A 57,671-nucleotide genomic window follows, 5' to 3' on the forward strand; every position below is an offset into this window, starting at 1 on the left:
CGCGTGCTCGAGGCGGTGACCCAACGCGGCGACCTTGGGGCCACCCAGTTCGTCGGCGACCCTGCGGAACGCGGCAGCTGCCGACGAGACGGCGCCGTCACCGATGGCATGGAACCCGGCCTGGACGCCCGCGAGGGTACAGGCCCGGATGTGTGCGGCGATCGCGTCGACGTCGAGGTAGGCATTGCCCGTCGAATCAGGTTGGTCTGCATAGGGTTCGAGCAACCACGCGGTATGCGAACCGAGCGAGCCGTCGATGAAGAGATCCCCGCCGAGTCCGTCTGCTCCGGTTTTGTCGAGGAGCGCGCGAGCATCCTCTTCGCTGTCGACACGCTCACCCCAGTAGCCCCGAACCTCCACGCCGTGATCGTGGGCCAACAGTTCCTGGAAATCGGTCAATCCCGAGATGTCCGGTCCCCCACACTCGTGAACGGCCACGATTCCGCGTGAGGCGCAGAGATCGAGCGCAGCGGTACGAGCAGACGCGCGCTGAGTTTCCGTCAGCAGATTCCGAGCGGCATTGCGCGCCAGGTGGTGTGCGTCGAACGTCAACGGGCCTTCGGCTGAGTATCCAGCGGTGTCGGCGAGGCCGGAGATCCCGTCGCGCAATGCGCTCGAGCACGCGGCCGAGTGAACGTCGATCCGCGAGAGATACACCTTGCGGCCAGGGGCGGCCGCGTCGAGATCTGCGGTCGACGGCGGGGTCTGCTCGGCCCACTCGGTGTCGTCCCAACCGTGTCCCCAGATGACTGCGTCGGGATGGGCAGTTTCGGGGTTCGCGGCTGCGAATGTTCGTACTCGCGAGAGACATTCGTCCAGAGAGTTCGCGCCCACGAGATCGAGGCCGACGAGATTGAGTCCCAGTGCGGTGATGTGGACGTGGGTGTCGACGAACCCGGGAGTGACAAACGCACCACCCAGATCTTCGATCTCCGCGGCGGGGTGCAACGCCCGTCCGGCGCGCTCGTCGCCGACCCACACGACGGTGCCGTCGGTGATGGCGATCGAGGTCGCGTCAGGTGCAAATGAACTGTAGATCCGGCCGTTGACCAGCAGACGAGTAGTCACGAGCACCCAGTCTGCCTGTTAGTACTGCGGCCCCCGCGAACGGGTGGGTGCATCCGTGTCCAGAATCTCACCCTCGAGGACGAGTTCCTTGCCGTTGCTGGCGACGTACTCGGTGGTTTCGGGTGTCTCGACGATGATCTCGCCGTCGATCACCTCGCCGTTTCCGCGCATCCGCGCCGCGTAGCCGACGGTTCCGGCGAAGGCGTCACCACCGGCGGCAAATGCTGCTGCGCGCTTACCTGCCAGGAGCACTGCAAGCGGGCGCAGCGCCCAGCGGGTCGGCGGAATCAGAAGCAGCAGGCCCAGAACCGAAGTCACGAGTCCGGGTACGAACATCAACGCGGAGCCCGCCGCGACCAAGGCGCCGTCGGCGACCGCCAGTGACGGCGATCCCTCACCCCGCGTGGCCTTACGGAACCCGTCCATGACCCGTCGCCACTGCGAGCGCATGAGGATCAATCCGACAAGCGATCCGGCGAGAAACAGCAGCACTGTCCAGGCGACACCGATGGCGTTGCCCACGATGACCAAGGCTGCGATCTCGACGATCACGTAGAGGAGAAATACGGCGGCGATCATGACGTCCCCTTTCAGACGGTCTATTCGTTCAACGCTCGAGGGGCCGGTTTTTCTCCCGACAACGACGCAGAGGTGCAAAACAGGTGGGTGCCGTGAGTCACACGGGCCTTCTCTCACGCACGTGCGACTTGCCTGGCGTTAACTAACGCTCCGCTAACGATTCTAAACCTCAAGTTGACGTTGAGACTCTGCGCATGGTCAAGTCACTTCGGGCCGCATTTCCCGGCCTCATGAAATGAAGGAGCCCGACATGAGCCGACTCCCCGGCAAGACACTCGCCCGACGCATTCCCGCTGCCATCGCCGGCACTGCCGCCGTCGTGGCACTCACCGCCGGCAGCGCGATGATCAGCGCGGGAACCGCGGCCGCAGAACCGGTAGTACCCGAAGGAATTGCCGCGCTGATCGCGCAGGCCGCAGCCATCTCCCCCGAAGCCTCTGCTGCTGTTCAGCAGTTGATCGGCACGGCAGGCGCTGATCAGATCACGACCGCCCTCGATCTCCCGGACATCGGCGTCACCAAGCCGCAGTCGTTCATGTACCCCGCACCGACGGTCGGGTGTGGCGTGGCCGGTGAACCCGTCACCGTAACCCTCAGCTCCGCACAGGCCGGTCCGAACTTCCCGTTGCCGCCGTGGGTCGAGGCCGACCATCTCCGTTTCCAGGCAATCCCGGGTTACGTCGGCATACCCAAGACCTCAGGGTTGAGTGTTGCCTGGATCAACGTCGGCACGTTCAAGGGCGGCATCGTCCCGTTGGACGAGAAGTTGCCCGTACTCGATACGCCGTTGCTCTCGAAGGTCGTCGACACCGGTGACGGCAAGGTGTTTGCCGCTCTGTTCGGCAATGTCGATTACGCAGACGGGAAGACCTGCATCGTGCTGCCAACAGTGGGCGCTTTTGATGCTTGAGCAGAGCGAAACGCTCGCTGCCTGACAGACGGCTGGCCTACGCGCCCGGAGTCACCAGTCCGGTCTCGTAGGCCAGCACCACAGCCTGCACACGATCACGCAGATCGAGTTTGGTGAGAATGCGTCCGACGTGCGACTTGATCGTCGATTCGGACAGGTACAGCTGCTGTGCGATCTCGATGTTCGACAGCCCCGTGGCCACGTGTCCGAGGACTTCGCGTTCGCGTTCGGTCAGGACGTCGAGAACTACCGGATCGCGCCGGGGCGCCGGACCGTCCACGATGAACCTCGACAGCAGACGACGTGTCACCTTCGGGGAAACAACCGCGTCACCGGCTGCCACGCTGCGGATTGCCGACACGAGATCCTCGGGCGGGGTGTCCTTGAGAAGGAAGCCGCTGGCTCCGGCGCGCAAGGCACCGAGAGCGTGTTCGTCCAGGTCGAAGGTCGTCATCACCAGGACCCTGGATTCGATCCCGGAGGCAAGAATCTGCTCGGTCGCTTTCACCCCGTCGACAATCGGCATCCGCACATCCATCAACACGACGTCAGGCTTCAGCGCCACCGCCGCTGCGACCGCCGCGGCCCCGTCACCGGCCTCACCGATAACCGAGATGTCTTCATGTGCTTCGAGCACCATGTTCAGGCCCATCCGCATGAGTTCCTGGTCGTCGACTAGCAGCACGGTGATGGGCACGGCGTAAACCTATCGGGCCTGAGACGTCGGTGCCAATGCGATTGCGGCGAGCCGGTATCAATCGTGGATCTCGAGCGGCAGCTCTGCGTACACACGCCAACTGCCGTCGGGGCGTCGTCCGGTCTCGAGTGTCCCGTGCAGTACCGCCACCCGCTCACGCATTCCGACCAGTCCATTCCCCGAACCGTGGGAGAAGGTCGAACTCGACGTTCCGTTGTCGACGACCTCGAGCAGCACCGCGGTGTCGGTGCGGCGCACGGTGACTCGTGCCTTCGGATTTGCGCCGGCGTGACGGAGGACATTGGTCAGTGACTCTTGGACCAGGCGATGAATTCCCAGGCTGACTGAAGGACTGACGTCGTCGAGCTCGCCGGTCAGTTCTAGCCGCACCCCGAGACCGGCGGCACGCATCATCTCGACGACCTTGGCGATGCCGGCAGTTCCGTGTTGCGGCATCGCATCACTACTGACCTCGGTGCGCAGCAGCGAGACGGTACGGCGAAGCTCGGCAAGGGCGTCGCGTCCGGTGCTGGAGATGTTGCCGAGCGCCTTTTTGGCCAACGCGGGATTGGAATCGACCGCATACGACGCGCCGTCCGCCTGGACGATCATCACGCTGACCGCGTGGGCGACGACATCGTGGAGTTCGCGGGCGATTCGGGTTCTTTCCGTGGCCACCGCATCCTCGGCGCGGCGGTCCCGTTCGTATTCGGCCACTTCGAGTCTGGCGGCCACTTCCTCGTCGTAGGCTCGTCGCGCGCTCAAGAACTCGGCGGTGATCCAGGCCAGTGCATAGAGCAGCGTCGCGATGATGATCGTCAGGATCACGTCTTGGCGGATGACGAGCAACGAGAGAGTCATGTCCAGGGCAAGGAAGCACGCGAATATCGCCCCGGTACGCCGATCGACGTAGGCGACGAGTGTGTAGAGCGAAACTCCGAGCGCCAGCAGGCCTGGATGTTCCGCAGCCGGATCCCCAGTCGCCCACATCATCAGGGTCGCGAAGTACGACATCGACAATATGGACGCAGCGGACACACGCGGATATTTGCGACGCCACACGACGGGAAGGCAGATCAGAAATCCGACGACGAGCTGAGGCCACCGCTCCTCACGCGGCGAACTGACGAACGTAACTACCTCGAGCGCGAAGAACACGAGCGCCAGCGCGCTGTCCGCGATCATCGGCTTTCCTCGCAGCCACAGGCTGAACCTCCGCATGTGCTCAAGAGTGTCACAGCTGTGAAAGAGTCACCGCCGTGGATATTGCTGATTGGGGACTGCTGATGACGGCAGCGACGGCGGCGGGTTGGGTCGACGCCGTCGTCGGCGGCGGTGGATTGATTCTGTTGCCCGCACTCTTTCTGGTCGCCCCGCAATTGACCCCTCAGGCGGCACTGGCCACCAACAAATTGACGGCATTCACCGGGACGAGTGCTGCGGTGTACACGTTCTCCCGTCGAATCCCGATGGAGTGGCGGCAGATGGCGCCGGCAGCCGCGTTGGCTGCGGTGACGGCCGCGTGCGGGGCGGCGGCCGTTTCGCTGATCGACAAGAAGTACTTCATTCCGATCGTGATGGTCGTCCTCGTCGCCGTCGCCGTCTTCGTGACCATGCGTCCGACGCTGGGCACCACGATCGCGACCCATCGTCCGACGCAGCGCAAGACCGTCCTCGTCCTGCTGCTCTCCGCCGGACTCATCGGCCTCTACGACGGTCTGCTCGGACCCGGCACCGGCACCTTCCTCATCATCAGCTTCGCGACCTTCCTCGGAACCGAATTCGTTCGGAGCGCAGCGATGGCGAAGGTGATCAATCTCGGTTCCAATTTCGGCGCGCTCGCCTACTTCGCCGTCACCGGGCATGTCTGGTGGAGTTTGGGTTTGGCGATGGCGGTGTGCAACGTTCTCGGCGCGGTCATCGGTTCGCGGATGGCGCTGAGCAAGGGATCCGGATTCGTGCGGATCACGCTGTTGGTGGTCGTGATCGCCATGGTGATTCGCCTCGGATGGCAGCAGTTCGGCTGAGATCGGCGGTCGTCGGCTAGCGTCGTGTGCGTGACCGTCACCCGAGATGTCGATGCAGATTTCCTCGCCCTCCCGCTGCGAGCTGTCGCTGATGCGGCGCTGTCGGCTGCGAGAACGGCCGGCGCCCAGCACGCCGATGTTCGTGTCCACCGCGTGCTCACACAGTCGATCCGCTTGCGCGACGGCGTAGTTCAGGCGGTGTCCGACGGAGACGAGATCGGGGTCGCCGTCCGTGTGATCGTCGACGGCACGTGGGGATTCGCCTCGCACGCCGAGGTGTCCCCCGATGTCGCTGCTGCGCTGGCACGCCAAGCGGTCGAGGTCGCGAAGGCATTGCGCTCGCTCAATCGGGATCCGGTCACCCTCGCCGACGAGCCCGTCTACGCCGACGCGACGTGGGTGTCGCCGTACCTCGAAGATCCCTTCGCGACACCGACGGCCGAGAAGGTAGGCCTGCTGGTCGACTACTCCGGACGGCTTCAAGCCGCCGACGGCGTGGATCACGTCACGGCGAGTGTCCTCCAGGTCAAGGAGCAGACCTTCTACGCGGATCTGGCCGGTTCGTCGATCACCCAGCAACGGGTGCGTCTACACCCCGAGTTCGAGGCCACTGCCGTCGACAAGTCGGCCGGCAGCTTCGAATCGATGCGTACCTTGGCGCCGCCGGTAGGGCGCGGATGGGAGTACCTCGGGGCGGAGAGCACATGGAACTGGGGCGATGAGCTCGCGCAGATCCCGGAGTGGCTGGCCGAGAAGACCAAGGCACCGACCGTCGAAGCAGGTCCGACCGACCTCGTGATCGATCCGACCAATCTGTGGCTCACGATCCACGAATCCATCGGACACGCCACCGAATACGACCGCGCGATCGGCTACGAAGCGGCCTACGCCGGTACGTCGTTCGCGACGCCGGACAAGCTGGGAACGCTGAAATACGGAACGCCACTCATGCACGTGACCGCCGACCGAAACGAAGAGCACGGCCTGGCCAGCGTCGGATTCGACGACGACGGCGTCGCCTCTCAACGGTGGGATCTGGTGGCAGAGGGAACACTGGTCGGGTATCAACTAGACCGTGTGTTCGCGCCGAGGCTGGGGCTGACGCGTTCCAACGGTTGCTCGTACGCCGACTCCGCACATCACGTTCCCATCCAGCGAATGGCCAACGTCTCGCTCTCCCCCGACCCTTCTACGGACACCTCGACTGCAGACCTGATCTCGCGAGTCGAGAACGGCATCTACGTCGTCGGTGACAAGTCCTGGTCGATCGACATGCAGCGCTACAACTTTCAGTTCACCGGTCAGCGGTTCTTCAAGATCCGTGACGGAAAGCTCGACGGTCAGGTGCGCGACGTGGCGTATCAGGCGACGACGACGGATTTCTGGGGCTCGATGGAAGCCGTTGGCGGTGAGTCGACCTGGCGCCTGCAGGGGGCGTTCAACTGCGGCAAGGCGCAACCCGGTCAGGTTGCGGCGGTCAGCCACGGCTGCCCGTCCGCTCTGTTCCGCGGAGTCAACATCCTCAATACTCGTTCGGAGGCTCAGCAGTGATCGATCCGCAGCAGGTCGTCGAGCGTGCATTGGCCGCGAGGACGGTAGACGAATCGTTGGTGATCGTGACCGATGCGAGTGAGGCGTCGCTGCGGTGGGCCAACAATTCGATGACCACCAACGGAGTTTCGCTGTCCCGGACGTGGACGGTGATCTCGATCGTGCGCGAGGGTGACATCGCGAAGGTGGGCACTGTCAGTTCCAGCAGTGTCGATCCGGAGCAGATTTCCGCACTCGTACAGGCAAGCGAAGAAGCTGCGCGCACAGCCACTCCGGCTGACGACGCGTCCGACCTGATCACGCAGTCGGCGGCAGAGACCGACTGGGACCTGCCGGCCGCCCTGACCGACATCGCTGTCTTCGCTCAGTTGGCTGCCGACCTGGCGAAGGGCTTCGACGGCGGCGACCAGTTGTTCGGCTTCGCCCACCACCAGTTGCACACCACCTGGCTCGGAACCTCGACGGGCGTGCGACGTAGAACGGCTCAGGCCACCGGCTCCGTGGAAATCAACGGCAAGCGCGACGACGCCAGCGCCTGGGTCGGATCCGGAACCGTCGATTTCAGCGATATCTCGATACCGAAGCTCTTGTCGCAGTTGACCACTCGACTCGACTGGGCGGGTAACTCCGTCAGTCTGCCTGCCGGCCGCTACGAGACAATTCTTCCGCCGTCTGCTGTGGCGGACCTGATGATCTATCTGATGTGGACCATGGAGGGTCGCGGCGCCGAAGAGGGCCACACCGCACTGTCCACCACCGGTGGTACCCGGACCGGCGAGAAGCTCGGATTGCCACTGACACTCACCTCTGACCCCGGCGCCGAGGGCTTGCAATCCGCGCCGTTCGTGATCACGACGTCGTCGAGTGAATCCGTCTCACTGTTCGACAACGGTATGGAGATCGAACCCGTCGACTGGGTCCGAGACGGCGTCGTCAATGCGTTGGCGTACCCGCGCCACGCTGCACGAGAATTCGGTCGACCTGTCGCAGTTCCCGGCGACAATCTCATCCTGACCGGTGGTGACGACACCTCGATCGAGGACATGATCGCAGGTACCGAGAAGGGTCTACTGCTCACAACCCTCTGGTACATCCGTGAGGTCGATCCCACGACGCTGCTGTTGACCGGACTCACCCGTGACGGGGTGTATTTGATCGAGGACGGCAAGATCGTCGGTGCCGTCAACAACTTCCGTTTCAACGAGAGTCCGCTCGATCTCCTGCGGCGGGTCACCGAGGCTGGACGCACCGAGATCACGCTTCCCCGGGAGTGGAAAGATTGGTTCACCCGCACGGCCATGCCGCCCATGCGGATTCCCGACTTCCACATGTCCTCGGTCAGCCAGGCGCAGTGATGACGAAGGTCGTGATCGCCGGCGGCACCGGCGCTCTCGGCCGCCGAATCAGCGACGATCTCGCGGACCGCGGATTGACGTCGTGGTCCTGACTCGCTCACCGAAACCCGGCAGGCACAGGCAGGTTCAGTGGGACGGCGTCACGGTGGGCGACTGGGCGGGAGAACTCGACGGCGCATCGGTGATCAATCTGGCCGGCGAGTTGGTCGATCGCCGACCCACACCGGCAAACATCGCACTACTCACCAGTTCCCGAGTCGATCCGACCCGCGCGCTGGTCGAAGCGTCGAAACTACTGGCGAACCCTGTTCCGGTGTGGATCCAGGCGAGCACGCTCGCGATCTACGGCGACGCCGGAGAGACCCGGCTCGACGAGGCTTCCCCACTCGCTGACGGGCCACCTCAGATGACCGACGTCGCAAAGGACTGGGAGGCAGCGGTCGAGGGAGCAAACACGTCACGAGTAGTGACCCTGCGAACCAGTGTCGTGTTGGAGAAGGGCACACCGGCGCTCGAGCGATTGCTGTTGCTCGTGCGTCTCGGACTGGGCGGACGCGTCGCCTCGGGTAGGCAGTGGACCAGTTGGATTCACATCGAGGACTGGCTGTCGATCGTGCGCTGGGCACTCGAACCCGATTCGGCTGCCTCGGGCGTGGTCATCGCGACTGCTCCGGATCCCGTCCGAAACTCAGAACTGATGGCCGGGCTGCGCAAGCACCTTCACCGGCCACCTGCGCCGCCGACGCCCGCTTTCATGGTCAGAATCGGCGCGTTCCTTCTTCGCAGCGACGCTGCCCTGGGCCTGACGGGTCGTCATGCCGTATCGAAAGTGTTGGCCGACAAAGGCTTCCCCTTCACGTATCCGCGCTTCGACTCAGCGTTGGACGATCTGCTCGGCAACTGACGCGCGGTCAGGCTGCAGTGACGGCAAGTCCGATCGTTCCGGTCTTGCCGCGGCGAAGGAGACTGCCTTTCATGGTGATCCAGCCGAGGATTCCGTAGCGACGCGCGATCGCGTCGCGAGCATGATCGGTGCCCGGTCCGTCGAGGATCTCGGCGACGGCGGCCACCGGTTCACCCTTGGGATTTCCCCGAGCGTCACACGCAGCGACGGTGACCGACGGGTTTCGCCTGATGCGCTTGACCTTGTAGGAATCGGTGACGGTCCACATCAGGAGCTTGTCGCCGTCCGGCGCGGCCCAGAGTGGAGTCGCCACCGGAGTTCCATCCTTGCGGAAGGTCGTGAGTAGGACGTACTTGGCCTCGGAGACGCGCTTGAAGTCGGGGTTCACTCCTCGAGGATAGGTGCGAGCGCCTCTCGCTGAACACCGACAAGATTCCGCGACTATCTGGCGACCGATCAGTACCACCCAGGAAGTGCCACTTATGCACGTTTTATCCGGTTCTTCTTGACGTCGGACACGCCGTTTCGTCCCCGAACTCCATCTCGAGTTATTCTGAGGCAAACCGTCGAACTGGGGAGTCGAACTTACACATGCAGCGCCGTGACATGCAGCGTCGTGACTTTTTCAAAGCCGCCGGGGCGGGGGCAGCAGTTGCCGCCGCGACACCGCTCATCTCGACGTCGACCAGCCACGCCACCCCCGCACCACTGCGGGCGCTCCCGATGGGTGCTGATCACTACCGCGCGCTCGTCCCCGAGTTGTTCGCACCCTCTCCTACTCCCCCGGAGCATTCCGAAGCCATCGTCATCGGGTCCGGATTCGGCGCAAGCGCCACCGCCCTCAGACTGGCGCAGAGCGGCACCCAGATCACCATCCTCGAACGCGGACTTCGGTGGCCGCATGATCCGCAACGGGAGATTCACACCTCCGACATGCTGGCCGACGGCCGCGGAGTCTTCCGGCGAACATCGTTCACCAACCTCACCGGACTCCCCGTGGCGTGCGACTACTTCAGCGGCGTCCTCGATGCCACCGACTACGAACACATCTCGGTATGGCGCGGCGCTGCAGTCGGCGGTGGTTCCATCATCTTCACCGGCGTGATGATCGCGCCCGAGCGCCGATTCTTCGACGCAGTCTTCGGCAACTCCCTCGACTACGACGAGATGGCGTCCACCTGGTACCCCAAGGTGCGCCAGATGCTGCGTCTGAGCCCGTTGCCCGAAGACATTTACCAAACCCCGAATTTCGGCCACTCGCGTCGTTGGGATCAGGACGCTCGTCGTGCCGGATTCGATCCGCAGCGGATCGACGGGATCTGGAACTGGGACGTGGTGCGCTCAGAACTCGACGGCCGAACCCGAGCCTCGGCCACTGTCGGTGACAGCAACATGGGTAACTCCAACGGCGCGAAGTTCGACCTCACACAGAACTACATTCCTGCCGCCGAAGCCACCGGACGAGCCACCGTCTGTTACGGACATCAGGTGCTCGCGATCAGTCGCGAACGTGATGGACGCTACGTCGTCGACGTCGAATCGACGGATCCGACGGGTGGCGTTCTGGCCCGGAAGACTCTTACCTGTGACCGTCTGTTCCTCGGCGCCGGTTCGATCGGCACCTCCGAACTGCTGGTACGCGCCCAGGCGACGGGCGCGCTGCCCAACCTCAACGAACACGTCGGTAAGGGCTGGGGAACGAACGGCGACGCCGGGATGGTGCGCTCGTTCGGCTTCAGTGACGGCACTGCGCAAGCCTCACCGTCGGCATCACGCATCGTCGACGAGTCGGGAATGCCACTCTCCCTGGAAAATTGGTACGTCCCCGGCCTACCCGTCAACATCGGCATGCTCGGAACATTGGGGATGACCCTCGACTCGCAGCGCGCCGACTTCGCCTACGACGGCGGCTCCGATCGGGTGGTGCTGAACTGGCCGAAGAACGGCAACGACGCCACCGTCGAGGCACTACGCGCCGTCCAGAACAAGATGGCCTTCGCCGGCACCACGCTGCCGTCGGCATTGCCGTTCGCGAAGGACGTCAATTCCTCGTTCACCGCGCATCCCCTCGGCGGTGCGGTTCTGGGCAAGGCCACCGACGGCTACGGGCGAGTCAAGGGCTACGACGGCCTGTACGTGATGGACGGCGCTGCCATTCCGGGCAGCACCGGCACCGTCAATCCGTCACTGACCATCACTGCTCTGGCGGAGCGGAACATCGCTCAGATCATCAAGTCCGGACGCTGAAGCACTTCAGCGCCCGGACCTGACGGTGATCGAGGTTTACTCCCCCTCGAGTTCGCCTTCGGTTTCGAGGTACACCTGACGCAAGCCGTCGAGTGTCTTCTGCTCGGGGTGCTCCCACATGTTGCGCTCGGCGGCTTCGAGGAGCCGCTCGGCGATTCCGTGTAGTGCCCACGGGTTGGATTGCGTCATGAACTTCTGGTTCTGCTCGTCCAGAACGTAGGTCTCGGCGAGCTTTTCGTACATCCAGTCCGCGACCACGTTGGTGGTGGCGTCGTACCCGAAGAGGTAGTCGACCGTGGCTGCCATCTCGAAGGCACCCTTGTACCCGTGACGGCGCATCGCGTCGAGCCAGCGGGGATTGACCACGCGCGCCCGGAAGACACGTGCGGTCTCTTCCGAAAGTGTGCGTGTGCGAACCGATTCCGGTCGAGTGCTGTCGCCGATATATGCCTCGGGCGACTTTCCGGTCAGCGCGCGCACGGTGGCAACCATGCCGCCGTGGTACTGGAAGTAGTCGTCCGAATCGGCGATGTCGTGCTCACGCGTGTCGGTGTTCTTGGCCGCCACGTTGATTCGACGGTATGCACTGCGCATGTCGTCGGCTGCCGGGATTCCGTCGAGCCCACGGCCGTACGCGAAGCCGCCCCAATTGGTGTACACCTCGGCGAGGTCGTCGTCACCGCGCCAGGTCTTGGAGTCGATGAGTTGCAGCAGGCCGGCGCCGTAAGTTCCGGGCTTCGAACCGAAGATGCGGGTGGTCGCACGCCTGGCATCGCCGTGCTCGGCAAGGTCGGCCTGCGCGTGGGCGCGCACGTAGTTCTGCTCGTCCGCCTCGTCCAATGCGGCGACCAACTGAACAGCGTCGTCGAGCAGTGCGAGCACGTGCGGGAACGCATCACGGAAGAATCCGGAGATGCGGACGGTGACGTCGATGCGCGGGCGGCCGAGCTCTTCGAGATCGATGACCTCGAGGTTGACCACGCGTCGGCTTGCTTCGTCCCAGACAGGGCGAACACCGAGGAGCGCGAACACTTCGGCGATGTCGTCGCCGGAGGTACGCATGGCGGCGGTACCCCACACGGACAGACCCACCGAGCGCGGGTACTCGCCGTGATCGGCGAGATATCGAGCGGCGAGCGACTCGGCCATCGCCTGACCGGTCTCCCACGCAAGTCGTGAGGGAACTGCCTTGGGATCGACGGAGTAGAAGTTACGACCGGTGGGAAGCACGTTGATCAGGCCGCGCAGCGGTGACCCACTCGGGCCGGCGGCGATGAAGCCGCCGTCGAGCGCGTGCAGGACCTGCTTGATCTCGTTGTTCGTCTGTCGGAGGCGTGGAACCACTTCGGTGGCGGCGAACTGAAGGATCTTCACGACGGTCTCGTCGTCGCTGAGTTGTTCTGCCGCAGCGGGGTTCCAGTCGGCGTCGTACATGCCGCGAACCAGAGCGTGCGCATTTTCCTCGACGTCGTCGACACGGTTGCGGGACTCGTCGCCGTCTTCGCTGAGCCCGAGAGCTTCGCGCAGACCAGGGACACTCTGTTCGCCGCCCCACATCTGACGGGCACGGAGCATGGCCAGGACCAGTTCGATTTCGGCGTCGCCCTCGGGTGCGCGGCCGAGAATGTGCAGACCGTCGCGGATCTGGACGTCCTTGATCTCACACAGCCAACCGTCGACGTGCAGGAGCATGTCGTCGAACACGTCTTCTTCGGGACGCTCCGCGAGGCCGAGGTCGTGGTCCATCTTGGCTGCCCGCATCAGCGTCCAGATCTGCTGGCGAATGGCCGGCAGCTTGGACGGGTCCAGTGCGGAGATGTTGGAGTGCTCGTCGAGCAGTTGCTCGAGACGGGAGATGTCGCCGTAGCTTTCGGCGCGGGCCATCGGTGGGATCAGGTGATCGACGAGCGTCGCGTGGGCACGACGCTTTGCCTGTGTTCCTTCACCCGGGTCGTTGACCAGGAAGGGGTAGATCAGCGGCAGGTCGCCGAGGGCTGCGTCGGTGCCGCAGTTGCTGGACATGCCGAGCGTCTTGCCCGGCAACCATTCGAGGTTGCCGTGCTTGCCGAGGTGCACAACGGCGTCGGCGCCGAATCCGCCGTTGTCCGGTGTTGCAGCGATCCAGCGGTAGGCCGCCAGGTAGTGGTGGCTCGGCGGCAGATCCGGGTCGTGGTAGATCGCGACGGGCTTTTCACCGAATCCCCGCGGCGGCTGGACCATGAGCACGATGTTGTTGAATCGCAGTGCCGCGATGACGATTTCGCCGTCCGGATCCTGCGAGCGGTCGACGTACAGCTCTCCGGGCGCTGCGCCCCAGTGCTCTTCGACGCCGCTGCGCAGTTCCTCGGGCAGGGTGGCGAACCATTCGCGGTACTTTGCTGCCGAGATGCGGATCGGATTGCCCTCGAGCTGCTCGGCAGTGAGCCAGTCGGGATCCTGGCCGCCGGCCGCGATCAGGGCATGGATCAGCGCGTCGCCGTCCTTCGCCGCCAGGCCGGGAACTGCGTCCGGGCCGTCGACCGGACCGAGGTCGTAACCGGCAGAACGCATTTCCGTGAGCAGGTCGATTGCGCTCGCCGGAGTATCGAGACCGACCGCGTTGCCGATGCGGGCGTGCTTGGTCGGGTACGCCGAGAGCATCAGAGCAACGCGACGCTCGGTGGTGGGAATGTGGCGCAGCTTGCCGTGACGGACCGCGATCCCGGCGACACGGGCGGCGCGCTCGACGTCGGGGACGTACGTGGACAGTCCGTCGGAGTCGATTTCCTTGAAGGAGAACGGGACGGTAATGATGCGGCCGTCGAATTCCGGCACCGCGACCTGGGTCGCGACGTCGAGAGGCGACAGTCCGTCGTCGTTCTCGTCCCAGGTGGCGCGGCTACTGGTCAGGCACAGGCCCTGCAGGATGGGGACGTCGAGCGCAGCGAGTGCGGCGACATCCCAGGCTTCGTCGTCGCCACCGGCGGACGCGGTCGCGGGCTTCGTGCCACCGGCAGCGAGAACTGTCACGACCATGGCGTCGGCGCGGCGGAGCGTGCTCAGAAGTTCGGCTTCTGCGGTTCGCAGAGATGCACAGTAGATCGGCAGCGCGGTGCCACCGGCCTCGGCGACCGCGTCGCACAACGCCTGGATGTACCGGGTGTTTCCGGCCAAATGCTGGGCGCGGTAGTACAGAACTGCGATGACCGGACCGCTCGCCGAGTCGAGATCGGGCGCGAAATCAGCGATGCCCCAGGAAGGCAGGTGGGCCGGCGGTTCGAACCCGTGGCCGGTGAGCAGGACGGTGTCGGACAGGAAGTGGTGCAGCTGTGCCAGATTCTGTGCGCCACCCTCGGCCAGGTAGTTGTGCGCCTCGGCAGCAACGCCGGCGGAAACCGTCGAGCACTCCATGAGGTCGGCGTCCGGCGCGTGCTCGCCGCCGAGAACGACTACGGGGAGTCCGGAGGCGAGGACCATGTCCAGGCCGTCTTCCCAGCTGCGACGGCTGCCGAGGATACGAACGATCACGAGGTCGACGCCGTCGAGCAAGGGCGGCAAGTCCTCCGAGACCAGCAAGCGTGAGGGGTTGGCCCAGCGATAGGAGACTCCGTCGCCGGCTTCCTGGCTGGCGCGGGCGCTCAGCAGATCGGTGTCGGACGTGGAGAGCAGAAGAATCACGGGTGAAGCCTTCCTGGGGTTTCGCGCCCCGTGGCACAGATCTGTCATCGACGGCGGTTGAGGGTCTGACTCGTGTTTCCGAGCGGAAACACGTCCCGCTCGAGCAACACTCACAGTGGCGCGACCGCACCGGACTTCCACCGGTTTCCTCAACTGCCGTCACTGGTGGTGGTGATGCTACCGGTCCGCAGAAGGCACTCATGACAGGTCGTACCCTGGAGCCATGCCCACGGACCGTTCACAGCCAGACGCGTGCCCGGGTGCACTGCAAGTTCACCACGCCGCCGACGGCGCACTGGCTCGCGTGCGCCTACCCGGCGGACTCCTCACTCCGGTCCAATTGCAGACGCTCGCCGACGCGGCGCGCGATCTCGGCAACGGGCAGATGGAACTCACCTCGAGGGGCAACGTCCAACTGCGCTCGGTCTCGGATCCCGAAGCCTTCGCGGCGCGTATCGCTTCGGCCGGCCTGCTGCCGTCCGCGACGCACGAGCGAGTGCGCAACATCCTCGCGTCCCCACTGTCCGGCCGTATCGGGGGCGTAGCCGACATTCGTGAACTGGTCCACCGTCTCGATTCGGCGATCCAAGCAGATCAAGCATTGGCGGATCTGCCAGGGCGAACCCTGTTCACCCTCGACGACGGGCGCGGAGACATCACCGGGCTACGGGGCGATTTCGGACTCCATGCGCGCAGCGCCACCGAGCATTCACTGGTGCTCGCCGGTCACCACACCACTCATCTCGTCCAGGCGGACGACGCCGTCGAATTGCTCCTCGAGGCGGCCCGATCATTCCTCGACGTTCGCGACAAGCACTGGCGCCTGGCCGAGGTTCCGGACGGAATCGAACGCACCCTCGAGCAGCTGGGTCTGAGCGCCGAGTCCACCGTTGCGGCGGACCTCACGCCGGATGCACGGCCCACTATCGGCTGGCTCGAGCAGCGCGACGGGACCGTAGCTCTGGGCGGCGGCCTGCGATTCGGGCTGCTCGACGCTCGGCTGGCCGAGTTCCTCGCCGCCGTCGACAAGCCCGTCGTCGTGACGCCGTGGCGATCGGTGCATATCTTCGACCTCGACGAATGGGCAGCCGAGCAGGTAGTCCGGGTGCTGGCACCCATGGGGTTGATCTTCGACGAGAACTCACCGTGGCTCGAGGTCACCGCCTGCACCGGAAGTCCGGGATGCGAGAAGTCGCTCGCCGATGTGCGCACCGACGCGATCACCGCCGTCGAGCAGGCAGAACTTCCCGTTGTCGGGCGCCAGCACTGGGCCGGGTGCGACCGCAGTTGTGGACGTCCCCGCGGGGACGTAGCGGATGTGATTGCGACGGGCGACGGTTACCGGGTGAATCCGGCCGATCGGTGATGCCTCTATCGTGTGGCACATGATCGAGTACATCCGTGACGGCGCGGAAATCTATCGCCAGTCCTTTGCCACCATTCGGGCCGAAGCCGACCTGAGCCGTTTCCCGGCGGATGTCTCGCAAGCTGTAGTGCGCATGATTCATGCAAGTGGCCAGGTCGATCTCGTCGACGACGTCGCCTTCACACCCGGTGTCGTCTCGGCTGCGCGCGCAGCTCTGCGCGACGGCGCGCCGATTTTCTGCGACGCCCAGATGGTGGCTGCCGGCATCACGCGCAAGCGTCTGCCCGCCGGCAACGACGTCATCTGCACCCTCGGCGATCCGCGGGTTCCCGTGCTGGCGTCGACCATCGACAACACTCGCTCGGCGGCTGCTCTCGAACTGTGGGGAGCCAAGCTCGAGGGCGCTGTTGTCGCGATCGGAAACGCACCCACCGCACTGTTCCATCTCCTGAACCTCATCGAAGCCGGCGCACCCCGTCCGGCCGCCATCGTCGGAGGTCCGGTCGGCTTCATCGGCGCTGCCGAGTCGAAGGAAGCCCTCATCGAACACGCCAGCGGGATCGATCATCTCGTTCTCCGCGGCCGACGCGGCGGCAGCGCGATCACCGCCGCCGTCGTCAATGCGATTGCGAGCGAAGTCGAATGAGTGCAGGCAAGCTCTGGGGTGTCGGTATCGGCCCCGGCGATCCCGAATTGGTGACCGTCAAGGCCGCCCGCGTCATCGGCGAGGCCGATGTGGTTGCGTTCCACTCCGCGCGGCACGGCAAGAGCATCTCCCGCGGAGTTGCAGCGCCGTACATGCGCGAAGGACAGATCGAAGAACACCTCGTCTACCCCGTGACCACCGAGACCGTTGATCATCCCGGCGGATACCAGGGCGCGATGGACGAGTTCTACGAAGCAGCTGCCGAACGGCTGGCAGTTCACCTCGCGGCCGGTCGAACCGTCGCGTTGCTCGCCGCCGGCGATCCGCTCTTCTACAGCTCCTACATGCACATGCACAAGAGACTGGCCGATCGCTTCGACGCCGAAGTGATTCCCGGCGTCACCTCCGTCAGCGCGGCATCTGCTGCACTCGGAAAGCCGCTGGTCGAGGGTGAAGAGATCCTCACGATCCTGCCCGGAACGTTGCCGCAGGCCGAGCTGACCAGGCGGCTCAAGGAAACCGACGCCGCGGCCATCCTCAAGCTCGGACGTACCTTCCCACCGGTCCTCCAATCGCTCGAGGATTCCGGTCGCCTCGGCGAGGCCCACTACGTCGAGCGCGCGAGCACCACACGTCAACGCGTCGAATCCGCTGCCGAGGTCGACCCGGACGGAGTTCCGTACTTTTCGATCGCCATCGTTCCGAGCCCGTCGAACAACCCTCGACCTGCGACCGAGTCTCGCGGCGAGGTGGTCGTGGTCGGACTCGGGCCGGGCGACACCGCCTGGACCACACCCGAAGTGGCGCATGAGCTTTCGTTGGCAACCGACCTCGTCGGCTACGGCCCGTACGTCGATCGCGTGCCGACGCGTCCGGGCCAGCGTCGCCATTCCAGCGACAACCGCGTCGAAGCGGAACGCGCCGCGATGGCGTTGGACCTGGCGAAGAACGGCGCCCGTGTAGCTGTCGTCTCGTCGGGAGATCCCGGCGTATTCGCCATGGCTGCAGCAGTTCTCGAAGTTGCCGCCGAAGACCAGTGGCGCGGCGTGCCGGTCCGCATCCTTCCCGGCATGACGGCGGCAAACGCTGTCGCCAGTCGCGTCGGTGCTCCCCTCGGGCACGACTACGCGGTGCTCTCGTTGTCTGATCGCCTCAAGCCGTGGGATGTCGTCGCGCGCCGTATCTCGGCAGTTGCAGCCGCGGACATGGCGTTTGCGGTCTACAACCCGGCGTCGAAGTCCCGGACGTGGCAGGTCCAAGCCATGAAGGACCTCGTGCTCGAGCACCGCTCCCCCGAGACTCCCGTCGTCATCGGCCGCGATGTTGCCGGTGCCGAGGAATCAGTTCGCGTCGTGACCCTCGGCGAGCTCGAGCCTTCCGAGATCGACATGCGGACGCTGCTCATCGTCGGTTCGTCGATGACAACCGTCGTCGAAACCGGTTCGGGCCGTCAGGTGTTCACCCCGCGGCGCTACCCGGAGTGAACGCCGCACGGCGATAGCATGGCGTCATGCCCGTCAACCGGACCCGGAAAGCAAGATACGCGCGTAAACGGAAACGCCGGATGGATTTGGTGGAGCACGATCTGTCCGTCGAGCAGTGGTCCGCGCTCAAAGCGGCCTGGGGTGGCTGCGCGTACTGCGGCGAGTCGGACGAGTCGCCGCAACGTGACTGCGTGCTGGCGATCTCCCGCGGTGGGCGCTACACACTCGACAACATCGCACCGGCGTGCCGCTCGTGCAATGCAAGCAAATGCAACAGCGAGGTCACTCTCTGGTTGCGGCGCAAGGGGTATGACGAGAAGGCCTTCCTCCTGCGACACGCGGAGATAGGGATCGAGATGAGGGCGCAGTTCTCGGAGCAGTCGTGACGACCCCACACGAGTTTCGCCCGATCCTCGACGAGTTGATGGAGTTCGAACCTCTGTTTCACCGAACTCGAGTAGCGATGTCACGAGACGAGTTCGATGCGGTCGTCGACCCGCAGTTCCGGGAGATCGGAGCCTCCGGCGCTCGATACACCCGCGACTACGTGCAGTCGGTAGTTGAGCGCCGACGCCTCCGCGGCGAGGTGAACGACGCCGCCGAACTCGGGTGGACGGCTGACCGGCCAGCGCTGAGCCGGATTGCGCCTGACACGTATCTGGTGACGTACCGGCTGGCGCAAGCGCAACGAGTTACCGAGCGATCATCCATCTGGCGGTTCACCGAGAATCGATGGAGCGTGTTGTTTCATCAAGGCACAGTCGTCGAAAGTGGTTTGGAAGCATGAACGAATCGACCCACAACCCCACCATTCCGCTTTGGATGGACATCACCTTCACCGCCTTCGTTCTTGCCTGGATCTTCATCACGATTAGCGCGCTCGTGGCGATCGTGCGCACTGACTTCGAACGCTCGGGCGGCAAATTCTGGTGGTCGGCACTGGTGATCGCGGTGCCTGTACTCGGTGCGCTCGTCTGGTTACTGTTCGGTCGACCCCCGCGTGACTCCAGGTCCCGAACCTGATCTACACCGACGGCCCGGCAGTAGTCTGAGTACGGTCCGGTGCTGTCACTCTGCGCCCTATCAGGGGAGAACAACGAGATGAGACCACTTCGATACTCGATCAACGTCACACTCGACGGCTGCTGCCATCACGAGGCGGGGCTCCCACCCGACGAGGAGTCGATGCGCTACTGGACCGCTCAGATGGAACGAGCCGATGCCTTGCTGTTCGGCCAGGTGACCTACGAGATGATGGAGTCGGCGTGGCGGCGGCCCGCAACGGGCACATGGCCTGACTGGATGGACGAGTGGGAGATCCCGTTCGCCCAGGCCATGGACCGGGCGAAGAAGTACGTCGTGTCGAACACGCTGAGCGGGGTCGATTGGAATGCCGAACTCGTGCAAGGCGACTTGGGGCCAGTGATTCAACGGCTCAAGGAGCAGCCCGGCGAAGGCCTGTGGGTTGGCGGCGTAACACTCCCCCTGGCATTGGCAGACCTGGGACTGATCGACGAGTACGAGTTCGTTGTGCAACCGGTCCTTGCCGGACACGGACCGACGTTGCTCGCCGGTCTGCGCAAGCGCATCCAGCTCGAGCTCGTCGACCGCAACGAGTTCCAGTCGGGTGCAGTCGCCGTGCGATATCGGCCCATACGAGTACCGACTTGATGAGACCGACTGCTACGAACATTCCTCTCCCACCACCGGAATCAGGTGGTGATAGTCGTCGCGGCCTTGACATTCTGCGGTTGGTCTCGGTGAAGTCCTGCACGACCGACTGACCCGCATGCTTGCGGGCGCAGTCGATCACGCCTCACATGCGGACCGGTATGAAGTCGAAACCAACCTGACCTTTGCTGTTTAGGGATAGAGCGCAAGCCCTTGACGAAATCCTCGTAGATATAAGTCAGGCGAAACTGCACGATGGTGACATTTTCCGGCCCGGCGACATACCGCCCCAAGTTCTTCGCGTTGTACTTCTTTCCGCTTTCGGGCCAGCCAGTTGAGATCCACGTGCAACGAGGCGGCAACTCCAGGCCGCATCCACGATCGAGAATTCCGTTACTCGAACGTGCAATTCACCGTCGGAAGAATCGAGTTCATTGGCATCTTGATCGGCAGCGTCAAACCCTTCTGAGCGGTTTGACCGGTTTCCACAAGGACTTCCACGGCCATGACAACTTTAAGAAACGCCGAAGACGGACCCTGCGCCGCACCGCCCGCACTGCCGAGCCCTAGCACCCGTCGTCCTCCTCGTCCGACGAAAAATACCCAAGTCCACGCCACCACGTCAAGGCCTCCGAGTCGACCTTCGCCGTTACTGAGATCAAATCATGGCCCAGGTCTCGAAAGCCGAGAGTCGGTACAGATTTTTATGCCGGTACTGATACCCTTTACCGACCTATAGCACGCGCGATGAGCCAATTGCATCTTTCTCGTGTGCTGCTGTCGTCAAGGATGAAAACCCCTAAAACGAACCCCATGGCTGAGTAGATTTACGAAACAGGAAGGACCCAAGTGATGGATATAGTTTCTTACAACCCAGGGCATGATGGAGCCATCGCCCATCTACGCCACGGCCACCTTGTATCCTCGATTGAAGCGGAAAAAGACTCGAACTACCGTTATACGCCGATTGCTGCACACGACCTTGTCGCAGCCTTCGGCCAACTTGAGGAAGTACCTGATGTCATGTGCACGGGAGGCTGGTGGCCTCGGGAAGCACGTCCGACCGGGGCTCCACTACACGTCGGCTATCGAGGGATCACTAAAGACGATATCACCGTTGAGTACCGCCAGTTCCTCGGAAAGACAATTCCTTTCTTCTCTTCTTCCCATGAAAGGTCGCACTTGTTGTGTGGCTACGGTATGTCTCCCTTTCCTCAAGGGGAACCGTGTTACGTCTTAGTGTGGGAGGGGACAATCGGCGCATTTTACGAAATCGATTCGAATCTGGATATCACACTGATTTCCGACGTCATGAATGAGCCTGGGGATCGTTACTCTTCCGTGTATGGGCTTGCTGATCCAACTTTTCCGAAGGATGCCCAATTTTCTCGATTCTCCGATGCAGGGAAACTAATGGCACTTGCCTCGTTCTCCCAGCGAAAGAAGCCCACCTCCGAGGAGGAGGAGCTGATGAATTTCCTCCTGACCACTGATCATGTCCAACTCAATCTTTACAAAAAGCTCACATCCTCGCCTTACTACAATGTAGGAACCGATGACGTTGAATTTCGTAATTTCACAGGAATTTTCAGTGATCGTATCTTTGATACCTTCTATAGATTCGCCCGCGAAAATATGCGCAAAGGACTTCCTCTTATCATAGTCGGCGGCTGCGGCCTGAACTGTGACTGGAACACGAAGTGGAGGGAGAGCGGACTTTTCTCCGACGTGTTCGTACCACCTGTTGCCAACGATTCCGGTTCGGCTATTGGTACGGCGATCGACGCTCAGTACCACTTCACCGGCAATGCCAAGGTCGAGTGGAACGTATACACAGGTTTGCCGTTTAAAACGGATTCGACCGTCGCTTCCGACCGCTACGACGTCCGCGATGTGACCTCAGATGAGGTGGCGGGCATGCTGAGCGGAGGGCTGATCCTCGGCTGGGTGAGAGGTAAGTATGAGATTGGACCGCGAGCGCTCGGGAATAGATCGATTCTCGCCGCACCGTTTGAAGCGGCCACGAGGGTACGTTTGAACGAAATCAAACAACGCGAACAGTTTCGTCCGATCGCGCCCGTCTCTCTTGAGGCCGACGCAGTTCAGTATTTCGGCTGTGATCGTCAAAGCCCACACATGTTGTTCACCTACCAGGCCACTACGGATGCTCTCCCTGCGGTGACCCATGCGAACGGCACAGCTCGCCTCCAGACGGTTAGTCCGAAAACTAATTCGGACCTTTATGATCTGCTTACCGCTTTTAAGTCACGCACTGGGTACGGCGTTTTGTGCAACACGTCTCTTAACTACAACGGTAAAGGATTCATTAACAACTTCGCAGATCTTGACAACTACACCGTCGAGCACAAACTTGACGGGTTTATAGTCGACGGGCGTGCATACCTGCTACGTTCGTCTGAACATTACAACGCATACTTAGCCGGCGCCAACAGCTGAGCTTAAGGGGATAGGATTCGGATAAACTCGTGAGCCATATAGAATCAGACATTGCATACATTGAAAACTGTTCCGAGCCAGAGCATTTGGCGTCGCGCTTCTATCCGACGGGATTCGAAGAGAATGACAAGTTTCGGTCCCACTTCATACGTAACATTATGTTGCAGCAACTCGGTCGCAAGCAGGATTCATCGGAAAATTCACGCACAGGCGGACAAATTCCAAAGACACTTGTGCAGTTCTGGGATGACCCGCAGGGTCCGCCAATAGATGTCCGCAAGTGCTTGCAAAGTTGGAATTTATTGCGCGATGAGGGGTTCGAATTCCAAATGTTCGATGATACTTCGGCGGAGGCGTTCATCGCCGAAAACTATGGACCCCGGGAACGCGCGGCATTCAAACGGTGCAGGCATCCAGCAATGCGGAGTGACTTTCTCCGCGTAGCTTTCGTGCTCGCCAAAGGCGGTCTGTATGTGGATGCCGATGACGTCTTGGTAGGTGACGGGTGGAAGGAAGTGTTCCGCAACGGCGCCCTGAAGATCCAGCCTCTATGCTACGACGTGCTTGCTAATGGTATGGCCTCCGCTTCCGACCTCCGTGATACACACCTGCCGACAGAGGGTCGAATTTTCTACGTCAACAATAACCCTATTGCCGCCCCGGCTGGCCATCCTGTCCTCGAACGGGCTCTAGCCCGTGCGACCGACATCCTGTTGGGGACTGATCTGGCACCCGAGATTCAGTCGACGACTGGTCCCGGCAATCTCACTATCGCATTGGCTGCTCATGCCAACCAAGCCCAGATACACGACCTCCCGTCGGGAATTGAATTTCTATTTGACTGGGAGGAAACCGCAGAACCTTGCTGGGAACTTGCGTACCGTCGTGACGCCCGCAACTGGCGAAACATGAGCCGCTGAGTACTCGATGAATATCAATAAGTTTACTAGTCCGGTACGAATTCTCGCGTTTCGAGCATGGCGTTCTATGTCCATTCTCATTCCCGGTGGTCGAATTCATGCCTTCGGCGGACGCGCGAACCAGATCGCAGCAATATTGGTCATAAACCTCGACAGGCAGCCCAGACGGCTACGGCGTGTCAAGAAAGAGCTTCGCCGATTTCGCACAGGCGAAGGCGTTCCGTTGACGTCGATCACTCAGCGACTCACGGCAGTAGACGCGCGCGATGGCCGTGCTTTCGCAGCTACCGCCGATGTGGACGCGGTCTACACGATCGGAGATCAGCTATATGTGCAACCTGACCCCCGACTGGCCAGCACCTTCGCAGCGGACGAAGTAGTTCGGATGACTCGCCAGGAAATAGCGGTCGCTCGTTCGCACATCGAGGCATGGAAAGCCATTTCGACTGGGAGTGATGAATATGTACTCGTGTTGGAAGACGACATCTGGTTTACCCCAGGCGCTGGCGACGCCATCGACCGGTGTTGGCTCGCAGCCCTTCGTCTTTCTACCGTCGAAGGCGACCCAAAGCTCGTGTATTTTTCGTATGCCGATGCTGGTGGGACTGCGCTGCGCGACAACATAAGCGATATTATCTTTCGCCCGGTCCGTGGGCTGTGGTTCCTATCGGCTTACGTACTCTCACGCGAGGGAGCCGCTGCACTGCTTCGTGCAATGCCAGTTGTCGGACCTGTCGACTTATGGATGAACTACCGATTCGCAGAACTCGGCGCACTCGCGATCTCTTCGCCCGCAATCGCGCAGAGGCAAGACGGAGCGTCCGACAATTCCTATTCTATCCTGCCTTATCTGGCTCGGGCAGGAATAGTTGACGCCGGCAGTGGCGTGATGTCACCAGGTAGTCCACAAACCGCTCCATTGTTAGCGTGGACGGGAGGCATGGATAACGAAAGCCTTGCGATGGCACTTTCGATGCTTGGGCTGCGCGTACGCGTGTTCGACGGTGATGAAAAACCGATGTGCGCGCAAGAACTTGAACAAACGCTAGCGATCTTTGACGCCCTAGTCGACGCTCCACTCACGACCAAAACCGCCGTTGCTGTTGCAAAGGATGAGCGCTTGGTTGTCGTTTTGGAAGCCAACGCACCGATACCTGCGGGTTTGGATCCCAACCAATTGTCCGCGTCGCGAGTAGCCATTCTGTCATCCGGTGAGCCATGGGACGGATCATGGGAAGATCTTTGCAATGTTCTAAATTTGGACAAACCCGTCGCGGCATTCCCAACTGGGGCTCAGCGAAGCTTCCGCCTATTCAGGGACGGCCGCATACCTAAACGACCAATGCCTAGAGTCCGAGCCCCACGATCCAGCTACTTTCTGGACGATTCACCGTGGGTCCTACCCGTGACAAGCGGGTGACAGCCAACTCCTACGGGAAGCCGTTTTCCAACGCGGGCGGCAGGTCTCATTGTCGCAGAAGCCTCTATGATGGGTGAGTCGCCGGTATTCCGCGGCCTTGTTGAAACTTTTCCGGGAAATTTGGCGGCTTTCACTCAGCAAGGAATTATGTACAACAAGCAAGGCACGAACTTAATAATCGACCGTGAACATCACGGGCCTCGACCGTACAGGTCCGGCGCGGTCGCATCTGCTCAGCCATTCACCTATGGACGGTTCGAGGCCGAAATACGGGCGGCCGAAGGGTCGGGACTCGTTACCGGATTCTTTCTCCATCGGGACAGTCCGCGACAGGAGATCGACATCGAGTTCGTCGGATCGGAACCCCGGCGCATGTTGATCAACGTGTTCTTCAATCCCGGTGATGTCGGCACGGCGATGGGATTCGGATACCGCGGCGCGCCCTGGTCAATAGACTTGGGCTTCGATGCCAGCGCTTCCTATCATCGGTACAGCATTGACTGGCAGCCAGACCGGATCACATGGATGGTGGACGGCAGAGTTGTTCATGAGCGTGTCAGCTGGGACCCAACACCGATTCCGCATTTGCCAATGTATCTCCACGCGAACCTGTGGGCGCCACGGTCAGAAGAACTCGCCGGTCGCATTGACGAGCGGGAGCTTCCCTCCTCAGCATCCTTTAGAAGCGTGGTGGTGTACGAATGAGAGCGGCCGGATTGGAGCAGAAGCCATAACAGAAAAGTACGCCGAGCAGGCGAAACCTTATTGTTGGTGTTTCGGGAAATGCACGCCCCCACTAACTGTGGCCTCTGTTTCTGCCGGCCAGATGTACATGATGATCGGTGTCGGAGAGGTCGGTTGGAGCATACGTACTGGACAAATGGGTTTCCGTGGGGATTTTTTGCGCAGGGAAAACCCGACGTAAAGGGCTTTAGTATGTTGCGGCCGTGTGTTGCGTGAGTCGGTTCCAATACAGAGCGCTGGACGCGGCCGATGGCAGCGATCCATTCTGTGACGAAATCGGACATAAACTGCAGCGGACGAATCGGGCGACACTGCACAGGACGAATCGGTTGTCAGCGCTGGTGTAAGGACCGCGCAGCGCCCGACGGTGTTCAGTTCTGCGCATTCGTCCAGGAATCGTTCGGGATCCATCACCAATCGGGAGAGGTCGTTGCGCATTGTCCACGGCAGCAGTGCCATTGATTTCGCGGCATGTTCTGCGATGAGTATTTCATCGGCGACGGTAAGTCACGGACGGATCGCAAGTTGACTGCGTGGTTAGTGTCCCGGATGTGCAAGATCGCGGGCGAATAAGCATGGCATGCGATCGATACACTCGTATTCACAAAAGTTCCTTGACTCGTACGGAACTGGCGCTTGCTTTAGTTGATGATGTCAACGAAATGCTCACCGTCGACATTTCTGGTGGTCATAGCCTGTGGGAACTGTGAAAGTGGGTGGTCCCAGTTCGAACGGTGTCGATTCCGGCTTGGATTTTCTCCCCCAATTGTAGGAACGCGTCGAGGGTGGCATCGAGGAAGGATTCTCTATTTCGAGGTGCTTGTCTCGTGGACGACTCTTTGCTGTGCACTCCCGTCTCCGCTGTCGTCGTAGCCCGAGAAGATTTGCAGGGCGAATCAACCTCGTACGCGGATCACGATAACTAAATCAGCGACATAGCGAAATCGGGTAATCAAGAATTTCTCTCGCGCGCGACTCTCGGTTCCTCGGGAGGTTGGGTGTGGCGGTGCAGGTAGGCGTGCCACTGAGTAGGTCGACTACTGCGGGGTGTCTTTTCGTGATCGTCGTCGCTGTTGCCCTCGCGGTGCTCGGGCCTGGCTCTGCGGAGAAGAATGAAGAGTTCAGAGCGGGTGGCGCGTTTGCCACCCGCCCTGCCCGGCTCTGTTCATTCGCGTTCCGCGCCGGATATCAGCTGCGTCTCTGATCCGCGAGGACCCAAGGCCGGGGTTGCATTAGTGAAAAACTCCGTAAGTACGGTGTCGACTTGTTCGACGATCTGCTCACCGACTAGGCCTGTGTTCTGCGAATTGTCAGCGCGTCGCGGGGTCCGGGCGGGTCACGCCATATTGGTCGACTTCGTATCGGCGTCCGGCGCCGACGGACGCCGATACGTGTTTCACGTCAGCTCACAGGAGCGCCACCGCTCCCGCCGAGGTGGCGGGCGAAGAACCGAGCCGAACTGTCGCGCTCGTAGTCGGGCACCGGATAGTGCCTGCCCGAGTAGGCGTGCAGCGTCTTCTCCGTCGAGCCGAAGGCATCGAACAACGCGACCCCTGACGTGCGGTCGTAATCCTTGTCGTCCCAAGGGATCCGGTACTCGACCGGGACCGTGAGCTTTCGCGCTGCCTCGAGGAGGGAGCTGTCCACAAAAACTCCCCCGAAGCTCACGGCAGCGATCCTGGATTCGACCGGGGCCAACATGAGCCCGGTCACGACCCCTAGCGACACGCCGCCGAAGCCGATCGGAGCGTCGGCGTCGACGGCGGGCAGCGTTTGCAGAGCGTCGATGGTCGCCTGCCATTCCGGCACTGCACGCTCCGCCAGCGATCGGTTGTACTCGACGACGATCGGGGCGATCGGCTCGTGGGCCGCCCTAGCCTGGTGGATCGCCTCGACCCACTGTTCGTCCTGTGTGTTCCGCGGCCGGTCACCGTGTCCGGGCGCGTCGATCGCGGCGACTGTGAACCCGTGGGAGCTCACGCTGTGGAGTGCGCTGGCAACCAGTCCCGGCGCCTTCTTGTGCATGCCGCCGGAGTGCCCGGACAGCAGAAGTGGTGATCCGACGGATCCGGATGGCGGTGACCAGAGCACGCCGGTGATGTCGTCTACAACGAAATGGCGTTCGATGACACCGTTCGACGTTGTCTCGGAAGTGAATTCGATGGTCGGAGAATTGGATTGCATGGTGTTACCTTTCGGGATTGCCTACTCGAGGCGCTCCCGGCGACACCTACGTCGATCGCCGATCCGTGAACACGAGTGGGAGCACCCACATGGTTACTGCGTTCATGGGTCTCACCTCCTGGCGTGTTGTCACGGTCTCGCACAAGCTATCAACCCGAACCGAAGCTCGTCCAATCATTTTTCCAGCGCGCCCGGCAGCGGTCAGACCCGCGATCGGGCGACGCTCTGGCGGACGGCACGGATGTAACGGCGCGTGACAAACGCCTGTACTCGACGTCCGATCGGAGCGCCGAGACGCACCCACCACGTTCCGGGCTTGGAGAACGCAACGATCTCGATACGAACCGCTTGGCTGGCCTCGTCGAACTGGACGACAAACAATTCCTCCCCGCATTCGGGGTGGCCCGCGCGGGTTCCGTACGCGAAGCCCTTGCGATTGGGTTCGTCTACGACATAGACGATCCGAACGGGGATAGTCACCGGACCAAGTCCGAAAGTCGCATCCTGACCCGCCACGGCGGTCAGGGCTGCCGTCCGTACGGCCAGTCCGGCTCCGCGGTGCATTCCCCAATTCGCGACGGTTCGAGCGGCAACCTCGAAATCCTCCCGTCCGGATCCGACCGTCGCGCTCTCGTGAATGTGGTGATAGCCGGCGGGGAGAACGCCTGACGTTGCGCCCACCTCGAGGTACGTCAGTCCTCCCGGGCGGGACGCCATCATTGCTCGCGTCGGTGGCTGAGGATGTTGATCACGTGGCCGTCGGGGTCGGAAGCGAAGAACCTGCGGACCCCCCACGGCTCCTCGGTGACGGGATAGACGATGGTGTCGCCGCGTTGCACTGCGGCCTCGTACGCCGCGTCGAGATCGTCCACCTCGACGGAGACGTCCGGTACTACGGGCGCATGAGCGTCGTGCGTCATGACGCTGATCTGCAATGACGGATCCGTCGGCGAAGCCAACGTCACGATCCACCCGTGATCCATGACAACTTCGAGGCCCAGCACTTCGGTGTAGAAGCGCTGCGCGGCCTCGAGCGAACTACTCGACAGATCCGAAACTATCCGCGTGACGGCCATGTCCCGCAGGTTACGCCGCCGCCGGAGTCCACCGCGACTTGACGAGGCGCTCGATGTCACCGGAAAGTTCGTCGCTGACGATCCCCGGAAGCAGGATCTGCCACATCTCGTCGACACGATCCGGAAGGTCCGAGCGTCGGGTGAGAACGTTCGAAACCAGCTGTACTCCGGTGAATGCCGAGGGCATGAACCTGCCGAACGATTCTGCGCTGACCGATTTTCGGATTTCACCTTCCGCCTGAGCTCTGGCGGTGAGATCGGTGATTGCCGAGATCCATTCGGCGTACGGTTCCACCGGCCCCTCGTACGTGCTCAGTTCCAGCGTGAGGCGAATGCCCGCGCGAACGATCGGCTCGTCGACAATCTGGCGTGCCATTTCGTGCGTGAGCATGATCATCTGTTCCAACGGGTCCTTGCCCGTCGCGGAAATCGCCTGCACCGACTCGATCGAGAGCCGATGCTGTTCGGCAATGATGAATTGCGCGAGCTCGTCCTTCGACGCGAAATGGAAATACAACGCGCCCTTGGTAGTACCGGCCCCCGAGACTATGTCGGCCATGCTGGTGCTGCCGTAACCAGTCTTCTCGAACTGCGCGGCCGCGCCGGCAACGATTTGCTGCCGAGTCAGCTCGGCGCGTGCTTGCTTGACCACTGAATCCCTCTCGTCCTCCAAAGGCCCCCGCCCAGCAAACCCCACGGTTCGCGCCACACTCCAGCTATACCCAAAAACTTCACAATTGCCCCACATTACCAGCGCTCCTTCCATTGCTTCAATTACGAATGCAACAAAGTCGCTGGTCAGACGTCCGATTTAGAGGGAATCTCCTCTCCCCAACGTGCTTTCGTCAACCCGCGCACGGTCCACCAACTCTCCGACGAGGAGCGTCAACTCCATCATCTGGTCGGTGATTTCCTCACGCAACTGCGTTGCATCCGCCTCGGAAATCGCGCCGGACTTGGTATCGAAAGACATCAACAACTCGATATTGGTGCGAAGTGCAGTCAAAGGAGCCAGAAGGTCCTGGCCCGCTTCGGTGATCAGACTTCTCTGGCGTGCCCGCGATTCCGACAACGTCCCGAGCATCCGATTGAAACTGACTGTCAACGACGCCAACTCGTCGTCACCGGTCACCGGGATCGGCGCAAGATCATCCGTTTCGGCGACCCGCCGCGTCGCCGCAGTAAGTCGCGCGATCGGCCGTAATCCTGTGCGTGCCACAGCATCTCCGGCCGCGTAAGCTAGGGCGATTCCGGCCGCCCCGAGTGCCGCTAACACCACTGCCAGTCGCTTGAGTACTGAACGCGTCGGCCCCAGGGATTGCGCGACAACCAAAGTCTGGCCCGCAACCGAGGGCTCGACAAGAATTCGATACGCATCGACGGTTGCGATTGTCTGCGACGAATTGCCGTCTGCGATCGACCTGATGGCGTCTGCGCTGGTGCTGAACGGCGGCAGACCGGGAGTCGCCGTCACCAAGGCGCCGTCGGCAGTGAGAAGCCCCACCGCCTGGATGACCGCTGTATCCGCGCCGGCCGTCAATCCCAGAACCGGTGTGACACCGCCGAAATTGACGGTGTCGGTGATCGCGTCACTCGTGCGCTCGAGTTGTCGATCGACGTTGCCTTGCAAATACGCGTTGAACACTATGTACACCGCCGACGCCGACACGATCACCGCGATCGCCACCAGGCCTGCAGTCAGCAATTTCACGCGAGCATGGAGCGTCCGCACGTGAATTCCCGATGGTTTTCGACGGCCCATTCCGGGAACCGACACTCTCATGCGCGGTCCCGCAGTGCGGCGTCGAAAAATCCCAACATCCCTCCAGTATGGTCACGGAACCTTAGACGAACCTGAAGCGAACGCGATGTCGGCCTCACAGCGCCGTTCCACGACCGAAAGCCGTGAGCCAGTCCATCGCCTCGGCTTCGGTATCGAATGCCGGGACGGTCGCCGGGATCGGTGGTCGTTCGACGACGATCACCGGGATCGACAATTGCCTGGCTGCGGCGATCTTTGCGTACGTCTGCTCGCCGCCACTGTTCTTGGTGATCACGACGTCGATGCTGTGAGTTCGCATCAGATCGACTTCCGCTTCGATGTCGAATGGACCACGTGCGAGCAGCAATTGCGCGTGAGGCGGCAATGTCCCCGAAGGCGGATCGATCGAGCGGACGAGAAACGAGACGCTCTTCACGCGGTCGAACGCCGAAACTCCTTGCCTCCCGATCGTCAGAAAAACGCGTGAGCCGACCGTCGGCACCAACTCTGCGGCGTGATCGAGATCGCGTGCCGGAAGCCAAGTGTCACCGGGTTGCTCGCGCCAGGGCGGGCGTCGGTACATGGCGTACGGCACGGAATTCGCAAGGCACGCTTCGAACGCATTCTGGGTGATGCGAGCGGCAAACGGATGCGTGGCGTCGAGCACTGCACGAATATCATTGGCCGACAACCACTCCGACAGCCCTTCGGCTCCCCCGAACCCGCCGATACGCACTTCCCCCTCGGGCCATCGAGGATCACGAACCCGGCCGGCCAGCGATGTGACAACCTCGAGGTCGGCTGAACCGGCCAAGCGAGAAGCGATCACTCGACCTTCGCCTGTGCCGCCGAGCAGGAGCACGCGACGACGAGTACCTGTCGAGGTCAGTGTGTGCTTCTCTCGCGCGCTGCCGAGTAGAGGTAGCTGTCCGGAAACCCCTCCGCAGTCAACACTCGGCCGACGATCACGACGGCCGTCTTCGTGATGCCGGCCGCATGAACAAGTTCGACGATCGTCTTCAAAGTGCCTCGAACAACGATCTCCTCGGGCCGTGAGGCGAAGGCGACCACCGCGACCGGGCAATCCTCGCCGTAATTGTCGGCCAACTCGGATGCGATCTGTTCGATGCGATGAGCGCCGAGGTGAATCACCATCGTCGCGCCGCTGCGGCCGAGGGACCGCAGATCCTCGCCCTCCGGCATTGCCGTCGACAAGGTGGAGACTCGGGTGAGAACAATGGTCTGCGAGACGCCTGGGACAGTCAGCTCGCGCCCCAGCGCGGCTGCTGCCGCGGTAAATGCAGGAACACCGGGAATCATGTCGAAATCGACTCCTGCGGCGTCCAGGCGACGAGCTTGCTCTGCCACTGCACTGAAGATCGACGGATCACCGGAATGCAAACGCGCGACGTCCAGCCCAGCGGAATCCGCTTCGACAAGAATCGCGGTGATCTCGTCCAGGCTCAGCCGAGCAGTGTCCACGACCTGAGCTCCGACCGGGCACCACTCGAGCAACTCCGCTGGAACAAGGCTGCCTGCGTACAAGCACACAGGGCTCGCAGCGATGATCCGTTGCGCGCGGACAGTGATCAAATCTGCCGCACCGGGACCCGCACCGATGAAATGAACGGTCATTGTGTGGATTCCTCCGGCGTATCTGTGTCTGCGCCTGCAGACGGCTGACGTTTTGTGACGGACCATTGGACCACCGGAAGTTGCGGTCGCCAAACGTTGAACGTTCCCAACGGCTCGGCGCGCTGCACCTGAAAGCGTCGCAGCGTCCCACCATGGCGACTCATCCAGCCGAGCAGCAACGATTCGGACTCGGCGGTCACGGCGTTCGCGACCAGACGACCACCCACGCTCAACTGCTCCCAGCACGCTTCGAGCATTCCCGGTTGCGTGACGCCGCCGCCGACGAACACCGCATCGGGACGTCGAGTTTCGTCCGCAAACGCCTCCGGCGCGGCCCCTTTCACGTTCAACGCGGGCACGCCGAGATTGAGTGCATTGGCACCGATCTGCGACACGCGGCTCGCCACCTTCTCGAATATTGTTGCAGTGCAACGTGGGTGAGTTCTCATCCACTCGATGGCGACGGTTCCCGACCCACCGCCCACGTCCCAGAGGTGTTCCCCCGGCGCCGGGGCAAGCGCGCACAACGTCAACGCACGGATCTCCTGCTTGGTCATCTGACCGTCGCCGACAAAAGCAGCATCCGGTAGCCCCGGGATTCGAGTCAGCCGCAAGAGAGGATCGGCCGCGATGCACTCGACGGCCAGAACGTTCAACGCGTCCACGTCCTCGTCCGCGTGATCCCACTCGTCTGCGACCGTGACGGTCCGCGATTCCCCGGCCCCGCCCAGCTGGGCCAGCACGGTCACGATCGATCGACCGAAGCCCGCGCCGGACAACAGACGTGCCACCTCCCCCGGTGTCGAGCGCCCGTTGCTCAACACCAGCAGTCGCGCACCGTCAGTCACGGAAGCCAATACTGTCGCCGAGTCTCGGTTGACCAGGCTCACGACGTCGATCTCGGCCGATGCCCATCCCATTCGCGCGCTCGCCAACGCCGCCGACGACGGGTGGGAGATCACTCGCACGTTGTCCGCGCCGAGCAGCCTGACCAATGTGACACCGAGACCGTGGAACATCGGGTCACCGCTGGCGAGCACGCATACTCTGCGGTCCGCGTTCTCGGCGAACATCGACGGCAACGCCGGAATCATCGGAGACGGCCAGGTCAGCCTGGTGGGCGCACGCCGTGCCCCGAGATGTGTCGCCGGGACCAAGTCCAATTGGCGCGGCGACCCCATCAGGACCTCCGCGCCCAGGATTGCGCCCTTTGCGCTCTCGGACAGCCCATCCCAGCCGTCGGCGCCGATGCCGACGATCACCACCGGGTGTGTGGTCATCGCGGCATCCGGCGCCAGATCGTCTGAGGCAGAAGCCGCATGACGAAGAACACCGGCTGCAGAATTCGCGGTACCCACACACGCGTCGCCCCGGAGTTCAGTCCCCGCACGACGGCGTCCGCGACCTGCGACGGAGTGCTCGACATAGGGGCAGGCGACATTCCCTCGGTCATCTTGCCGATGACGAACCCGGGCCGTACCAGCATCAATTGGACGCCCGAACCGTGCAGCGCGTCGCCGAGGCCGCTGGCAAAACCGTCCAAGCCGGCCTTTGCGCTCCCGTAGACGTAGTTGGCGCGGCGAACCCGGACGCCGGCGACGGACGAGAACACCACGATCTTTCCGGTTCGCTGTCGGCGCATGATCTCCGCGAGATGCGTGAGGATGCTGACCTGAGCCACGTAGTCGGTGTGCACCACCGCGACCGCGTGCGCCGAGTCGGTTTCGGCACGCGCCTGATCGCCGAGCATTCCGAAGGCCAGCACTGCAATCGAAATCCGGCCGTGCTCGGCGACTACGGCGCCCAGGAGCTCTCCGTGCGTGTCGACGGCGTCGGCGTCGAACTCGACGGTGGAGACGTCGACAGCGCCGGCGTTTTTGAGCATCTGCTCCTGCTCCGACAGCTCTCCGCTGCGTCTGGCAGCCAGAACGATGTTGCGGCCCGGCGCGAGCCTGACCGCGATCTCGAGGCCGATCTCACTTCGTCCGCCGAGGAGCAGTACCGTCTCGATGTCATTCACGTTCGCACCCGCAGTCACCGCTCCAGTGTCCTGGATTACCGTCGTGGCATGACGCTCACCCCCTCCACCACGCCATCGTCACAGCAGACTCTCACTGAAGACGGGCTGAAGTTCGTCGGTGAATACCACCTCGCGACACTCACGACGTTGCGTCCGAACGGCACCCCACACGTCGTTGCCGTCGGGTTCACCTGGGACCAGGAAGCCGGAAAAGCGCGCGTGATCACCAGCGGTGGCTCACAGAAGGCGATCAACGCAGCGCGTGGCGGATACGCCGCCGTCAGTTCGGTCGACGGTGGCCGCTGGCTCACGCTCGAGGGGCCGGCACGCGTGCTCACCGACGCGGACTCCGTGGCCGACGCCGTTCGGCGCTATGCCGAGCGGTACCGCCAGCCACGGGTCAATCCCGCGCGCGTGGTCATCGAAATCGACGTCACACGCATACTCGGGTCCGCTGCGTTCAAGAAAAGCTGATCAGGCGAGGACAGTCAGGCCGTGCGGACGGTTGTTGAACGACTCGCAACCGTCGGCGGTCACGACGACGATGTCCTCGATACGGGCACCCCAACTGCCGCGGAAGTAGATTCCCGGTTCGATGCTGAAGGCCATACCTTCGACGAGTTCGATGGTGTTGCCCTCGACGATGTACGGCTCCTCGTGCACGGACAGCCCGATACCGTGACCGGTGCGGTGAACGAATACCTCTGCAAGCCCTTGTGCGGCAAGCACTTCGCGGGCTGCAACGTCCACGGATTCTGCGGAGACTCCTGGCCGCACCGAATCGACCGCAGCCTGCTGCGCCGCCTCGAGTACCGCGAACTGTGCGGCAACCTCCGCGGAAGGCTGCCCCATGCTGTACGTGCGAGTGGAGTCCGAGTTGTATCCGGGCTCGACCGGTCCGCCGATGTCGATGACCACGATATCGCCGCTCTCGATCACCCGGTCCGAAACCTCGTGATGAGGATCGGCGCCGTGCGGGCCCGAACCGACAATCACGAACGCGGCCTCGGTATGCCCCTCTTCGAGAATCGCCACCGAAATCGCTTCGCCTACTTCAGCTTCCGTACGTCCGACGACCAAGAACTCGGCCATGCGGGCGTGAACACGGTCGATGGCCGCACCGGCTCGCCGCAATGCCTCGATCTCGGCGCCGTCCTTGACCATCCGCAATTCGCGCAAGACGCCGGTGGCGAGAATCGGCAACGCGCCCAAGGTGTCTGCGAGCGGGATCAGATGCAGCGCAGGCATCGCATCCGTCACCGCAACCTTCGCGCCGGTCGGGAGTTGCGCCGCCACAATCGCATACGGGTCGACACCGTCGACCCAGTCGAGGACGGTCAACCCGAGATCGCCCACTGCCGATTCCTTCAGCGACGCCAACTCCAACCGAGGAAGTACGACGGACGCCTTCGCCGTGTCTGCGGCGATGACCAACGCGGTCAAGCGCTCGAACGAGTCAGCCCGAGAACCTGTCAGGTACCGAAGATCCGGACCTGGAGTCACCACCAGACCGTCGAGACCTGCTGATCGAGCCAACTCCGCGGCGCGAGCGATACGTGCGCCGTACACGGCGCTGGAGAATCGGGAATCCTGTTCGGCTGGAGACGTCATGGCTTACAGGTTAGTGCCGACTGGCAGGATGGTGACCATGAGTGGGCCATTGCTTCTCCTCGACGGTGCCAGCCTGTGGTTTCGTGCGTTCTACGCGCTGCCCGAGTCATTCGTCGACCCCGACGGAAGACCTGTCAACGCCGTGCGCGGTTTCACCGACATGGTTGCTTCCCTGATCACCAAACACCAGCCGAGTCGTCTCGCCGTGTGCCTGGACTTGGACTGGCGACCGCAGTTCCGCGTCGATGCAGTCCCGACGTACAAAGCGCATCGCGTCGAGGAAGGCTCTGACGGTGCGTCCGAAGAAGTTCCGGACACGTTGACGCCTCAGGTCGACATGATCATGGACGTGCTCGCTGCAGCGGGTATCGCGACGGCGGGTGCAGTCGGACTCGAAGCCGACGACGTACTGGGAACGCTTGCCGCCACCGAGCGCGAAGATCTCACCGTCGTCGTCAGTGGTGACCGAGACCTACTGCAGGTCGTAACCGACGAGTACGTGCCCGTCCGTGTCCTGTACGTGGGCCGTGGCCTGTCCAAGGCGGAACTCTTCGGACCGGTCGAGGTTGCGGAGAAATACGGAGTACCCGGTGACCGTGCGGGCGAGGCTTACGCCGAACTCGCGGTACTGCGCGGAGACGCCTCCGACGGTCTACCCGGCATCAAGGGTGTCGGTGAGAAGACTGCGTCGACACTGATGCTCCGTTACGGCTCGTTGGCCGGACTTCGGGCGGCCGCAGCTGATCCTGAATCGGATATGGCCAAGGGGATTCGCGCAAAACTGACCTCACCTGAGGCAATGGCTTACCTTGATGCTGCGTTGCCGGTCGTACGAGTGGTTCGCGACGCGGACGTTCAGTTCTCGAAGGACGACCGACTCCCGGCGACCCCCGTCGATCCCGCACGCCTCGAGGAAGTGGCGGCCTCGCTGAACATCGAGCGCTCGGCCGGCCGGCTTGCCGCCGCGCTCGAGGCTGCGGCGGCAAGCCGTTCCGACCAATAGGGCGTCAGCTCGGGCGGCTGACCTCGTACGTGCCGTTGTCGTCGACAAACGTCACGGTCACGTTCGACTTCACACCCGCGATCGAAAGCGTGCAGGTGAACTTGTTGCCTGACTTGACTTCCTGGTCCGCGGGGCACTGAACGTTGCTCACGTTCTTCGCCCCGTAGGACTCGGTGACGATCTTCTCGACGCCGGCCTGAGCCGCGCTCTGATCGAGTGTGTTCTTGCCGAAGACTTCTTCGACTTACCCGACTGGTTTCCGGGCGCACCGGGACTCGGGAACGGCTGAGCCTGGTTCCACTGGTTCTGCTGTCCCGGAGTCTGCCCGGGGGCCGTGGCGCCCCACGCCTGCTGCGGTGCGGCAGCCGGAGGCTGACCCCACGCCTGGGTTGCGTCAGGTGACTGCTGTTGCCCGGGCTGACCCCACGGCTGTGCGGGAGGTTGTTGCTGGGGTTGTCCCCACGGCTGTTGCTGGCCGGGTTGTCCTTGTCCAGGTTGCTGCGGCTGACCGTACGCAGGCTGACCACCCGGCTGGCCGTAGGCAGGCTGTCCCCACGGCTGTTGCTGGCCGGGCTGCGGTGTTTGACCAGGCTGACCCCACGGCTGTTGCTGGCCGGGCTGCTGACCAGGCTGCTGTTGTCCGCCCGGCTGCTGAGGATTCTGCCCCCACTGCTGCTCGTTCGGCTGCTGCTGATCACCAGGACCCCATTGCCGATTCGGATCGTTCGGTCCGTAAGGCCCGCTCATGTTCGCCTCCCACTCGAAATACCAGTCTGCGAATCAAACCACATAGTTGCGGTCATGCTGCGTCGACAGCAACTACCCCGCGACGAATTGCAGCTACCGCCCGCGCCGCAGTCTTCGCGACGTCGGCATCCGTCGAAGTCAGGCGGACCTGATCGAGGAGATCGATCACCTGACGACACCAACGTACAAAGTCACCCGCAGACAGCGCACGACCCTGCACTCCGGCCGCGATCAGTGCGTCGACAAGCGAGTTTTCGCTCGCCCAGTGATAAACGGCAGTGACGAATCCGAGATCCGGTTCCCGCGTCGGCGGCAGCTTGTGGCGAATCTCGTCCGACCGCAGTTCGCTCCACAATCGTTGAGTGTCGTTGAGGGCGTGACGAAGCGCCGCTGTCGGCACCCGATCCACGGTGTCCCCGTCCCGACGTGATTCGTAGACCACCGAGGACACGACGGCCGCCAACTCAGCCGGGCTGAGACCTGTCCACGCCCCGGTCCGCAGGCATTCGGCGACCAGAAGGTCGCTTTCCGAGTAGATGCGGCTGAGTCGTCGTCCGGATTCGGTGACTTCGGGCGCTGCTTCGGCAGTCATGTACTCACGCTCTTTGAGTAGCGCAATGATGCGGTCGAACGTCCGCGCCAACGAGTTGGTGGTGGCCGCAGCCTTTTCCCTCATCGACTGCGTTTCCCTGGCCAGCCGGTTGTAGCGCTCACCGATCCGGCTCAGATGTTCACGATCGGGCCAGCTATGGCACGGATGCGAGCGAATAGCACGTCGCAAAGTAGCGACCTCGGCATCTTCGGATGCGCCCGCCTTGCGGCGCTTCTTTCGCCGGGGGGCACTGATCCCGGTACTACGCAACGCCGAGGCCAGATCGCGCCGGATCCGGGCGGTGTGGTGATCGACATGCTTGGGCAGTCGCATCTTTCCCAGAACGTCGGCTGCTTCCGGGAAATCACCCGAGGAGAGTCGGCCGGCCCACTGGTCGGCAGTCAGAACCAGCGGACGCGGGTCCTTCGGATCGTTGTCCGGGACGAGGACCACCGCCACCCCGGAATGACGACCGATGGGAATTGCGATCACGTCACCGCGGGCGAGTGCACGAAGGGACTCCACCGCATCTCCGCGTCGGTCTTCGCGGCCCTTACGTTCGAGCGCGCGCTCGCGCGCACTGAGCCGCTCACGCAACGACGCGTATTCGAAGTATTCGCCGTCCGCACCGCCGAGTTTCTCCTGCAAACCCTTCAGTGCTTCTTCGTTCCGCTCGATGCCACGCACCAGGCCGACCACCGAGCGATCCGCTTGGAACTGCGCGAAGGAACGTTCGAGCAGCTTCCGTGAATCCGCCGCGCCCATGCGCTCGACGAGATTGATCGACATGTTGTACGAGGGGCGGAACGAACTGCGGAGCGGGAACGTCCGTGTCGACGCCAAGCCGGCGACATCCGTCGGCTCGACCCCGGGCTGCCACAGGACCACAGCGTGGCCTTCGACGTCGATGCCGCGTCGGCCGGCCCGACCCGTCAGCTGCGTGTACTCCCCCGGCGTCAGTTCGGCGTGCGATTCACCGTTGTACTTGACCAGACGTTCGAGCACCACCGTGCGTGCCGGCATGTTGATGCCGAGGGCCAGCGTCTCGGTCGCGAAGACCGCCCGCACGAGCCCCTTGACGAACAGTTCCTCGACTGTCTGGCGGAATGCCGGCAGCATGCCGGCATGGTGAGATGCCAGTCCGCGTCGTAGTGCCTTGCACCAGTCCCGATATCCGAGAACTTCGAGATCCTCTTCGGGTAGTTCCCCGGTGTGTTTCTCGATGATGGTGTCGATCTCGCGGACCTGCTCCGGCGAAGTGAGATCCAGTCTGGACCGCAGGCACTGTGCAAGAGCCGCATCACAACCGGCGCGGCTGAAGATGAAAGTGATGGCCGGGAGCAGTCCGGACTGATCGAGCTGAGCGATGACGTCAGGTCGTGGCAAGGGCCGGAAATCGTTGGAACTCTGGTAGCTGCCGCGTCGTCCGCGGCCACGCGGCTGCCAGCTCTCGACGCGTTCGAGAGCCTGACGCTGCTTGACGTGGCGAACCAGATCCTGATCGACGAGCACGGTCTTCGGCCCGGCAGCAGGATGACTACGACTGTCGAAGAGATCGAAGATTCGCCTACCGACCATGATGTGCTGCCACAGCGGGATCGGCCGAGTCTCGTCCACGACCACAGTGGTGTCGCCGCGGACGGTTTCCATCCAGGCACCGAATTCTTCGGCATTGCTCACGGTCGCCGACAAACTCACCAGGCGTACGTCCTCGGACAAGTGCAGAATCACTTCCTCCCACACCGCCCCACGGAACCGGTCGGCCAGGTAATGCACTTCGTCCATGACGACGTGCGAAAGCCCGCGCAGTGCCTCGGAGTTGGCGTAGAGCATGTTCCGCAGGACTTCGGTGGTCATGACGACCACCGGTGCGTCGGAGTTGATACTCGAATCACCCGTCAGCAGACCGACTTCGCCGGGGCCGTACCGCTCGACGAGTTCGGCGTACTTTTGATTGCTCAACGCTTTGATCGGCGTCGTGTAGAAACACTTGCGGCCCGCCGCCAGAGCCAGGTGGACAGCGAACTCGCCGACCACGGTCTTGCCTGCACCGGTCGGCGCGCAGACAAGGACGCCGTGGCCCGCTTCGAGCGCAACGCATGCCTTCACCTGGAATGGATCGAGTTCGAACTTCAGGCTGGACGCGAACGTGCTCAGTTCACTCTTGTTCATAACCACCTCGTCAGGGTTTCACACGCCGCCGACGTGGTGGCACGGCGCTCAGAGAGTGTCAGTGAAATCCTGGCCGGGCGCGTTGTCGCCGGCGGTGTCGGATTTCTCCGCGACCGGAGCCTTGGACTTGGACTTACGTCCGAACAATCCACTCGATTCGGCCTTGGGTTTGGTCGGATTGTCGAAAGCCTCGTTCAGATCGGACGGAGCCGAGATGGAGGAAGCTTCCTCGTCGGACAGTGCGCCCCAGTCTTCACCGGCTCGCTTGGCCTTACGTTTGTCGTTGAGGCGAGCGATCTGGACCGCGACCTCGAAGAGAAGCGTCAGAGCCAGCGCGAGCGCCAACATCGAGAACGGATCCGACCCTGGCGTGGCAACTGCAGCGAATACGAAGAGCCCGAAGATCAATCCTCGACGCCAGGCCTTCAAACGCTCGTACGTCAGAATGCCGGCAAAGTTCAACACGACGACGAGCAGTGGAATTTCGAAGCTGACGCCGAAGATGAGCAGCAGATTGATGATGAAGCCGAAGTACTCCGAACCACTGAGCGCGGTGATCTGGACGTTGTCACCGATGGTCAGGAGGAAGTGCAAAGCCTTCGCCACGACGAGGTACGCCAGGATTGCGCCGAGAATGAAGAGAGCGGCACCTGCGGTGACGAATCCGACCGCGTAGCGACGCTCTTTGGCGTAGAGGCCCGGGGTGATGAATGCCCACAATTGGTAAAGCCACACAGGGCAGGCAAGAACGATGCCGGCGGTGAGCGCCACTTTGAATCGCAGCATGAACTGCTCGAACGGCCCGGTCGCCAGCAATCGGCACGCGTCGTCGGTGCTGAGGTTGGCGCGACTCTCGGACGGAAGCTCACAGTACGGTCCGCGAAGCAGATCGCCCAGACTTTCGAGACCGAGTATCGAGTGTGAATACCAGAAGAAGCCGAACGCCGTGGTGATGATCACGCCGAGGAATGCGAACAACAAACGAGTCCGCAATTCGTACAGGTGGTCGACCAACGACATGGTGCCGTCTGGGTTGACCTTCCGCTTGCGGTTACGCGGGTCTAACGGAATACGCACTGTGCATCCTGGTCTTGGTCAGCAGACAACCGGGGTGAACGAATATTTCACCCCGGCTAGAACGCAGTGTGTACTAGAGCGGCTTGACTTCGGTCGGCTGCGCAACAGGTGCTGCTGCACCGTTTGCGACCACCGCGGTGTTGGCCGTCGGCAACTGTGCCGGAGCAGGCTGTGCGACCGGCGCGCTTGCGGGCGCCGCATCGTCGTTCTGCATTTCCTTGACTTCGCTCTTGAAGATGCGGAGGGAACGACCCAGACCGCGTGCTGCATCGGGAAGCTTCTTCGACCCGAACAGAATTACGACGACAACAGCGACAATCAGCCAATGCATCGGCTGCATTGCACCCATAACGACCTCCCATGATCAGATTCCTCGATGCTACCGGACACAACCGGCGCTCGGAGGTGCCAAAGCACTTACTTCAGCTACCTTTTACCTGTTTGTTTCCTGCGAACTCACTGAACGTGAAGTTTCCCGAAGTTTTACGAACCGATTACGTCATAGGCGTCGAGCGCCGCAACGGCTCGATCATGGACTTCGGAGACCAGTTCCGGCGGATGAAGGACCCGAACGCCCTCACCGAATCCCAACACCAGCCTTGCCATCCATTCAAGTGTTCCGAAACTCATCGTCGCCTCGACCGACCCGTCGTCGTTCACGTGCTCGACGTCCAACGGGTAGTAGTCGAGCATCCACACCCACTCTTTGGTGATGAACAACCGCGCTTCCGGAAGGGAACCGTCGCCGCTGAACAATTCGAGATTCGAATCCTCCTCGAGGGCCTGCGGCGGCGGGTCGGCGGGCTCGTCGAGTTGGACGGCGGCGTCGATCCGATCGAATCTGAACAACCGCACGCCCTCGGCTTGACGGCACCACGCCTGGAGGTAGCTGTAGTTGTCGACCAACACGATACGAACGGGGTCGACGATGCGCTCGGAGACCGCGTCACGCGAGGCCGAGTAATACGTCAATCGCAGGGCGGTCTTGTCTGCGAGCGCGGCTCTGACCGTCGCGGCTATCGGGTCTTCGGCGATATCCGGCGCAGGCGATGTGTCCCGGTCCTGACCGATGGCTCGTGCCGCGGCCGAGCCTGCTGCGTCCTCGATCTTCGCGATGGCACGCTGCGCCGAGGACGGATCGACCATGCCCGGCATTTCCACCAAGGACCGCAGGGCGATCAGCAACGCCGTCGCCTCCGTCGAGGTGAGGCGCAACGGGCGATCGATCCCGGCCGAGAACGTGACCTCGATACTTTCCTCGGAGAAGGACAGGTCGATGAGATCACCGGGACCGTAACCGGGCAGTCCGCACACCCACAGTTGATTGAGGTCGGTCATCAGTTGAGTGGTGCTGACACCGAGCTCCTCGGCGGCCTCGGCGGGACTGATGCCAGGATTCGCGATGAAGTACGGCACGAGGTTGAGCAGCCGTGCCAACCGCGACGACAGTCGATTGCTCATCAGTGGTCCCCCTGTCCATGGCCGGTGATCGGGCTCGCCGCGGCGGCGCGCAGCTTCGCGACGACCTCAGCACGCAAATCCGGTGGGTCCAGCACCAATGCGTCCAACCCGTGACCGGCGATCAACCGAGCGGTCCATTCCCAGGATCGAACGGGGATGGCCAGCACGCTGCCGTCGCGATCGGTCAACCGCCGTTCGGACGACGACGTCGCAAGCCGCCGAAGCTCATGGGCGCGGCCGTCTGCGACCCATACCGTAGCCGTCCCGGTCACGACGCCCGAACCGGTCACGCGATCGACGACCTCGCGAAGGTCGACACCTTCAGGTTTGTGAACCGAACCGGCCGGGCCGAACTCCCTGACGTCGTCACCGATCCGTGAGAGCCGGAAGGTCCTCACCGCATCACGGTCGACGTCGTGCCCGACCAGGTACCACTTGCCGTTGTGCGTGACGACGCCCCACGGCTCGACGGTGCGCTCGGTGAACGGTTCGTTCAATGCGCCGCGGTGCTGAAAATGAACTGCTCGGCCGGCGTCGACCGCTGCAAGAAGCTTGCCGAGCGCGGGCTCCGAACCGCGGGTGCGCGCGGGAATCGCGGTGACCGGGGCGGCACTGACTTCTGAGTCGACCTGGACGCCGGCCGCTCGGAGTTTGAGTAATGCACTCTGGGCTGCCGAAATCAGTTCCGGCGACTCCCACAACTGCACCGCGACGGCGACTGCAGCAGATTCCTCGCTGGTGAGGTCCACGTCCGGAAGCTCGTAGGCATTGCGATTGATCCGATACCCCTCGACGGTCGAGAACCGTCCTGCCAGACCGGTTTCCAACGGGACACCCAGGTCACGAAGTTCGTTCTTGTCGCGCTCGAACATGCGACTGAACGCTTCGTAGTTCGCGGAATCGTTGTACCCGGCCACACTGTCACGGATTTTCTCCGCCGTGAGGAACTGTCTGGTGGACAGCAATGCGATCACCAGGTTCATCAACCGCTCGATTTTTGATGTCGCCACGCCGAAATCCTAGTGGCTATCCGATAACCGAACGCGCGCCGGACACTTTCGTGCCCGGCGCGTCGCCGCAAAACAGACCTGCCGTCTTGTACATCTCGAAATTGAGTGACCTACATCGAAGCGATCAAACGCTCGACACGCTCGTCGACGGAGCGGAACGGGTCCTTGCACAGCACCGTTCTCTGCGCCTGATCGTTGAGCTTGAGGTGAACCCAGTCGACTGTGAAGTCCCGGCCTGCTGCCTGGGCTGCGGTGATGAAGTCGCCCCGCAATTTGGCGCGCGTGGTCTGCGGCGGATTCTCGACGGCGTCGTCGATCGTTTCGTCCTCGGTGACCCGCTTGACCAAGCCCTTGCGCTGGAGAACGTCGAAGACACCCCGGCCGCGTTTGATGTCGTGGTACGCCAAGTCGAGCTGCGCGATCTTGGGATCGGACAGATCGAAACCGTGACGGTCCTGGTAGCGCTGGAACAGCTTGCGCTTGATGACCCAGTCGATCTCCGTGTCGACCTTCGCAAAATCCTGAGCTTCGACGGCGTCGAGGGTGCGACCCCAGAGATCGACAACCTGCTCCACCTGCGGGTCCGGTTCGCGGTTACGAAGATGTTCGACCGCCTTGGCGTGGTACTCGCGCTGAATATCGAGAGCACTGGCCTGACGTCCACCAGCAAGGCGAACCGGCTTTTTACCGGTCACGTCGTGACTGACCTCGCGGATGGCACGAATCGGGTTGTCCAAAGCGAAATCGCGGAACGACACCCCGGCTTCGATCATCTCGAGCACCAGTGCGGCAGAACCGACCTTGAGCATCGTCGTCGTTTCGGCCATGTTCGAATCGCCGACGATCACGTGCAGGCGGCGGTACTTCTCGGCGTCGGCATGCGGTTCGTCGCGGGTGTTGATGATCGGACGCGAGCGAGTGGTAGCCGACGAGACGCCCTCCCAGATGTGTTCCGCGCGCTGCGAGAGGCAGAACGTCGCGGCCTTCGGAGTCTGCAGTACCTTTCCGGCGCCGCAGATCAACTGGCGCGTGACGAGGAACGGCAACAAGACATCCGAAATGCGGGAGAACTCACCGGCGCGCGCGACGAGAAAGTTCTCGTGGCAGCCGTACGAGTTTCCGGCCGAGTCGGTGTTGTTCTTGAAGAGATAGATGTCGCCACCAATACCCTCCTCGGCGAGTCTCGCCTCGGCGTCGATCAGCAGTTCTTCGAGCACACGCTCACCGGCACGGTCGTGATTGACCAGCTGGATGAGGCTGTCGCACTCGGCCGTCGCGTACTCCGGGTGCGAACCCACATCCAGGTACAAGCGAGCTCCGTTACGGAGGAAGACGTTGGAGCTGCGACCCCACGACACGACACGACGGAAGAGGTAACGAGCAACCTCGTCGGGGCTCAGTCTCCTGTGCCCGTGAAAGGTGCAGGTAACGCCGAATTCCGTCTCGATACCCATGATTCGTCTCTGCACACTTCGACAGTACAACCAGAATGCGAGGTTCACCCGTGTACTTCGATCGCGTCGTAAGTCACGACTCGACAACGTCGGGCGGCAGCATAGTGTGACGGTGTGAGCCTTATTCGCCGAAAAGTTGTCCGAAGCGACGTCAAAGTCATGGAAAGCACTGGAGCACTGCGCCCTTCCGTGCTCGACCCGACCATGCGGTTTCTCTCCAGAGCCGCCGATCACGGCGTTTTGTGGATGGTTGTCGCCGCCTTGCTCGCGATGATCGGCGGGCGGCCCCGTAGGGCAGCAGCACGCGGGCTGCTCGCACTGGCCGGTTCCAGCGCGCTGGCCAACGGCATACTCAAGCCCCTCTTTCCCCGCCGACGCCCACCGGCACGCGTCTGGCTGAGCCCGAAGCGAGGCGTCGACATTCCGACGTCGTCCTCGTTCCCCTCCGGACATTCGTCTTCGGCCGCGGCATTCACCGCGGCAGTGGCCATGGAGTCCCCGGTTGCTGGAGCTGCTCTCGCACCACTGGCCGCAGCAGTGGCGTACTCACGCGTTCACAACGGAGTCCACTGGCCGTCCGACGTCTTCGCAGGCCTCGCGGTCGGCGGTGCTATCGCTGCCGGCACGCGTCGTTGGTGGGCGGTACGCGACGAAGAGCCCGCCGAACTCGGACCCGAGTGCGTGGTTCCCGCGCTCCCGCGCGGAGAAGGCTTGTTGGTCTTCACCAATCCTGGTTCAGGCTCCGAGGACGACGGGATCGTGGAATCGATTCGAGAACTACTACCTGCGGCGATCGTCTACGAGTTCGACGCGGACATCGACTTCGACATGCAGATCGATGCCAAGATCCCCGAGCTCTCGCCGAAAGCGTTGGGTGTATGCGGCGGCGACGGAACAGTGGTCACGGTCGCGACCGCGGCGACAAAGCACGAGCTACCACTTGCGGTTTTTCCCGGCGGAACATTGAACCATTTCGCCCGCGACGTCGGGGCGGTGAATGTCGAGGAGACCGCACAGGCAGTCGAGTCCGGTCAGGCGGCATTCGTCGACCACGCGGTGGTGCGCACGGATTCCGGAGTGACTGCACGGTTTCTCAACACAGCCAGCCTCGGTGGATACCCGGATGCTGTGCGCCTGAGGGAAAAATGGGAACCGCGTTTCGGTAAGTGGCCGGCCGCAGGAGCCGCGATGATCCGGGTTCTCGCAGCGGCGGAGCCGATGACGGTGACCATCGACGGGAAGCGGACCACAATCTGGATGCTGTTCGTCGGAAACGGGCGATACTCCCCCGCCGATCAGGTGCCGATGTCGCGTCCGGAGATGAACCGTGGACTACTCGACGTCCGCTATCTGCGCGCGGACAAGAAATTCTCGCGCTCACGTCTGCTGTTTGCGGCTGCCACAGGAACATTGGGCAGCTCGCGGGTCTACGTTCGCGAACTCGTCTCGTCGATGTCGGTCCGAGTCGCCGATTCACCGGTAGCCATCGCCACCGACGGTGAAGTGGTGGCAGACGCGCGCCGGTTCGATTTCGACACCGAACCGGGCGCGGTGGCCGTCTACCGAGTCACTCAGTAACTCCAGACCTGCAGTAACTCCCAGACCTACGGAGTATCTACGAGGGTGCGTCGCCGTTTGCCGGCGGCGCATCCTCGACTGCTGCCGGAGCTGGAAGCATCTCTTCCAAAACCGTTCCAGCGATCCGTTTGAACGCACGGCGTGGACGATTGCTGTCGAGTACGGCAACCTCGAGTGCACTCACATCGAGAGTTCGTGGTTCCGCCTCAGTGGTTCCGGCCGGTGCCGGGCCGCCCTTTTGGAGCGCCCCGACTGCAATCCGCACTGCGGATTCGAGGTCGAGGTCTCGCTGGTACGACTCGCGCATCGCCGTCACGATCGGTTCGGTCGTGCCGCCCATGACCACGAATTCCTGCTCGTCCGCGATGGATCCGTCGTACGTGATCCGGTAGAGCTGAGCCGGCGTACTGCTTCCGAAGCGACCGATCTCGGCAACACAGATCTCGACCTCGTACGGCTTGGGCTGCTCGGTGAAGATCGTTCCCAGGGTTTGTGCGTACGCATTGGCGAGCGAACGCCCGGTGACGTCCCGACGGTCGTACGAGTACCCACGCATGTCTGCGTGGACGATGCCCGCGCGGCGCAGATTCTCGAACTCGTTGTACTTGCCCACTGCCGCGAATCCGAGACGGTCGTACAGTTCGCTGACCTTGTGCAGAGCACGCGACGGATTCTCGGCGACAAAGAGCACTCCGTCGCGGTAGGTGAGAACGACGACGCTGCGCCCGCGGGCAATTCCCTTGCGCGCCAATTCCGAACGATCGCGCATGATCTGTTCGGCTGATGCGTAATACGGCATCGTCATAGCGCAGACTCCCCTTCCGGACTCACGGTCGCCGTGCGAGCCGCGACGATCTCCCTGGCGATCTCGGCAGCCCTGGTGGGCGACAACTCGACAGCGCCGGCCGAGGTGATGGTGACCGCCGTCGGATAGATCCCTCGTGTCAGATCAGGACCACCGGTAGCCGAATCGTCATCTGCCGCGTCGTACAGCGCCTCGACGGCGAACCGAAGCGCGGTGTCCTCGTCGATTCCCGGTGAATACAGCTTCTTGAGCGCCGATTTCGCGAACAGGGAGCCGGATCCGACTGCGTGATAGCCCGCGCGCTCCTCGTATCGCCCACCGACGACGTCGTAGGAGACGATGCGACCGGCGGTGGACGGATCGACCGCGTCCAGGTCGTAACCCACGAGCAGTGGCACAACCGCCAAACCTTGCATCGCTGCTCCGAGATTTCCTCGAACCATCGACGAAAGTCGATTGGCCTTGCCGTCGAACGTGAGTGGGACGCCTTCGATCTTCTCGTAATGTTCGAGCTCGACCGCGAAGAGCCGGACCAGTTCGATTGCGATCCCGGCCGTACCGGCAATACCCGCAGCCGAGTAGTCGTCCGTGACGTACACCTTCTGCACGTCACGGCTGGCGATGAGATTGCCCATCGTCGCTCGGCGATCACCCGCGAGCAGAACACCACCCGCATAGCTGATCGCGACGATGGTGGTGCCGTGCGGAGCTACGTCTCCCCCGCCCATGACAACACCTCCTGTGTCGGCGAAGCGGTTCTGCGGAAGATGCTCCGGTGCATGCACCCGAAGGTATTCCGAGAATGACGACAGATTCGAGCCGAAGCTCAACCGTGTGTCCCCGTCTGTGATCCGGGGCGCGCGATCCACCGTCACTGGCCGCCCTTCTGGACGTAGGCACGGACGAAGTCCTCGGCGTTCTCTTCCAACACGTCGTCGATCTCGTCGAGCAGGTCGTCGGTTTCTGCAGCTAGCTTCTCGCGACGTTCCTGGCCGGCACTGCCGTCGCCACCAGTGGTTTCGTCGTCTTCGCCGCCACCGGCACGCTGCGTCTGTTCTTGAGCCATCGCCGTCGACCTCCTTGTGTGAAGGGAGCTCTCGCGAGCATCCTGTTCGGCCCAGCAGAGTCGGTAACTGATCCCGCTCGGACCTTCACCCTACCGAGCGGCACCGTCAGGTGTGGAGAGACGCGACGGCGAGCCGCATCGGCTGATTTCAGTGAGTGAGCTGATCAACCAGTTCCGCGGCGCTGTCCACGGAGTCGAGCAACGCTCCGACGTGCGCTTTGGTACCTCGAAGCGGCTCGAGGGTGGGGATACGGATCAACGATTCACCGCCGAGATCGAAGATGACCGAATCCCAGCTCGCGGCCGCGATATCGGCCCCGAATCGGCGTAGGCACTCGCCCCGGAAGTATGCGCGAGTGTCGGTGGGAGGGTTCGTGACCGCGTCGAGAACCTGCTGTTCGGTGACAAGCCGCTCCATGGAGCCGCGAGCAACCAGGCGGTTGTACAGGCCCTTGTCGAGTCGCACGTCGGAGTACTGCAGATCCACCAGATGCAATCGCGGCGCCGACCACGCGAGTCCCTCACGATTGCGGAACCCTTCGAGCAGACGCAGTTTGGCCGGCCAGTCGAGGATGTTCGCGCACTCCATGGGATCGCGCTCGAGGAGATCGAGAACCATCGCCCACTTGGCGACGATATCGTCCGCTCGCGGATCACGATCGGTCTCACGGTCGAGGAACTTCGAGACACGTTCGAGGTAAATGCGTTGCAGCGCAAGCCCTGTCAGTTCACGTCCGTCGGCCAGCGCAACGGTCTTGCGCAGAGTGGGGTCGTGACTGATGTGGTGGACGGCCGTGACCGGACGCGCCAGTTGCAGATCGGTGAGGTCGACACCTGCCTCGATCAGGTCGAGTACCAGCGCCGTTGTTCCAACCTTGAGGTACGTCGACATCTCCGCGAGGTTCGCGTCACCGATGATGACGTGCAGGCGGCGATACTTGTCCGCATCCGCGTGCGGTTCGTCGCGGGTGTTGATGATTCCGCGCTTGAGAGTGGTCTCGAGGCCTACTTCGACCTCGATGTAGTCGGATCGCTGCGAAAGCTGGAATCCGGCCTCGTCGCCGGACTGACCGAGACCCACACGACCGGAACCGCAGATCACCTGCCGGGACGCGAAAAACGGCGTCAATCCTGTCACGATCGAGGCGAACGGGGTCTCACGTGAGCAGAGGTAGTTCTCGTGCGTGCCGTACGAGGCACCCTTGCCGTCGACGTTGTTCTTGTACAGCTGGAGCCGAGGCGCACCCGGCACGCTGGATGCGTGCCGCGCAGCCGCTTCCATGACGCGTTCGCCGGCCTTGTCCCAGATCACGGCGTCGAGCGGGTCGGCGACCTCGGGCGCCGAATACTCCGGATGGGCGTGATCGACGTACAACCGTGCCCCGTTGGTGAGAATCATGTTCGCGGCGCCGATCTCGTCCGCGTCGATCACCGGCGCGGGACCGCTCATTCGCCCCAGATCGAAGCCTCGGGCATCTCGCAGCGGAGATTCGACCTCGTAATCCCAGCGTGTGCGCTTGGCCCGTGGCACGCCCGCTGCGGCGGCGTAGGCAAGCACCGCCTGGGTTGAAGTGAGAATCGGATTCGCCGACGGCTCACTGGGTGAAGATATTCCGTATTCGACCTCGACACCGATGATCCGCTGCATGACACAAGAGCCTATGTGATTGCGGCGCGGCACCCACAGGCGTGGCACAGTTGGAGGAATGCACCAACCTCTCACCGCAGACCTGAATCCCGCGGACGAGGTAGTCGCCGTGTACGACCGGACGGGTAATCCGATCGGCCGAGCACCACGTTCGGTCGTCTACTCGGGTGGGCTCTGGCACGCGAGTGCGGGCGTCCTGGTTCGTACCGGGGACGGCTCCCGCATCTACGTCCATCGCCGAACCGACACGAAAGCGGTGTTCGGGGGCTATCACGACTGTCTGGCCGGAGGTGTCGTCGATCCAGGTGAGACGCCGCAGGAAACTGCGATCCGTGAAGTCGGTGAAGAACTCGGAATCTTCGGAACGGCAGACCAGCCACTCCAACTGACGGAGATCGCTCGAAAATCCTGGGACGGCGAGTGGAACAACTCTCCGTTGCGCTGTCACCTGTTTGCGTTCGAACTCAGATACGACGGGCCGATGGCACATCAGCCCAGCGAGATCGCCGAAGGTTGGTGGTGGACGCCGAAAGAACTCGGCGCCCACCTGCAGGACCCGTCGTGGCCGTTCGTTCCGGACTCACGCGCGCTGCTGGCCGACTATTGCTGGAGCTGAACACCGCTGGGACTGAACACTGGTGGGACCTGTGATCAGCCCGGGGTGATCGCCGAGAGCCAAGCAGCGAACGCGCTGGGGTTGCGGGTCTGCGCGAGAACGCGTCCTGGGCCGGTGAAGTCGAAGACAAATCCTTCACCGGACTTCATCGACTGAATGGTGCGCCCCTGAACGGCGCGCCGCATGTTGAAATTCATGCCGAGGTCGTAGGCGACCACGTGACCGGTATCGATCGTGACTGTCTCGCCTGGCTGCAAGTCGATGACGTCGATCGCGCCGTAGACGGCCAGCACTACTTCACCGTCGCCACTTGCCCGCAGGCCGAATCCTCCCTCACCGCCGAAGAGGTTGGACATGCCGCCCCACTTGGACTCGACCGTCACACCGTAGGAGTTGGCCAACCAGGTTCCACGGTTGAGGAAGAACGGGCGATCAGAGGTGATGGTCAGCGGGATCAGATCTCCGGGAAGCACACCAGTCACGTCGACCCAACCACCTTGCTGCGGAGCGGTATACGTCGTGACGAAAAATGATTCGCCGCTCAGCATCGACCGCTTGAGTCCCTGCAGGACGCCGCCCTGCGCCTTCGCTTCGAGAACTACGCCGGCAGAATGCGCGAGCATCGCCCCGCTCTCCACGCGCAGCGGTTCGCCGGGCGCGAGGTAGCAGCGAGCGACAGTGGACGACGGATTGTGTCGAAGATGTATCTGCACGGCGGGACTCTAAACCAGCGCGACCGACCGGTCCAATCGCAACGAAGTCAACGGCAGCGACGCAGAGATCGGGCCGACAACTCTCGCGGAGTGGCCGGCCCGATCGATCTTCGTTTCGCTACAGGTACTGGCCCGTGTTCGACTCTGTGTCGATCGCACGGCTGGCACTGGCGTTCTTGCCGGTGACGAGAGTGCGGATGTAGACGATCCGCTCACCCTTCTTGCCCGAAATACGTGCCCAGTCATCAGGATTGGTGGTGTTGGGCAGATCCTCGTTCTCGGCGAACTCGTCGACGATGGAATCGAAGAGGTGCTGCACACGCAAGCCCGGAGCACCGGTGTCGAGTACCGACTTGATCGCGTACTTCTTGGCGCGGTCGACGATGTTCTGGATCATCGCACCCGAGTTGAAGTCCTTGAAGAACAGAACTTCCTTGTCGCCGTTGGCGTAGGTGACCTCGAGAAAACGATTCTCTTCGCTCTCCGCGTACATGCGATCGACGACGCGAACGATCATCGCCTTCAAGCAGGCGGTGCGATCGCCACCGAACTCGGCGAGGTCGTCCGCATTGATCGGCAGACCGTCCACCAGGTACTTCGAGAAGATGTCCTGAGCGGATTCCGCGTCGGGGCGCTCGATCTTGATCTTCACGTCCAGTCGGCCCGGACGCAGGATGGCCGGGTCGATCATGTCCTCACGGTTGGAAGCGCCGATGACGATGACGTTCTCGAGCCCTTCCACACCGTCGATCTCGCTGAGCAGCTGCGGAACGACCGTTGTCTCCACGTCGGAAGAGACTCCCGAACCACGGGTACGGAAGATCGAGTCCATCTCGTCGAAGAAGACGATCACCGGAGTGCCCTCGGACGCCTTCTCACGAGCACGCTGGAAGATCATCCGAATGTGACGCTCGGTTTCGCCGACGAACTTGTTCAGAAGTTCCGGGCCCTTGATGTTCAGGAAGTAGGACTTGGCGTCCTTGCTGTCCTGACCGCGGGCTTCTGCGATCTTCTTGGCCAACGAGTTGGCGACGGCCTTGGCGATGAGCGTCTTGCCGCAACCAGGCGGACCGTAGAGCAGTACACCCTTCGGCGGCCTCAGCGAGTACTCGTGGAACAGATCCTTGTGGAGGAACGGGAGTTCGACGGCATCACGGATCTGCTCGATCTGACGCCCGAGACCACCGATGTCGTCGTAGTGAACGTCCGGAACTTCCTCGAGAACCAGATCTTCGACCTCGGCCTTCGGGATGCGCTCGAAGGCGTACCCGGCCTTGGTGTCGACGAGCAACGAGTCGCCCGGACGCAGTTTCCTGGTCGGAGAATCGGCGTCGTACGCGATGATGTCGGCTTCGGGGTCGGCGAAGACGGCTGCCAACGGCGCTGCGAGCCAGACGATGCGCTCTTCGTCGGCATGACCGACCACCAGTGCGCGCAAGCCGTCGTCGAGTACCTCACGGAGCGTGCTGATCTCACCGACCTGCTCGTAGGTGCCGGCCTCGACGATGGTGAGTGCCTCGTTGAGGCGAACCGTCTGCCCGAGGGCGAGGGTGTCCGTGTCGATGTTCGGTGAGCACGTCAACCGCATCTTGCGACCCGACGTGAACACGTCGACGGTCTTGTCCTCGTGTACCGAGAGAAGGACTCCGTAACCGCTCGGCGGTTGACCGAGTCTGTCGACTTCTTCACGAAGCGCGATGAGCTGCTGACGGGCCTCTTTGAGGGTGTCCATCAACTTGCTGTTTCGGATGGACAACGAGTCCACCTTCGACTCCAGCTCACGCACCTGCTCCGGCGATTGTGCAAGTTGTCGGCGCAGTACTTGTGCTTCCACTCGTAGCGCGTGGAGTTCTTCTGCTGCCGCAACCGAATCCGGGTTCTCTGTCGAGCTCATGTGCGTCTCCTCCCAGTGCGATCCATCAACGCTACCGGCATAAGGCCCCAACTGTCGCCAGACACGGTGCGCGAGTGCGAATTCACACCTGCGCGCGGACCGTGCCGACTGGTCTCGAGCCAGAATTTGGTCATGTTAGCCTTGCCTACAAGATGGAGACAGCGCCTGTCTCTCTTTACAACGAAAGGTAACGCTGTGATCATCCGCAAGACTCTCATCAGCGCTTGTGCTGTCGCTGCCGTCCTGACCATGGGTGCATGCAGCTCGGACGACAACAAGGATTCGACGGCTGCAAGTTCGACTTCCGCCGCCGCCTCGAGCACCACGGCGAAGGCCTCGGCTTCCGCCACGACGTCAGCTGCCGCTGCCGCAGCGGCTCCGACGGCCGAGGAGCTCAACGCTTCGCTCGTCGCTCTGATCGATCCGGCCAAGCCGATCGAGGAGAAGACCGCTCTGGTGGTCGACGGAACCAAGCGTCAGGCCAACATCGAGACGATGAGTGCTGCGCTGGGCGGTAACCCTGCCTACGCCATCACGTTCAACGTGGACAACGTCAAGGTCGACGGTCAGACCGCAACCGCAGACGTCGCCGTCGTCAGCCCGCACGGCGCCGCCCCGGCCACCCCGTGGACCTGGGAGCTCGAAGACGGCTCCTGGAAGCTGTCCGACACCTCGGCTTGCGTGCTCCTGGAAATGGGCCGCGCTTCCTGCACCGCATAACTTCCAGCTACTACAAGAGCGGCGATCCGGATACCGGATCGCCGCTCTTGTTGTTTTCGTGTGACTACTTGGCCGCGGTGTTCGAGCCCTTGCCCGCACGCCGCTGCGGCTTCGGGGTGACAGTTCCTTCGGCGAGACGACGAGCGCTCACGAGGAACGCGGTGTGGCCTTGCATCCGATGTTCGGGGCGCACCGCCAATCCGACGACGTGCCAACCGCGCACGATCGATTCCCACGAGCGTGGCTCGGTCCAGCATTCCTGCTCGCGCATCGCCTCGACGACCTTCGAGAGCTGAGTAACGGTCGCGACGTAGACGATCAACACGCCGCCCGGCACGAGTGCCTTCGAGACGGCGGGCAGGACGTCCCACGGGGCCAGCATGTCGAGGACGACGCGATCGACCTTGCCTCCGTGCGCTTCCGGATCGAACTCGGCGAGATCGGCGATGGTCAGTTCCCAGTTCGGCGGACGTTCCCCGAAGAAGGTCTCGACGTTGCGAACCGCATGTTCGGCATGATCGTCGCGGACCTCGTAGGAGATGACCTTGCCCTCGGGTCCGACGGCACGCAGCAGCGAACATGTCAGTGCGCCGGAGCCGGCTCCGGCCTCGAGCACGCGTGCTCCTGGGAACACGTCGCCTTCGTGGACGATCTGAGCTGCGTCCTTCGGGTAGATGACCTGGGCACCGCGCGGCATGGACAGCACGTAGTCCACCAGCAGGGGGCGCAGTGCGAGATAGGGCGTGCCGTTGACCGACTTGACGACGCTGCCCTCGTCGGCACCGATCAGATCGTTGTGAACGATTCCGCCCTTGTGGGTGTGGTATTCGCGGTTCGCCTCGAGAACGATCGTGTAGTGGCGTCCCTTGCCGTCGGTCAGCTGTACTCGGTCGCCGACGCGGAACGGACCTGACGGCCGCTTGCCCGGCGCAGTGAGATCAGCTTCTGGAAGGTCTTGTTCGGGAATCTCGGCGACAGCGGACTGCGCAACCTCATCCACTTCGGTCGTGCCTTCTTCTGGTTGCAGCTCGTTCGCCATGCGCAGATGATCCCTGTTCGCTTGTTTCCGGTGTCCTCGCCACCGGCTCCGACGGAGTTGTCGGACCAACCGCATAGCCTGCCAGGTGTGAGCTCTGTCGAATTGCCAACCCCCACTCCAACGGGTGCAACATCACACGAGCGCCCGCGTAGTCGGCCGGCGCTCTCTCCGTCTCGGGCGGGTGACTACAAGCAATGCCCCCTGCTCTATCGCTTCCGAGCAGTCGACAGAATTCCGGAAACGCCAACCAGAGCCCAGGTCAGAGGCACCGTCGTACACGCGGCACTGGAAGCACTGTTTGCACTCCCGACCGGTCACCGGGTTCCCGATCGCGCAGCCGAACTCGTCCGTCCCGCGTGGGAACGTGTCAGTGCCGAGTCTCCCGAGGCCGCTGACCTTGTTCCGGAGGGCGAGCTGGATTCGTTCCTCGACGAAGTCGGCAAGCTCGTCGCGACGTACTACACGCTCGAAGATCCCACTCGATTCGATGCCGAGGCGTGCGAGGTCTACGTCGAGACCGAATTGGAGAACGGCGTTCGACTCCGCGGCTTCGTCGACCGGATAGACGTTGCACCGACGGGTGAGGTGCGGGTGGTCGACTACAAGACCGGAAAAGCGCCTCGCGAGTTCACCGAATCCAAGGCGCTCTTCCAGATGAAGTTCTACGCGCTCGTACTGCTGCGCACTCGCGGAATCGTTCCCGCACAACTGCGCCTGATCTATCTGGCCTCCGGCTCGATTCTCACGTACGCCCCGGATCACGACGAGCTCATCCGATTCGAGCGAACCCTCTCCGCCATCTGGAAAGCGATCCTCGCAGCAGGTGCGACCGGAGACTTCAGACCCAAGCCTGGCAAACTGTGCGACTGGTGCGATCACAAGTCACTGTGCCCCTCGTTCGGCGGAACACCTCCGCCGTATCCAGGTTGGCCGGACCTGCTGAGCACCGAACCTGTTGCCGCAAAGGAGAATTCATAACATGACGGACAGTTCGTACTACCGCTACCTCGGAACGACGGAGGAAGGGCACGAGCGGTTCGCGAGCACGCAGGCAACTGTCAGCATCTGGGGCCCGACACTGCAGCACGGCGCTCCCCCGTCGGCGCTGTTGGTACGAGCCCTCGAGCGGTGCGGTGCGCGCGACGAAACCCGTCTGACGCGCGTCGTCGTCGAGATTCTCGGACCGATTCCTATTGCCGACCTCGAAGTCCGGTCCTGGATCGAACGACCCGGTCGCCGAATCGAATTGATCGTCGCCGAACTGTGGGCAACCACCGCCGACGGATCTGCACGCGCGGTTGCGCGCGGTACGGCGTGGCGGATGGAGACGGTGGATACCGGCGACGTCGTCCACGTAGTCGATCCCCCGCTCGAACCCCGCGACAGCGGCACCCCGGGCGTTCTCGAGGGTCTGTGGAGCGTCGGCTATCTCAAGACCCTCGACTGGTCCTGGATTGCTCCGATCGGGTGCGTGGGAACCGGCAAGGTATGGGCGCGCCCCAAGCCAGAGCTGGTCGAGGGTGAGAAGATGTCTGCTCTCGAGCGTTTGTTCGCGGTGGCCGACATCTCAAACGGGGTCGGCGCCAAGCTCGACCCGGAGCACTGGACGTTCCTCAACACCGATCTCACGGTGCATATCTTCCGTGTGCCCGAGGGAGAGTGGGTCGGTGTCGCCGCCGAAACCACAACGGGTCCGGACGGCGTCGGCATGTGTGCGGGCGTGCTCTACGACGAGCAGGGTGCCGTGGGTCGTATCGCCCAGACTTTGCAGATTCGCGCCCGTTCCTGATTTCCAGGAACGGGCGCGAATGCGCGTAAATCTATTCAGGCAGTGATCAGAAAGCGCGTACCGAGCGGATGTTCGACGCGAGGATGGCCTTGGCACCGAGTTCGGCCAAGGCATCCATCACCTGGTTGTGTCCCTTGATCGGGACCATCGCGCGAACCGCGACCCAGTCGGGATCGGCCAACGGCGAGAGCGTTGGCGACTCCATACCCGGAGTCATCTTGATGGCGTCGTCGAGGATGGTGCGCGGGCAGTCGTAGTCGATCATCAGATTCTGCTGCGCGAAGACAATTCCGCGA

General features: G+C 62.6%; 54 protein-coding genes, 1 pseudogene and 1 riboswitch (1 of these 56 cut by a window edge). Of the genes and pseudogenes, 24 read left to right on the plus strand and 31 right to left on the minus strand.

Features of this window, described 5'->3' with window-relative positions; all coding sequences use genetic code 11:
* A partial coding sequence (locus YH3_RS30015) for an amidohydrolase (protein WP_064444605.1) occupies positions 1–1,074 on the minus strand: 1,074 nt, incomplete at its 3' end.
* A 12-nt stretch (positions 1,075–1,086) separates the two neighbouring features.
* On the minus strand, positions 1,087–1,647 hold the full coding sequence (locus tag YH3_RS30020; protein WP_064444606.1) for an FxsA family protein: 561 nt from the start codon (positions 1,645–1,647) through the stop codon (positions 1,087–1,089).
* Between the two features lie 250 nt (positions 1,648–1,897).
* Here YH3_RS30020 and YH3_RS30025 point away from each other — a divergent pair, with 250 nt between their 5' ends.
* A complete protein-coding gene (locus tag YH3_RS30025; protein WP_003944837.1) occupies positions 1,898–2,557 on the plus strand; it encodes a hypothetical protein in 660 nt (219 codons plus the stop codon).
* Positions 2,558–2,594: 37 nt separating this feature from the next.
* Here YH3_RS30025 and YH3_RS30030 read toward each other — a convergent pair whose 3' ends face one another.
* Together YH3_RS30030 and YH3_RS30035 are read right to left on the minus strand one after the other, a co-directional pair.
* Positions 2,595–3,254 (minus strand): response regulator transcription factor, encoded by a 660-nt coding sequence (locus YH3_RS30030; protein ID WP_003945024.1) that lies wholly within the window; start codon positions 3,252–3,254, stop codon positions 2,595–2,597.
* 57 nt (positions 3,255–3,311) lie between these two features.
* Positions 3,312–4,439, minus strand: a complete 1,128-nt coding sequence (locus tag YH3_RS30035; protein WP_082920709.1) for a sensor histidine kinase — start codon at positions 4,437–4,439, stop codon at positions 3,312–3,314.
* A gap of 74 nt (positions 4,440–4,513) precedes the next feature.
* Between YH3_RS30035 and YH3_RS30040 the strand changes: the two genes are divergently transcribed.
* The 4 genes from YH3_RS30040 to YH3_RS30055 all read left to right on the plus strand — a co-directional run bounded on the left by YH3_RS30040 (position 4,514) and on the right by YH3_RS30055 (position 9,091).
* Complete coding sequence (locus tag YH3_RS30040; protein WP_030536361.1) at positions 4,514–5,281, plus strand: TSUP family transporter; 768 nt, start codon at positions 4,514–4,516, stop codon at positions 5,279–5,281.
* A gap of 30 nt (positions 5,282–5,311) precedes the next feature.
* Positions 5,312–6,832, plus strand: a complete 1,521-nt coding sequence (locus YH3_RS30045; protein WP_003944822.1) for a TldD/PmbA family protein — start codon at positions 5,312–5,314, stop codon at positions 6,830–6,832.
* Positions 6,829–8,187, plus strand: coding sequence for a metallopeptidase TldD-related protein (locus tag YH3_RS30050; RefSeq protein WP_064444608.1), 1,359 nt, complete (start codon positions 6,829–6,831; stop codon positions 8,185–8,187). The genes YH3_RS30045 and YH3_RS30050 overlap by 4 nt, the downstream gene beginning before the upstream one ends.
* A gap of 82 nt (positions 8,188–8,269) precedes the next feature.
* Positions 8,270–9,091 carry an epimerase gene (locus YH3_RS30055; protein WP_238592729.1) on the plus strand — a complete coding sequence of 274 codons (822 nt, stop codon included), beginning with the start codon at positions 8,270–8,272 and terminating at the stop codon, positions 9,089–9,091.
* Positions 9,092–9,098: 7 nt separating this feature from the next.
* Here YH3_RS30055 and YH3_RS30060 read toward each other — a convergent pair whose 3' ends face one another.
* The gene (locus YH3_RS30060; RefSeq protein ID WP_003944780.1) at positions 9,099–9,479 is read right to left on the minus strand and encodes a PPOX class F420-dependent oxidoreductase; all 381 of its coding nucleotides are present in this window, start codon (positions 9,477–9,479) and stop codon (positions 9,099–9,101) included.
* Between the two features lie 203 nt (positions 9,480–9,682).
* Here YH3_RS30060 and YH3_RS30065 point away from each other — a divergent pair, with 203 nt between their 5' ends.
* Positions 9,683–11,338, plus strand: coding sequence for a GMC oxidoreductase (locus YH3_RS30065; protein ID WP_082920699.1), 1,656 nt, complete (start codon positions 9,683–9,685; stop codon positions 11,336–11,338).
* Between the two features lie 36 nt (positions 11,339–11,374).
* On the opposite strand, the gene cobN is transcribed toward YH3_RS30065, so the two are convergent.
* The gene (gene cobN, locus YH3_RS30070; RefSeq protein ID WP_064444609.1) at positions 11,375–14,995 is read right to left on the minus strand and encodes a cobaltochelatase subunit CobN; all 3,621 of its coding nucleotides are present in this window, start codon (positions 14,993–14,995) and stop codon (positions 11,375–11,377) included.
* 63 nt (positions 14,996–15,058) lie between these two features.
* Positions 15,059–15,144: riboswitch (cobalamin riboswitch) on the minus strand.
* Positions 15,145–15,218: 74 nt separating this feature from the next.
* On the opposite strand from cobN, the gene cobG reads away from it, so the two are divergent.
* From cobG to YH3_RS36430, 11 genes are all read left to right on the plus strand, one after another.
* Positions 15,219–16,361 carry a precorrin-3B synthase gene (cobG, locus tag YH3_RS30075; RefSeq protein WP_064444610.1) on the plus strand — a complete coding sequence of 381 codons (1,143 nt, stop codon included), beginning with the start codon at positions 15,219–15,221 and terminating at the stop codon, positions 16,359–16,361.
* 19 nt (positions 16,362–16,380) lie between these two features.
* Complete coding sequence (locus YH3_RS30080) at positions 16,381–17,007, plus strand: precorrin-8X methylmutase (RefSeq protein ID WP_007729839.1); 627 nt, start codon at positions 16,381–16,383, stop codon at positions 17,005–17,007.
* Positions 17,004–18,491, plus strand: coding sequence for a precorrin-3B C(17)-methyltransferase (gene cobJ, locus YH3_RS30085; protein ID WP_030536355.1), 1,488 nt, complete (start codon positions 17,004–17,006; stop codon positions 18,489–18,491). Before YH3_RS30080 ends, cobJ begins: the two co-directional genes overlap by 4 nt.
* Positions 18,492–18,517: 26 nt before the next feature.
* Positions 18,518–18,877: an HNH endonuclease gene (locus YH3_RS30090; protein ID WP_076948440.1), complete on the plus strand. Its 360-nt coding sequence runs from the start codon at positions 18,518–18,520 to the stop codon at positions 18,875–18,877.
* Positions 18,874–19,278: a hypothetical protein gene (locus tag YH3_RS30095; RefSeq protein WP_007729842.1), complete on the plus strand. Its 405-nt coding sequence runs from the start codon at positions 18,874–18,876 to the stop codon at positions 19,276–19,278. The genes YH3_RS30090 and YH3_RS30095 overlap by 4 nt, the downstream gene beginning before the upstream one ends.
* Positions 19,275–19,514 carry a PLDc N-terminal domain-containing protein gene (locus YH3_RS30100; RefSeq protein ID WP_054188254.1) on the plus strand — a complete coding sequence of 80 codons (240 nt, stop codon included), beginning with the start codon at positions 19,275–19,277 and terminating at the stop codon, positions 19,512–19,514. The genes YH3_RS30095 and YH3_RS30100 overlap by 4 nt, the downstream gene beginning before the upstream one ends.
* A 78-nt stretch (positions 19,515–19,592) precedes the next feature.
* The gene (locus tag YH3_RS30105; RefSeq protein ID WP_064444679.1) at positions 19,593–20,162 is read left to right on the plus strand and encodes a dihydrofolate reductase family protein; all 570 of its coding nucleotides are present in this window, start codon (positions 19,593–19,595) and stop codon (positions 20,160–20,162) included.
* 852 nt (positions 20,163–21,014) lie between these two features.
* Entirely contained in the window at positions 21,015–22,619 is a 1,605-nt protein-coding gene (locus YH3_RS30110; protein ID WP_064444611.1) for a carbamoyltransferase C-terminal domain-containing protein, read from the plus strand.
* Positions 22,620–22,648: 29 nt separating this feature from the next.
* The gene (locus YH3_RS30115; protein ID WP_202970100.1) at positions 22,649–23,539 is read left to right on the plus strand and encodes a glycosyltransferase family 32 protein; all 891 of its coding nucleotides are present in this window, start codon (positions 22,649–22,651) and stop codon (positions 23,537–23,539) included.
* 67 nt (positions 23,540–23,606) lie between these two features.
* Positions 23,607–24,959, plus strand: coding sequence for a glycosyltransferase family 25 protein (locus YH3_RS36425; RefSeq protein ID WP_202970101.1), 1,353 nt, complete (start codon positions 23,607–23,609; stop codon positions 24,957–24,959).
* A gap of 69 nt (positions 24,960–25,028) precedes the next feature.
* Complete coding sequence (locus YH3_RS36430) at positions 25,029–25,664, plus strand: family 16 glycosylhydrolase (RefSeq protein WP_202970102.1); 636 nt, start codon at positions 25,029–25,031, stop codon at positions 25,662–25,664.
* Positions 25,665–27,104: 1,440 nt separating this feature from the next.
* On the opposite strand, the gene YH3_RS30125 is transcribed toward YH3_RS36430, so the two are convergent.
* From YH3_RS30125 to YH3_RS30165, 9 genes are all read right to left on the minus strand, one after another.
* Positions 27,105–27,887, minus strand: coding sequence for an alpha/beta hydrolase (locus tag YH3_RS30125; protein WP_064444612.1), 783 nt, complete (start codon positions 27,885–27,887; stop codon positions 27,105–27,107).
* 201 nt (positions 27,888–28,088) lie between these two features.
* A complete protein-coding gene (locus YH3_RS30130) occupies positions 28,089–28,604 on the minus strand; it encodes a DUF1990 family protein (RefSeq protein WP_081377499.1) in 516 nt (171 codons plus the stop codon).
* Positions 28,604–28,963, minus strand: coding sequence for a VOC family protein (locus YH3_RS30135; RefSeq protein WP_047270531.1), 360 nt, complete (start codon positions 28,961–28,963; stop codon positions 28,604–28,606). Before YH3_RS30135 ends, YH3_RS30130 begins: the two co-directional genes overlap by 1 nt.
* Before the next feature lie 10 nt (positions 28,964–28,973).
* Positions 28,974–29,615 (minus strand): ScbR family autoregulator-binding transcription factor, encoded by a 642-nt coding sequence (locus tag YH3_RS30140; protein WP_019748499.1) that lies wholly within the window; start codon positions 29,613–29,615, stop codon positions 28,974–28,976.
* A 159-nt stretch (positions 29,616–29,774) separates the two neighbouring features.
* On the minus strand, positions 29,775–30,674 hold the full coding sequence (locus tag YH3_RS30145; protein WP_225320034.1) for a HAMP domain-containing protein: 900 nt from the start codon (positions 30,672–30,674) through the stop codon (positions 29,775–29,777).
* A 166-nt stretch (positions 30,675–30,840) separates the two neighbouring features.
* Entirely contained in the window at positions 30,841–31,587 is a 747-nt protein-coding gene (locus YH3_RS30150) for a cobalt-precorrin-6A reductase (protein WP_007729852.1), read from the minus strand.
* Between the two features lie 23 nt (positions 31,588–31,610).
* Positions 31,611–32,360, minus strand: coding sequence for a precorrin-4 C(11)-methyltransferase (gene cobM, locus YH3_RS30155; RefSeq protein WP_003944967.1), 750 nt, complete (start codon positions 32,358–32,360; stop codon positions 31,611–31,613).
* Positions 32,357–33,640 (minus strand): bifunctional cobalt-precorrin-7 (C(5))-methyltransferase/cobalt-precorrin-6B (C(15))-methyltransferase, encoded by a 1,284-nt coding sequence (locus YH3_RS30160; protein WP_047270527.1) that lies wholly within the window; start codon positions 33,638–33,640, stop codon positions 32,357–32,359. The genes cobM and YH3_RS30160 overlap by 4 nt, the downstream gene beginning before the upstream one ends.
* Positions 33,637–34,398, minus strand: coding sequence for an SDR family NAD(P)-dependent oxidoreductase (locus YH3_RS30165; RefSeq protein ID WP_047270525.1), 762 nt, complete (start codon positions 34,396–34,398; stop codon positions 33,637–33,639). Before YH3_RS30165 ends, YH3_RS30160 begins: the two co-directional genes overlap by 4 nt.
* 30 nt (positions 34,399–34,428) lie before the next feature.
* On the opposite strand from YH3_RS30165, the gene YH3_RS30170 reads away from it, so the two are divergent.
* A complete protein-coding gene (locus YH3_RS30170; protein ID WP_007729859.1) occupies positions 34,429–34,854 on the plus strand; it encodes a PPOX class F420-dependent oxidoreductase in 426 nt (141 codons plus the stop codon).
* Here YH3_RS30170 and YH3_RS30175 read toward each other — a convergent pair whose 3' ends face one another.
* Entirely contained in the window at positions 34,855–35,991 is a 1,137-nt protein-coding gene (locus YH3_RS30175) for a Xaa-Pro peptidase family protein (protein WP_047270523.1), read from the minus strand.
* Between the two features lie 37 nt (positions 35,992–36,028).
* Between YH3_RS30175 and YH3_RS30180 the strand changes: the two genes are divergently transcribed.
* On the plus strand, positions 36,029–36,994 hold the full coding sequence (locus tag YH3_RS30180; protein ID WP_058038861.1) for a 5'-3' exonuclease: 966 nt from the start codon (positions 36,029–36,031) through the stop codon (positions 36,992–36,994).
* Between the two features lie 4 nt (positions 36,995–36,998).
* On the opposite strand, the pseudogene YH3_RS30185 reads toward YH3_RS30180, so the two are convergent.
* From YH3_RS30185 to pafA, 7 genes and pseudogenes are all read right to left on the minus strand, one after another.
* Positions 36,999–37,741 (minus strand): annotated as a pseudogene (locus tag YH3_RS30185) (DUF4333 domain-containing protein).
* Positions 37,742–37,793: 52 nt separating this feature from the next.
* Positions 37,794–40,505, minus strand: a complete 2,712-nt coding sequence (locus YH3_RS30190; protein ID WP_064444615.1) for an RNA helicase — start codon at positions 40,503–40,505, stop codon at positions 37,794–37,796.
* Between the two features lie 48 nt (positions 40,506–40,553).
* The gene (gene tatC / locus YH3_RS30195; RefSeq protein ID WP_003945030.1) at positions 40,554–41,582 is read right to left on the minus strand and encodes a twin-arginine translocase subunit TatC; all 1,029 of its coding nucleotides are present in this window, start codon (positions 41,580–41,582) and stop codon (positions 40,554–40,556) included.
* 73 nt (positions 41,583–41,655) lie between these two features.
* Positions 41,656–41,931: a Sec-independent protein translocase subunit TatA gene (gene tatA, locus YH3_RS30200; RefSeq protein ID WP_003944836.1), complete on the minus strand. Its 276-nt coding sequence runs from the start codon at positions 41,929–41,931 to the stop codon at positions 41,656–41,658.
* Positions 41,932–42,065: 134 nt separating this feature from the next.
* Entirely contained in the window at positions 42,066–43,043 is a 978-nt protein-coding gene (locus tag YH3_RS30205; RefSeq protein WP_030536343.1) for a YafY family protein, read from the minus strand.
* Positions 43,043–44,053: a YafY family protein gene (locus tag YH3_RS30210; RefSeq protein ID WP_042919732.1), complete on the minus strand. Its 1,011-nt coding sequence runs from the start codon at positions 44,051–44,053 to the stop codon at positions 43,043–43,045. Before YH3_RS30210 ends, YH3_RS30205 begins: the two co-directional genes overlap by 1 nt.
* A 110-nt stretch (positions 44,054–44,163) precedes the next feature.
* Positions 44,164–45,522, minus strand: coding sequence for a Pup--protein ligase (gene pafA / locus YH3_RS30215; protein WP_007729869.1), 1,359 nt, complete (start codon positions 45,520–45,522; stop codon positions 44,164–44,166).
* Between the two features lie 144 nt (positions 45,523–45,666).
* On the opposite strand from pafA, the gene YH3_RS30220 reads away from it, so the two are divergent.
* The gene (locus YH3_RS30220) at positions 45,667–47,085 is read left to right on the plus strand and encodes a bifunctional phosphatase PAP2/diacylglycerol kinase family protein (protein WP_172827081.1); all 1,419 of its coding nucleotides are present in this window, start codon (positions 45,667–45,669) and stop codon (positions 47,083–47,085) included.
* A 37-nt stretch (positions 47,086–47,122) separates the two neighbouring features.
* Here the strand turns inward: YH3_RS30220 and prcA are convergent, their stop codons facing one another.
* The 4 genes from prcA to dop form a co-directional block, all read right to left on the minus strand.
* Positions 47,123–47,890: a proteasome subunit alpha gene (gene prcA / locus YH3_RS30225; protein ID WP_003945006.1), complete on the minus strand. Its 768-nt coding sequence runs from the start codon at positions 47,888–47,890 to the stop codon at positions 47,123–47,125.
* Positions 47,887–48,765 (minus strand): proteasome subunit beta, encoded by an 879-nt coding sequence (gene prcB / locus YH3_RS30230; RefSeq protein WP_007729873.1) that lies wholly within the window; start codon positions 48,763–48,765, stop codon positions 47,887–47,889. The genes prcA and prcB overlap by 4 nt, the downstream gene beginning before the upstream one ends.
* Positions 48,762–48,956, minus strand: a complete 195-nt coding sequence (locus YH3_RS30235) for a ubiquitin-like protein Pup (protein WP_003944925.1) — start codon at positions 48,954–48,956, stop codon at positions 48,762–48,764. The genes prcB and YH3_RS30235 overlap by 4 nt, the downstream gene beginning before the upstream one ends.
* Before the next feature lie 148 nt (positions 48,957–49,104).
* On the minus strand, positions 49,105–50,604 hold the full coding sequence (gene dop / locus YH3_RS30240) for a depupylase/deamidase Dop (protein WP_003944852.1): 1,500 nt from the start codon (positions 50,602–50,604) through the stop codon (positions 49,105–49,107).
* A 58-nt stretch (positions 50,605–50,662) separates the two neighbouring features.
* Between dop and YH3_RS30245 the strand changes: the two genes are divergently transcribed.
* A complete protein-coding gene (locus YH3_RS30245) occupies positions 50,663–51,220 on the plus strand; it encodes an NUDIX domain-containing protein (RefSeq protein ID WP_054828098.1) in 558 nt (185 codons plus the stop codon).
* Between the two features lie 35 nt (positions 51,221–51,255).
* On the opposite strand, the gene YH3_RS30250 is transcribed toward YH3_RS30245, so the two are convergent.
* Together YH3_RS30250 and arc are read right to left on the minus strand one after the other, a co-directional pair.
* Positions 51,256–51,933 carry a TIGR00266 family protein gene (locus tag YH3_RS30250; protein WP_064444616.1) on the minus strand — a complete coding sequence of 226 codons (678 nt, stop codon included), beginning with the start codon at positions 51,931–51,933 and terminating at the stop codon, positions 51,256–51,258.
* Positions 51,934–52,051: 118 nt separating this feature from the next.
* Positions 52,052–53,827, minus strand: coding sequence for a proteasome ATPase (gene arc / locus YH3_RS30255; RefSeq protein WP_003944870.1), 1,776 nt, complete (start codon positions 53,825–53,827; stop codon positions 52,052–52,054).
* A 195-nt stretch (positions 53,828–54,022) separates the two neighbouring features.
* On the opposite strand from arc, the gene YH3_RS30260 reads away from it, so the two are divergent.
* Positions 54,023–54,547 carry a hypothetical protein gene (locus YH3_RS30260; protein ID WP_003944789.1) on the plus strand — a complete coding sequence of 175 codons (525 nt, stop codon included), beginning with the start codon at positions 54,023–54,025 and terminating at the stop codon, positions 54,545–54,547.
* Between the two features lie 64 nt (positions 54,548–54,611).
* Here YH3_RS30260 and YH3_RS30265 read toward each other — a convergent pair whose 3' ends face one another.
* Entirely contained in the window at positions 54,612–55,586 is a 975-nt protein-coding gene (locus YH3_RS30265; RefSeq protein WP_223304531.1) for a tRNA (adenine-N1)-methyltransferase, read from the minus strand.
* 87 nt (positions 55,587–55,673) lie between these two features.
* Between YH3_RS30265 and YH3_RS30270 the strand changes: the two genes are divergently transcribed.
* Positions 55,674–56,564: a RecB family exonuclease gene (locus tag YH3_RS30270; protein WP_370852750.1), complete on the plus strand. Its 891-nt coding sequence runs from the start codon at positions 55,674–55,676 to the stop codon at positions 56,562–56,564.
* A 1-nt stretch (position 56,565) separates the two neighbouring features.
* Complete coding sequence (locus YH3_RS30275; protein WP_003944950.1) at positions 56,566–57,375, plus strand: thioesterase family protein; 810 nt, start codon at positions 56,566–56,568, stop codon at positions 57,373–57,375.
* A 46-nt stretch (positions 57,376–57,421) separates the two neighbouring features.
* Here the strand turns inward: YH3_RS30275 and hisG are convergent, their stop codons facing one another.
* Positions 57,422–57,671, minus strand: partial view of an ATP phosphoribosyltransferase gene (gene hisG / locus YH3_RS30280; protein WP_003944905.1) — the 3' end only. It continues 602 nt past the right edge of the window; 250 of the gene's 852 nt are visible here — the last part of the coding sequence; the start codon falls outside the window, past its right edge; the stop codon is at positions 57,422–57,424.

This window comes from Rhodococcus sp. YH3-3 (genome assembly GCF_001653035.1).
Lineage (GTDB): Bacteria > Actinomycetota > Actinomycetes > Mycobacteriales > Mycobacteriaceae > Rhodococcus_F > Rhodococcus_F qingshengii.

What these genes read in the sequence shown, in the direction of transcription:
- YH3_RS30175 (WP_047270523.1), bottom strand. Translation starts at nt 35,991, where the DNA reads ATGACGTCTCCAGCCGAACAGGATTCCCGATTCTCCAGCGCCGTGTAC.
- YH3_RS30235 (WP_003944925.1), bottom strand. Translation starts at nt 48,956, where the DNA reads ATGGCTCAAGAACAGACGCAGCGTGCCGGTGGCGGCGAAGACGACGAA.
- prcA (WP_003945006.1), bottom strand. Translation starts at nt 47,890, where the DNA reads ATGACGATGCCGTATTACGCATCAGCCGAACAGATCATGCGCGATCGT.
- YH3_RS30020 (WP_064444606.1), bottom strand. Translation starts at nt 1,647, where the DNA reads ATGATCGCCGCCGTATTTCTCCTCTACGTGATCGTCGAGATCGCAGCC.
- YH3_RS30035 (WP_082920709.1), bottom strand. Translation starts at nt 4,439, where the DNA reads ATGATCGCGGACAGCGCGCTGGCGCTCGTGTTCTTCGCGCTCGAGGTA.
- YH3_RS30265 (WP_223304531.1), bottom strand. Translation starts at nt 55,586, where the DNA reads ATGGCGAACGAGCTGCAACCAGAAGAAGGCACGACCGAAGTGGATGAG.
- YH3_RS30090 (WP_076948440.1), top strand. Translation starts at nt 18,518, where the DNA reads ATGCCCGTCAACCGGACCCGGAAAGCAAGATACGCGCGTAAACGGAAA.
- YH3_RS36425 (WP_202970101.1), top strand. Translation starts at nt 23,607, where the DNA reads ATGTCCATTCTCATTCCCGGTGGTCGAATTCATGCCTTCGGCGGACGC.
- YH3_RS30170 (WP_007729859.1), top strand. Translation starts at nt 34,429, where the DNA reads ATGACGCTCACCCCCTCCACCACGCCATCGTCACAGCAGACTCTCACT.
- YH3_RS30025 (WP_003944837.1), top strand. Translation starts at nt 1,898, where the DNA reads ATGAGCCGACTCCCCGGCAAGACACTCGCCCGACGCATTCCCGCTGCC.
- YH3_RS30245 (WP_054828098.1), top strand. Translation starts at nt 50,663, where the DNA reads ATGCACCAACCTCTCACCGCAGACCTGAATCCCGCGGACGAGGTAGTC.
- arc (WP_003944870.1), bottom strand. Translation starts at nt 53,827, where the DNA reads ATGAGCTCGACAGAGAACCCGGATTCGGTTGCGGCAGCAGAAGAACTC.
- YH3_RS30125 (WP_064444612.1), bottom strand. Translation starts at nt 27,887, where the DNA reads ATGCAATCCAATTCTCCGACCATCGAATTCACTTCCGAGACAACGTCG.
- YH3_RS30100 (WP_054188254.1), top strand. Translation starts at nt 19,275, where the DNA reads ATGAACGAATCGACCCACAACCCCACCATTCCGCTTTGGATGGACATC.
- YH3_RS30130 (WP_081377499.1), bottom strand. Translation starts at nt 28,604, where the DNA reads ATGGCGTCCCGCCCGGGAGGACTGACGTACCTCGAGGTGGGCGCAACG.
- cobM (WP_003944967.1), bottom strand. Translation starts at nt 32,360, where the DNA reads ATGACCGTTCATTTCATCGGTGCGGGTCCCGGTGCGGCAGATTTGATC.
- YH3_RS30205 (WP_030536343.1), bottom strand. Translation starts at nt 43,043, where the DNA reads ATGAGCAATCGACTGTCGTCGCGGTTGGCACGGCTGCTCAACCTCGTG.
- YH3_RS30160 (WP_047270527.1), bottom strand. Translation starts at nt 33,640, where the DNA reads ATGACCACACACCCGGTGGTGATCGTCGGCATCGGCGCCGACGGCTGG.
- YH3_RS30275 (WP_003944950.1), top strand. Translation starts at nt 56,566, where the DNA reads ATGACGGACAGTTCGTACTACCGCTACCTCGGAACGACGGAGGAAGGG.
- cobG (WP_064444610.1), top strand. Translation starts at nt 15,219, where the DNA reads ATGCCCACGGACCGTTCACAGCCAGACGCGTGCCCGGGTGCACTGCAA.
- YH3_RS30190 (WP_064444615.1), bottom strand. Translation starts at nt 40,505, where the DNA reads ATGAACAAGAGTGAACTGAGCACGTTCGCGTCCAGCCTGAAGTTCGAA.
- YH3_RS30105 (WP_064444679.1), top strand. Translation starts at nt 19,593, where the DNA reads ATGAGACCACTTCGATACTCGATCAACGTCACACTCGACGGCTGCTGC.
- YH3_RS30180 (WP_058038861.1), top strand. Translation starts at nt 36,029, where the DNA reads ATGAGTGGGCCATTGCTTCTCCTCGACGGTGCCAGCCTGTGGTTTCGT.
- cobJ (WP_030536355.1), top strand. Translation starts at nt 17,004, where the DNA reads ATGAGTGCAGGCAAGCTCTGGGGTGTCGGTATCGGCCCCGGCGATCCC.
- YH3_RS30220 (WP_172827081.1), top strand. Translation starts at nt 45,667, where the DNA reads ATGGAAAGCACTGGAGCACTGCGCCCTTCCGTGCTCGACCCGACCATG.
- YH3_RS30065 (WP_082920699.1), top strand. Translation starts at nt 9,683, where the DNA reads ATGCAGCGCCGTGACATGCAGCGTCGTGACTTTTTCAAAGCCGCCGGG.
- YH3_RS30110 (WP_064444611.1), top strand. Translation starts at nt 21,015, where the DNA reads ATGGATATAGTTTCTTACAACCCAGGGCATGATGGAGCCATCGCCCAT.
- YH3_RS36430 (WP_202970102.1), top strand. Translation starts at nt 25,029, where the DNA reads ATGGGTGAGTCGCCGGTATTCCGCGGCCTTGTTGAAACTTTTCCGGGA.
- YH3_RS30135 (WP_047270531.1), bottom strand. Translation starts at nt 28,963, where the DNA reads ATGGCCGTCACGCGGATAGTTTCGGATCTGTCGAGTAGTTCGCTCGAG.
- YH3_RS30080 (WP_007729839.1), top strand. Translation starts at nt 16,381, where the DNA reads ATGATCGAGTACATCCGTGACGGCGCGGAAATCTATCGCCAGTCCTTT.
- dop (WP_003944852.1), bottom strand. Translation starts at nt 50,604, where the DNA reads ATGCAGCGGATCATCGGTGTCGAGGTCGAATACGGAATATCTTCACCC.
- tatA (WP_003944836.1), bottom strand. Translation starts at nt 41,931, where the DNA reads ATGGGTGCAATGCAGCCGATGCATTGGCTGATTGTCGCTGTTGTCGTC.